At 68.0% G+C, this 57,671-nt stretch carries 49 protein-coding genes and 1 tRNA gene (1 of these 50 running past the window's edge); 17 read left to right on the forward strand and 33 right to left on the reverse strand.

The genetic code is table 11. The annotated features are described in order from the left end of the window. The first annotated feature begins 234 nt into the window (after nt 1-234). Nucleotides 235-1,014, forward strand: coding sequence for a nucleoside triphosphate pyrophosphohydrolase (gene mazG / locus H7F49_RS03510; RefSeq protein WP_185682190.1), 780 nt, complete (start codon nt 235-237; stop codon nt 1,012-1,014). Nucleotides 1,015-1,036: 22 nt separating this feature from the next. On the opposite strand, the gene hflX is transcribed toward mazG, so the two are convergent. From hflX to dusB, 7 genes are all read right to left on the reverse strand, one after another. Next, complete coding sequence (hflX, locus tag H7F49_RS03515; protein ID WP_328806510.1) at nt 1,037-2,362, reverse strand: GTPase HflX; 1,326 nt, start codon at nt 2,360-2,362, stop codon at nt 1,037-1,039. Continuing rightward, complete coding sequence (hfq, locus tag H7F49_RS03520) at nt 2,362-2,934, reverse strand: RNA chaperone Hfq (protein WP_185682192.1); 573 nt, start codon at nt 2,932-2,934, stop codon at nt 2,362-2,364. The genes hflX and hfq overlap by 1 nt, the downstream gene beginning before the upstream one ends. 214 nt (nt 2,935-3,148) lie before the next feature. Next, nucleotides 3,149-4,537, reverse strand: a complete 1,389-nt coding sequence (ntrX, locus tag H7F49_RS03525; RefSeq protein WP_185682193.1) for a nitrogen assimilation response regulator NtrX — start codon at nt 4,535-4,537, stop codon at nt 3,149-3,151. 49 nt (nt 4,538-4,586) lie between these two features. Beyond that, a complete protein-coding gene (locus H7F49_RS03530; RefSeq protein ID WP_235981759.1) occupies nt 4,587-6,845 on the reverse strand; it encodes a sensor histidine kinase in 2,259 nt (752 codons plus the stop codon). A gap of 90 nt (nt 6,846-6,935) precedes the next feature. Then, entirely contained in the window at nt 6,936-8,354 is a 1,419-nt protein-coding gene (locus tag H7F49_RS03535) for a sigma-54-dependent transcriptional regulator (RefSeq protein WP_185682194.1), read from the reverse strand. Continuing rightward, nucleotides 8,351-9,475, reverse strand: a complete 1,125-nt coding sequence (locus tag H7F49_RS03540; RefSeq protein WP_185682195.1) for a two-component system sensor histidine kinase NtrB — start codon at nt 9,473-9,475, stop codon at nt 8,351-8,353. The genes H7F49_RS03535 and H7F49_RS03540 overlap by 4 nt, the downstream gene beginning before the upstream one ends. Nucleotides 9,476-9,478: 3 nt before the next feature. Beyond that, complete coding sequence (gene dusB, locus H7F49_RS03545) at nt 9,479-10,525, reverse strand: tRNA dihydrouridine synthase DusB (protein ID WP_185682196.1); 1,047 nt, start codon at nt 10,523-10,525, stop codon at nt 9,479-9,481. Nucleotides 10,526-10,606: 81 nt separating this feature from the next. Here dusB and H7F49_RS03550 point away from each other — a divergent pair, with 81 nt between their 5' ends. From H7F49_RS03550 to H7F49_RS03560, 3 genes are read left to right on the forward strand one after another with little or no spacing between them, the layout of a single operon-like run. Beyond that, complete coding sequence (locus tag H7F49_RS03550; RefSeq protein WP_185682197.1) at nt 10,607-11,788, forward strand: bifunctional 2-C-methyl-D-erythritol 4-phosphate cytidylyltransferase/2-C-methyl-D-erythritol 2,4-cyclodiphosphate synthase; 1,182 nt, start codon at nt 10,607-10,609, stop codon at nt 11,786-11,788. A 19-nt stretch (nt 11,789-11,807) separates the two neighbouring features. Then, the gene (locus tag H7F49_RS03555; RefSeq protein WP_185682198.1) at nt 11,808-12,341 is read left to right on the forward strand and encodes a hypothetical protein; all 534 of its coding nucleotides are present in this window, start codon (nt 11,808-11,810) and stop codon (nt 12,339-12,341) included. After that, entirely contained in the window at nt 12,319-12,852 is a 534-nt protein-coding gene (locus H7F49_RS03560) for a CinA family protein (protein WP_214647634.1), read from the forward strand. Before H7F49_RS03555 ends, H7F49_RS03560 begins: the two co-directional genes overlap by 23 nt. On the opposite strand, the gene H7F49_RS03565 is transcribed toward H7F49_RS03560, so the two are convergent. Further along, on the reverse strand, nt 12,813-13,292 hold the full coding sequence (locus H7F49_RS03565) for a type II toxin-antitoxin system RatA family toxin (RefSeq protein WP_185682200.1): 480 nt from the start codon (nt 13,290-13,292) through the stop codon (nt 12,813-12,815). The two genes, H7F49_RS03560 and H7F49_RS03565, sit on opposite strands and share 40 nt — an antisense overlap. 4 nt (nt 13,293-13,296) lie before the next feature. Then, on the reverse strand, nt 13,297-14,283 hold the full coding sequence (lipA, locus tag H7F49_RS03570) for a lipoyl synthase (RefSeq protein WP_235981763.1): 987 nt from the start codon (nt 14,281-14,283) through the stop codon (nt 13,297-13,299). Nucleotides 14,284-14,348: 65 nt separating this feature from the next. Between lipA and H7F49_RS03575 the strand changes: the two genes are divergently transcribed. Further along, the gene (locus tag H7F49_RS03575; RefSeq protein ID WP_185682202.1) at nt 14,349-15,002 is read left to right on the forward strand and encodes a carbonic anhydrase; all 654 of its coding nucleotides are present in this window, start codon (nt 14,349-14,351) and stop codon (nt 15,000-15,002) included. A 211-nt stretch (nt 15,003-15,213) separates the two neighbouring features. Here H7F49_RS03575 and H7F49_RS03580 read toward each other — a convergent pair whose 3' ends face one another. Next, nucleotides 15,214-16,512, reverse strand: a complete 1,299-nt coding sequence (locus H7F49_RS03580) for a tetratricopeptide repeat protein (protein WP_185682203.1) — start codon at nt 16,510-16,512, stop codon at nt 15,214-15,216. A 361-nt stretch (nt 16,513-16,873) separates the two neighbouring features. On the opposite strand from H7F49_RS03580, the gene gyrA reads away from it, so the two are divergent. The 4 genes from gyrA to trmFO all read left to right on the forward strand — a co-directional run bounded on the left by gyrA (nt 16,874) and on the right by trmFO (nt 23,529). After that, nucleotides 16,874-19,609, forward strand: a complete 2,736-nt coding sequence (gene gyrA / locus H7F49_RS03585) for a DNA gyrase subunit A (RefSeq protein ID WP_185682204.1) — start codon at nt 16,874-16,876, stop codon at nt 19,607-19,609. Beyond that, a complete protein-coding gene (locus H7F49_RS03590) occupies nt 19,606-19,947 on the forward strand; it encodes a DUF952 domain-containing protein (protein ID WP_185682205.1) in 342 nt (113 codons plus the stop codon). Before gyrA ends, H7F49_RS03590 begins: the two co-directional genes overlap by 4 nt. Before the next feature lie 61 nt (nt 19,948-20,008). Beyond that, the gene (locus H7F49_RS03595) at nt 20,009-22,084 is read left to right on the forward strand and encodes a DUF3857 domain-containing transglutaminase family protein (RefSeq protein ID WP_185682206.1); all 2,076 of its coding nucleotides are present in this window, start codon (nt 20,009-20,011) and stop codon (nt 22,082-22,084) included. Nucleotides 22,085-22,143: 59 nt separating this feature from the next. Continuing rightward, complete coding sequence (gene trmFO / locus H7F49_RS03600) at nt 22,144-23,529, forward strand: methylenetetrahydrofolate--tRNA-(uracil(54)-C(5))-methyltransferase (FADH(2)-oxidizing) TrmFO (protein WP_185682207.1); 1,386 nt, start codon at nt 22,144-22,146, stop codon at nt 23,527-23,529. Here trmFO and H7F49_RS03605 read toward each other — a convergent pair. The 15 genes from H7F49_RS03605 to H7F49_RS03675 form a co-directional block, all read right to left on the reverse strand. Continuing rightward, nucleotides 23,500-24,045, reverse strand: coding sequence for a hypothetical protein (locus H7F49_RS03605; protein WP_185682208.1), 546 nt, complete (start codon nt 24,043-24,045; stop codon nt 23,500-23,502). The genes trmFO and H7F49_RS03605 overlap by 30 nt on opposite strands. Nucleotides 24,046-24,077: 32 nt before the next feature. Beyond that, nucleotides 24,078-24,602, reverse strand: coding sequence for a hypothetical protein (locus H7F49_RS03610; RefSeq protein ID WP_185682209.1), 525 nt, complete (start codon nt 24,600-24,602; stop codon nt 24,078-24,080). 121 nt (nt 24,603-24,723) lie between these two features. Continuing rightward, nucleotides 24,724-26,082, reverse strand: coding sequence for a pyruvate dehydrogenase complex E1 component subunit beta (locus tag H7F49_RS03615; protein WP_185682210.1), 1,359 nt, complete (start codon nt 26,080-26,082; stop codon nt 24,724-24,726). Then, nucleotides 26,082-27,173 (reverse strand): pyruvate dehydrogenase (acetyl-transferring) E1 component subunit alpha, encoded by a 1,092-nt coding sequence (gene pdhA, locus H7F49_RS03620; RefSeq protein WP_185682211.1) that lies wholly within the window; start codon nt 27,171-27,173, stop codon nt 26,082-26,084. Before pdhA ends, H7F49_RS03615 begins: the two co-directional genes overlap by 1 nt. A 121-nt stretch (nt 27,174-27,294) precedes the next feature. Then, complete coding sequence (locus H7F49_RS03625; protein ID WP_185682212.1) at nt 27,295-27,609, reverse strand: FtsB family cell division protein; 315 nt, start codon at nt 27,607-27,609, stop codon at nt 27,295-27,297. A gap of 66 nt (nt 27,610-27,675) precedes the next feature. Beyond that, nucleotides 27,676-29,133 (reverse strand): efflux transporter outer membrane subunit, encoded by a 1,458-nt coding sequence (locus H7F49_RS03630; protein WP_185682213.1) that lies wholly within the window; start codon nt 29,131-29,133, stop codon nt 27,676-27,678. Then, complete coding sequence (locus H7F49_RS03635; protein WP_185682214.1) at nt 29,130-32,312, reverse strand: efflux RND transporter permease subunit; 3,183 nt, start codon at nt 32,310-32,312, stop codon at nt 29,130-29,132. The genes H7F49_RS03630 and H7F49_RS03635 overlap by 4 nt, the downstream gene beginning before the upstream one ends. Before the next feature lie 6 nt (nt 32,313-32,318). After that, entirely contained in the window at nt 32,319-33,485 is a 1,167-nt protein-coding gene (locus tag H7F49_RS03640; protein WP_235981765.1) for an efflux RND transporter periplasmic adaptor subunit, read from the reverse strand. A 245-nt stretch (nt 33,486-33,730) separates the two neighbouring features. Beyond that, nucleotides 33,731-34,888, reverse strand: a complete 1,158-nt coding sequence (locus tag H7F49_RS03645) for a glycosyltransferase (protein ID WP_185682216.1) — start codon at nt 34,886-34,888, stop codon at nt 33,731-33,733. 75 nt (nt 34,889-34,963) lie between these two features. Continuing rightward, nucleotides 34,964-35,497, reverse strand: a complete 534-nt coding sequence (locus tag H7F49_RS03650) for a DUF2141 domain-containing protein (RefSeq protein ID WP_185682345.1) — start codon at nt 35,495-35,497, stop codon at nt 34,964-34,966. 10 nt (nt 35,498-35,507) lie between these two features. After that, entirely contained in the window at nt 35,508-36,458 is a 951-nt protein-coding gene (locus tag H7F49_RS03655; protein WP_328806499.1) for a hypothetical protein, read from the reverse strand. Nucleotides 36,459-36,626: 168 nt separating this feature from the next. After that, complete coding sequence (locus tag H7F49_RS03660; protein WP_185682347.1) at nt 36,627-37,370, reverse strand: DUF2334 domain-containing protein; 744 nt, start codon at nt 37,368-37,370, stop codon at nt 36,627-36,629. Then, complete coding sequence (pyrC, locus tag H7F49_RS03665; RefSeq protein ID WP_185682217.1) at nt 37,367-38,413, reverse strand: dihydroorotase; 1,047 nt, start codon at nt 38,411-38,413, stop codon at nt 37,367-37,369. Before pyrC ends, H7F49_RS03660 begins: the two co-directional genes overlap by 4 nt. 75 nt (nt 38,414-38,488) lie before the next feature. Beyond that, complete coding sequence (locus H7F49_RS03670; RefSeq protein ID WP_185682218.1) at nt 38,489-40,822, reverse strand: EAL domain-containing protein; 2,334 nt, start codon at nt 40,820-40,822, stop codon at nt 38,489-38,491. Nucleotides 40,823-40,828: 6 nt separating this feature from the next. Then, nucleotides 40,829-42,919, reverse strand: a complete 2,091-nt coding sequence (locus H7F49_RS03675; RefSeq protein WP_185682219.1) for a FecR family protein — start codon at nt 42,917-42,919, stop codon at nt 40,829-40,831. A 183-nt stretch (nt 42,920-43,102) separates the two neighbouring features. On the opposite strand from H7F49_RS03675, the gene H7F49_RS03680 reads away from it, so the two are divergent. Both H7F49_RS03680 and H7F49_RS03685 read left to right on the forward strand, forming a co-directional pair. Then, entirely contained in the window at nt 43,103-44,728 is a 1,626-nt protein-coding gene (locus tag H7F49_RS03680; protein WP_185682220.1) for a ShlB/FhaC/HecB family hemolysin secretion/activation protein, read from the forward strand. A gap of 107 nt (nt 44,729-44,835) precedes the next feature. Continuing rightward, nucleotides 44,836-45,087: a YdcH family protein gene (locus tag H7F49_RS03685; protein WP_185682221.1), complete on the forward strand. Its 252-nt coding sequence runs from the start codon at nt 44,836-44,838 to the stop codon at nt 45,085-45,087. A 55-nt stretch (nt 45,088-45,142) separates the two neighbouring features. On the opposite strand, the gene H7F49_RS03690 is transcribed toward H7F49_RS03685, so the two are convergent. From H7F49_RS03690 to grxC, 5 genes are all read right to left on the reverse strand, one after another. Further along, nucleotides 45,143-45,637, reverse strand: a complete 495-nt coding sequence (locus H7F49_RS03690; protein ID WP_185682222.1) for a hemerythrin domain-containing protein — start codon at nt 45,635-45,637, stop codon at nt 45,143-45,145. 320 nt (nt 45,638-45,957) lie between these two features. Then, nucleotides 45,958-46,034 (reverse strand) — tRNA-Arg (locus tag H7F49_RS03695). 101 nt (nt 46,035-46,135) lie between these two features. Then, nucleotides 46,136-46,642, reverse strand: coding sequence for a DUF1178 family protein (locus H7F49_RS03700; RefSeq protein ID WP_185682223.1), 507 nt, complete (start codon nt 46,640-46,642; stop codon nt 46,136-46,138). A 29-nt stretch (nt 46,643-46,671) separates the two neighbouring features. After that, complete coding sequence (locus H7F49_RS03705) at nt 46,672-47,490, reverse strand: carbon-nitrogen hydrolase family protein (RefSeq protein WP_185682224.1); 819 nt, start codon at nt 47,488-47,490, stop codon at nt 46,672-46,674. Nucleotides 47,491-47,495: 5 nt separating this feature from the next. Next, complete coding sequence (grxC, locus tag H7F49_RS03710) at nt 47,496-47,753, reverse strand: glutaredoxin 3 (RefSeq protein WP_185682225.1); 258 nt, start codon at nt 47,751-47,753, stop codon at nt 47,496-47,498. Nucleotides 47,754-47,985: 232 nt separating this feature from the next. On the opposite strand from grxC, the gene H7F49_RS03715 reads away from it, so the two are divergent. Then, nucleotides 47,986-48,462, forward strand: coding sequence for an Hsp20 family protein (locus H7F49_RS03715; protein WP_185682226.1), 477 nt, complete (start codon nt 47,986-47,988; stop codon nt 48,460-48,462). Between the two features lie 754 nt (nt 48,463-49,216). On the opposite strand, the gene H7F49_RS03720 is transcribed toward H7F49_RS03715, so the two are convergent. The 3 genes from H7F49_RS03720 to tpiA all read right to left on the reverse strand — a co-directional run bounded on the left by H7F49_RS03720 (nt 49,217) and on the right by tpiA (nt 52,282). Next, nucleotides 49,217-50,848 carry a CTP synthase gene (locus tag H7F49_RS03720; protein ID WP_185682227.1) on the reverse strand — a complete coding sequence of 544 codons (1,632 nt, stop codon included), beginning with the start codon at nt 50,846-50,848 and terminating at the stop codon, nt 49,217-49,219. Nucleotides 50,849-51,051: 203 nt separating this feature from the next. Beyond that, a complete protein-coding gene (gene secG / locus H7F49_RS03725; protein WP_185682348.1) occupies nt 51,052-51,396 on the reverse strand; it encodes a preprotein translocase subunit SecG in 345 nt (114 codons plus the stop codon). A gap of 115 nt (nt 51,397-51,511) precedes the next feature. Next, nucleotides 51,512-52,282, reverse strand: a complete 771-nt coding sequence (gene tpiA, locus H7F49_RS03730) for a triose-phosphate isomerase (RefSeq protein ID WP_185682228.1) — start codon at nt 52,280-52,282, stop codon at nt 51,512-51,514. 270 nt (nt 52,283-52,552) lie between these two features. Here tpiA and H7F49_RS03735 point away from each other — a divergent pair, with 270 nt between their 5' ends. The 5 genes from H7F49_RS03735 to trpD form a co-directional block, all read left to right on the forward strand. Then, complete coding sequence (locus H7F49_RS03735; protein ID WP_185682229.1) at nt 52,553-54,490, forward strand: peptidylprolyl isomerase; 1,938 nt, start codon at nt 52,553-52,555, stop codon at nt 54,488-54,490. Nucleotides 54,491-54,494: 4 nt separating this feature from the next. Continuing rightward, nucleotides 54,495-56,015, forward strand: a complete 1,521-nt coding sequence (trpE, locus tag H7F49_RS03740; protein WP_185682349.1) for an anthranilate synthase component I — start codon at nt 54,495-54,497, stop codon at nt 56,013-56,015. Nucleotides 56,016-56,060: 45 nt separating this feature from the next. Then, on the forward strand, nt 56,061-56,834 hold the full coding sequence (locus H7F49_RS03745) for a bestrophin-like domain (RefSeq protein ID WP_185682230.1): 774 nt from the start codon (nt 56,061-56,063) through the stop codon (nt 56,832-56,834). 74 nt (nt 56,835-56,908) lie between these two features. Next, on the forward strand, nt 56,909-57,493 hold the full coding sequence (locus H7F49_RS03750; protein ID WP_185682231.1) for an anthranilate synthase component II: 585 nt from the start codon (nt 56,909-56,911) through the stop codon (nt 57,491-57,493). After that, nucleotides 57,490-57,671, forward strand: partial view of an anthranilate phosphoribosyltransferase gene (gene trpD, locus H7F49_RS03755; protein WP_185682232.1) — the beginning only. Its footprint extends 814 nt past the window's final position; the window shows 182 of its 996 coding nt (coding positions 1-182); the start codon lies at nt 57,490-57,492; its stop codon lies beyond the right edge, outside the window. The genes H7F49_RS03750 and trpD overlap by 4 nt, the downstream gene beginning before the upstream one ends.

Below are 57,671 nucleotides of genomic sequence, written 5' to 3' on the forward strand. Positions count from 1 at the left end.
ACCTCAAACTGCGCGCGATCATTTCGGAATGCTGCGCGGACAATTCTCGGAACGCTGCGCGCCATCACCTCGGATTCCCGCGCGCGATCAAATCGGAATGGTGCGCGCGATGACCTCGGAATCCGCAGCACAAGCTCGAAGGGTTCCGCACAGCCCCTGCTGCATCCAGCGGTGACATCTCTATCTGGCGGAAATAGTGTCTTCTCTAACCAGCCAGAACAAAGGTCCGAAGCCATGACACCCCTCCCGACCGGTCCCGCCCTGCCACGCCTGCTCGCCATAATGGCCCGGCTGCGCGATCCCGTGAACGGTTGTGACTGGGATGTCGCCCAGACCTTCGCGACGATCGTGCCCTACACGATCGAGGAGGCCTACGAGGTGGCCGACGCGATCGAGCGCGAGGATATGGCGGCCCTGCGCGACGAGTTGGGCGATCTGCTGCTGCAGGTGGTGTTCCACGCGCGCATGGCCGAAGAGGCCGGCCTTTTCGCGTTCGACGATGTGGCGGCCGCGATCTCCGACAAGCTGGAATACCGGCATCCGCACGTGTTCGGCGATGCACCGGACGACCAGTCGCGCGAGCAGCGCTGGGAGCAGCTCAAGGCACGGGAGCGCGAGGCCCGCGGGGCCACTTCGGCACTGGATGGCGTCGCCCAGGCCCTGCCGGCCTTGATGCGGGCCGAGAAGTTGCAGAAGCGTGCCGCCCGGGTCGGGTTCGACTGGACGGATACCGAAGGCCCGGCCGCCAAGGTCCGCGAGGAGCTCGACGAGCTGCGCGAGGCGCGCACCGACGCGGATCGGCTGGAGGAAGCGGGCGACCTGCTGTTCGCCGCAGTCAATGCGGTGCGCGCCCACGGGGTGGCACCGGAGGACGCCCTGCGCGCGGCCAACGCCAAGTTCGAACGCCGTTTCCGCGCGATGGAGCGCCTGGCGGAACAGGATGGCCAGCGCTTTGACGAGTTGACGATCGACCAGCAGGAAAGCCTCTGGCAGCGCGTTAAGACGGCCGAGTAAGCGTGATCTTGTCCGGCCGTCCCTAGGGCAGCCGGGTGAACCGTCCCAGGTCACGGGGGCTGAGCCGGACGGCAAGGCGCCGCCGCGGTCCCTCCTCCCCTTCCCCGGCGTCCTCGTCCGCCAGCACTTCGCCGTGGGCATGCAGCCAGGCAATCCGCTGCCCCGCGCTCGCGGGCAGGACGAAGCTGTGCAGCGCCGCGTCAGCGGTCAGCATGTCGGACAGGAGAGCGAGCAAATTCTGGCAGTTTTCGCCCGTAAAGGCCGATAAAGAAACGATCTTATCATCAGACCTGCGATTCCGCTCGGCCTCCAGATAGGCAATCTGATCTGCGTCCAGCAGGTCCCACTTGTTCCACACCTCGACCATCGGAACCGGGGCGGCCTCACCCTCGGCGCCGATGATCCCCAGGTCGGTCAGCACCTCCAGCACCTGCTGCTTCTGCGCCGCCGTGTCGGGGTTGGCGATGTCGCGGACGTGGACGATCACATCGGCCGCGGTGACCTCTTCCAGCGTGGCGCGGAACGCCGCGACCAGTTGGGTCGGCAGGTCCGAGATGAAGCCCACCGTGTCCGATAGGATCGCCTTGTCGATCCCCGGCAGGCGGATCGCCCGCATGGTCGGATCAAGCGTGGCGAACAGCAGGTCCTCGGCCATGACCGAGGCGCCGGTCAACCGGTTGAACAGGGTCGACTTGCCGGCATTGGTATAGCCGACCAGGGCGATGACCGGCCAGGGCGCCCGGCCCCGGCGCTGGCGATGCAGCCCCCGGGTGCGGCGGACCTGTTCCAGTTCGCGCCGCAGCCGGGCCATGCGGTCCCGGATCATCCGGCGGTCCGCCTCGATCTGGGTCTCGCCCGGGCCGCCCAGGAAGCCGAAGCCGCCGCGCTGGCGTTCGAGGTGCGTCCAAGAGCGGACCAGGCGTCCCGCCTGATAGTCCAGGTGCGCCAGTTCCACCTGCAACCGCCCTTCGGCCGTCGCCGCCCGCTCACCGAAGATCTCGAGGATCAGGCCGGTGCGGTCGATCACCTTGCGCTTGAGCTTTTCCTCCAGATTGCGCTGCTGGATCGCGGTCAGCGACCCGTCGACAATGACCAGCTCGGCATCTTCGCGGTTGCAGGCCACGGCGATGTTGTCGATCTGGCCTTCGCCGAACAGGGTGCCGGCCCGCGCCTCGCGGATCGGGATGGCGAAGGCTTCCACCACCACGATCCCGATTGCCAGGGCCAGGCCCCGTGCCTCTTCCAGCCGGGATTCGGTGTCCACGGCGACCCGCTGCCGCATCGCCGGGTAGACGATGACGGCGCGAGCCCCGCGGGAAACCTCACCCTTGAGGTCGTCGTTGTCGATCAGTCCACGTCCTCTTCGTCATCCAGCTCGCCGCCGGTGAGATCGACCGGGGTAACCGGCTGGATCGTCGACACGGCATGCTTGTAGGCAAGCTGCACATAGCCTTCGCGTTCCAGCAGCATGCAGAACAGGTCATAGGCGGCGACCCGGCCCTGCAGCATGACGCCGTTGACCAGGAACATGGTGACCTGCACCCCCGCGCTGCGGATCGAGGCGAGGAACACGTCCTGCAGCAGGCGCACCTTCTTGTTGGCCGTATCCGGACCGCTGCCGAACTGGCGCGCGTCGATCGGCTGGCTTGGCATGATGGTGCTGACCGCGTGCTTGTAGACCAGTTGCGACTGGCCATCGCGGCGCAACAGGATCGAGAAGTTGTCGAACCAGGTCACGATGCCCTGCAGCTTGACCCCCTTCACCAGGAACATGGTGACAGGGACCTTGTTCTTGCGCAGCAGGTTGAGGAACTGGTCCTGAAGATTGGGGCTGCCCTTGCCCGTGGGGGCCGGCGGCGGAGGTGCTTCGGGCTCGGCCTTGGGGGGACGAGGGCGGGCGGTAAGGGTGCGTCCGGTCACCAATGTGCTCCTTCTTCTTGGCAGCCGCCTAGTGGCGGTCCGCGATCTGGCTGGATCGCCCCGTGCGGGTGCGATTCAGCCGAAACCGAATGAAGGCTATCGGTTTCCGCTTGCCACGTAAATCAGGAAAAGGCGCAGAGGAGCGGCATCGCAAACCAATTCACGCGGGGACGGTCCGGCTGGACAGGCGGCGAGACGCGCAGCGGTTGGGCCTTCAGCCCTCCCCGTCGTCGGGCCCACGCTCGACCATGCCCAGAAGCTTGAGCTTGCGGTGCAGCGCCGACCGCTCCATTCCGATGAAGCTGGCAGTCTTCGAGATATTGCCGGAAAACCGCCGGATCTGCACCCGCAGGTATTCCCGCTCGAAACTCTCGCGAGCCTCACGCAGAGGCACGCCCATCAGCGTCGACATCCCCGAATCCCCACCGAGCCGCCCGCTGCCGATCTCCGGCGGAAGCATGTCCGCCTCGATCCGCGCCAACCGCTCGAGCGGCGTGAGGATGACCGTGCGCTCCACGACATTGCGCAACTGCCGCACGTTCCCGGGCCACTCGTAGGCCTGCAGCGCGGCCATGGCGTCGGTCGCGATCTCCGGCGGGGACACCCCCTGGCTTGCGGCGAAGCGGGCAAAGAAATGCTCGACCAGGGCCGGAATGTCGTCGCGCCGCTCGGCCAGGGCGGGCACGTGGACGGGCACGACGTTGAGCCGGTAGAACAGGTCCTCGCGGAACCGGCGCTCGGTGATTTCCTTTTCGAGGTTGCGCGAGGTGGACGACACCACCCGCACGTCGACCCGGATCTGGCGGTGCCCGCCCACGCGGACGAAGGCCTGCTCCGTCAGGACACGCAGGATGCGCGCCTGGGTCGACAACGGCATGTCGGCCACCTCATCCAGGTAGAGCGTGCCGCCGTCGGCCATTTCCAGCAGGCCGGGGCGGACCAGGTGCCCGTCCTGCTCCTCGCCGAACAGCTCCTGTTCGAACCGCTCGGGCGTGATCCGGGCCGAATTGACCGAGACGAAGGCATTGTCCGCCCGCGGGCTCCAGGCATGCAGCATCCGCGCGGCCACCTCCTTGCCCACGCCGGCCGGCCCCGAAATGAGCAGCCGGCTGCCGGTATTGGCCACCCGCTTGAGCGTGGCGCGAACCTGGTTGATCGCGGTGCTGCTTCCGGTGAATTCATAGAACCCGGTGTCGGAATGCTTTTTCAGTTGGGCATTCTCGCGGCGCAGCCGCTCCGTCTCGGTGGCACGGCCGACCAGATGGAGCAGGCGTTCCGCCTCGAACGGCTTCTCGATGAAGTCCATCGCCCCGCGTGAAATCGCGGAGACCGCGGTGTCGATGTTGCCGTGGCCCGAAAAGATGATCACCGGCAATTCGGGTTCGCGCACCTTGATGGCATCGAGCACTTCAAGCCCGTCCATCGGCGAACCGTGCAGCCAGACGTCGAGCAGGACCAGACTGGGCCGCCGCTGGTCGATCGCTTCCAGCGCGGCGCGGCTGTCGCCCGCGGTACGGCATTCGTAGCCTTCGTCGCTGAGCACGCCGGCCACCAGCTCGCGGATGTCGCGTTCATCGTCGACGATCAGGATATCGAGCGCCATCAGGTGTCCTCACGGGTCGCGGATGCGGGGTGGGTAACGGGAAAGGAAGTCATTCGGCGGCCTCGGGGCGATTGGCCTCCTGGCGGGCCAGCGGATCACGGGCGAAGGACATGCGCACCGTGGTGCCGCCGCCCTCGGTCGCGGCGAAACTCATCTCGCCGCCATGTTCCTCGATGATCTTCTTGACGATCGCCAGGCCCAGCCCGGTGCCCTTCTCACGCGTGGTCATATAGGGTTCGGTGATCCGCTCACGCTCGCTGGGCAGGCCGATGCCGTTATCGGCGATCATCACCGCCACGATCGCGTCATCACCCTCCATGGTCACCGCAATCCGGCCGCGGTAATCGACATCGGCCTGCCGGGCGCGCGCCTCGATCGCCTCGACCGCGTTCTTCAGCACGTTGGTCATGGCCTGGCCGAACTGGTGGCGATCGCACAGCAGCCGGCCCAGCGGCGGCCCATCCTCGGCGGCGCCCTCGGTCCGGAAGGCGAAGTCCAGATCGGGTCGCGCCACCTCCTGCAGGAAGACCGACTGCCGCGCCAGGTCGACCGGATCCTCGGCGCGGAACACGGGCTTGGGCAGCCGGGCGAAGGACGAGAACTCGTCCACCATGTTGCGCAGATCGCCGACCTGGCGGATGATCGTGCTGGTCAGCTCCTCGAACAGTTGGGGATCGCTTTCGATCTGGCGGCCATAGCGGCGCCGCAGCCGCTCGGTGGCGAGCTGGATCGGGGTCAGCGGGTTCTTGATCTCGTGCGCGATGCGCCGCGCCACGTCCGACCAGGCGGCCTGGCGCTGATCGAGCAGTTGGCGGGTGATGTCCTCGAAGGTGATGACGTGCCCCGTGCGATCGCGCGAGATGCGCACGGCCAGGGTCAGCAATTCGCCCCCCTTGCCATGCTGGATCACCGCACTGCGCTGACCCCGCTCGATCAGGCCGGCGATGGTGGGTGAGATGGTAGCCAGCGGCTCGCCGATGGGCAGCGCGCCGTCCTGGCCGAACAGCAGCGAATTGGCCGACGTGTTGATCAACTGGACCCGGCCGTCGCCATCGACCGAAATGATCCCGGCGCTGATCGATTCGAGCACAGCCTCGATGAAGGCCCGTCGTTCGTGGAGCTGCTGGTTGGCCTCGACCAAAGCGCTGGTCTGCCGTTCGATCTGGGCCGTCATGCGGTTGAAGGCGCGGTTGAGCAGGCCGATCTCGTCCGGGCCGGTTCGCCCTTCCACCCGCAGCGCATAATTGCCGCTGCCCACCCGCCGCGCCGCGCCGACCAGATCGTACAACGGCTTCACCTGATTGTCGGCAAACCGCAAGGCGAACCACACGGACAAGCCGACCAGCGCCAGACTGGCCACGAACAGGGCGACATTGAAGCGCAGCTGCAAGGTGCGCGCCCGCCGGGTCAGGACTTCATAGGCCCGCACGATGTTCTGCGCGCGCTGCCCCTGGCTGAAGGCCAGCAGGTCCGAGCTGCGCGCGGCGTAAAGGTAGATCCCGGCGTTGCGATCGATCGCCGTCACCGCCTCGATCCGGTTGGCATTGGCGCTCACCACCATCGGCTCCCCCGCCTCGAGGCGGCCGAGCACCTCGCGGGTCACCCGCTCGCGGTTGGAGTTCTTCTCGGGATCGACGATTGCGGCCGTGCGCAGTTGACCGTCGCGGCCGCGCTCGATGATCGCGCTCTCGTTGAGCTTGCGGCTGACGACCTGATAGGAATAGCCCTCGACGAAGGCGGGACTGGCGATCGGCGCCTGCCCAAGATAGTCGCGCAGGTCGCTGGCCATGGCCACCGTTTCGTTGCCGACGTCCCGCAGGTTCTGCTCGTAATAGCCCCGCGCCAACTTGTTGGCGTTCTCGAGCAGCCCGCGCGAGCTGTCCGAGAACCAGAACTCGACACCGGACTGGAACAGGTAGGACGCGAACACCACCACCAGCAGGGTCGGGATCGCCCCCAGCAGAGAGAAGAAGAACACCAGTTGGGTGTGGAGCCGGCCGGTGCCGCCCAGGGTTTCGGCGGCACGGCGCAGGGCCATGCGGCGGCCGAGCAGGACCAGCAGGGCCATGGCGGGAACCAGCGTTCCGACCAGCAGGGTGGCGGTCAGGTCGGACGGCATCAGCTCGCGGTCCGATCGCCCCTGGATCGTGGCGAAAGTGACCACGGTCATGGTGATGAAGGCGACGGTGGCGATGATTTCGATCAGGGCGAACAGGTTGGCGCGACGGGCCGAGACCTGCAACCGCCGCCGCCATCGCGGCCAGCCTCCTCGCCGTGCCGCGGCCCTTACCAGATCGCCGTCCGCCATCGTAACCGAATAACAACACTACTGTTGCCGATTTGCAAGAGGGATTGTCACCCCACCCGCTCGGCCTGCCGCAGCCCGGACCCGCCGACCTCAAACCTTGCGGACGAAGCCTTCCGGATCGAGCCCCAGCTCGGACAGTCGCTTGCGCAGGGTGTTGCGGTTGATCCCCAGGATCTGGGCCGCCCGCAACTGGTTGCCGCCGGTTCCGCGCAGCACCTCGGTGAACAGCGGCCGTTCGAACGCGGCCAGGGCGAGATCGTAGACCCGGCCGGCCGGCGGCGCCTCGACCTCGATCCAGCGCGCGACGGCGGCGCCGATGTCCGCCCCTTGCTGGGCCTGATCCGCCTCGTTGCGCTGGCTTTGCAGCAACAGGGGCTGGATCGTGGCCGCATCGACCAGGTCCTCGCGGGCCAGCAGCGCCAGCCGGTAGATGAAATTCTTCAGTTCGCGCACGTTCCCGCGCCACGGCTGGCGCTCCAGCAGCTCGGCCCCGTCCGTGGTGAGCTGGCGGCGCGGCAAACCCTCGGCGGCGCCCAGCTTGAGGAAGTGGTTGGCCAGAGCCTCGATGTCACCGCTGCGTTCGCGCAGGGCCGGCATGTGGATGGGAACCACGTTCAGCCGGTAGAACAGGTCCTCGCGGAACTGGCCGGCCGCGATGAGCGGTTCCAGGTCGCGATTGGTGGCGGCGACGATGCGCGTGTCGATCCTCACCTCCTCGCGCCCGCCGACCCGGCGGATCGAGCCCGACTGGAGCGCGCGGAGCAGGCGGGTCTGGGCCTGCATCGGCATGTCGCCGATCTCATCAAGGAACAGGGTGCCGCCGGTGGCCTGCTCGAACTTGCCGATGTGCCGCGCCACGGCGCCGGTAAAGGCCCCCTTCTCGTGCCCGAACAGCTCGCTTTCGATCAGGTCGGCCGGAATCGCCGCGGTGTTGACCGCGATGAACGGACCACCGCGACGGTGCCCCAACTGGTGGATCGCTTCGGCCACCAGCTCCTTGCCGGTGCCGGATTCGCCCAGGATCAGCACGGTCAGATCATTGCGCAGTACGCGGGTGATCATCCGGTACACGGCCTGCATCGGCGCGCTGCGGCCCACCAGCGGGAGGCCTTCCGGCTCGGGCCCGTCCTCGGCCGGATCGAGCATCTGCCCGCCTGCCCCCACGGCCTGGCGCACGGTGCGGGCCAGCTCGTCGATGTCGAAGGGCTTCGGGAAGTATTCGAAGGCGCCGGTATCGCTGGCCCGCACCGCGGTATCCAGGGTGTTCTGCGCGCTGAGGATGATCACCGGCATGTCCGGATGCAACGCCCGCACCGCCGGCAACGATTCGATGCCATCGCCGTCGGTCAGCTTGACGTCGGTGACCAGCGCCGAGAACCCGGTACGAGCCAGCAGGCGATCACGTTCGGCCACGGAATCGCAGTGATGCACGCGGAAGCCCTCGGCCTCCAGCGCGGCGGTGATGACGATCGCGATCGACTCGTCGTCCTCGACCAGCAGAACGGTCATGCCTCTCCCCTTGCCTCCTCGCCGCGGTTCCGTCGGACCTCCGGCGCAAGGGGCAGGTGGATCCGGAAATGGGTCCAGCCCTTCGCCTCGTCGCGCTCGTGCGTGATGCGCCCGCTCATGTCCCGCACCAGCTTGCGGACCAGGGCCAGGCCCAGTCCCTGCCCGCTCTTCTTGCTGGTGACGAAGGGCTCGAAGATGTGATCGCGCATGGCCGGATCGACCCCGGGACCATTGTCGCTCACCCGCAGCTCGATCGGCAGCCGAACGGGCTTGCCGTCGCTCACGGCATGAAGCTGTAAGCCGCTGGAGAAGCGGGTGCGCACCACGATGCGCGGGCCTTCCTGCCCGTGGCAGGCCTCTGCCGCGTTGGACAGCAGGTTGATCAGCACCTGCACCAGCGCATCGGCCCCGCCCAGCACTTGCGGCAGGGACGGATCAAACTCCTCCTCGATCCGCACACCGCGGCCCAGTGCCGTCCCCGCCGCATCGATCACCGCCCGGGCGCGGCGCACCGCCTCATGCAGATTGCACGGCGCGACCGGCTCGGTGGTCCGCCGCGACAGCGTCTGCATCTCGTCGATCAGCTTGGCGATGCGATCGACCTCGTCGGCGATGAGCATGGTCAGCGCCTTGTCGCGATCGGCCACCTTGCGGCCCAGCAACTGCGCGGCCCCGCGAATTCCGGCCAGCGGATTCTTGATCTCATGGGCGAGGATCTCCGGCGCGCGCAACACGGAGTCCTCGGCGGTCCCGGGGTCCTCGCCCAGCGCCTCGGCCGCGCTCGCGTCCTGCAGGGTCACCACTTGCCATCCCGGGGTCTCGGTCACCGGCGAGACGGTCACGTCCAGCCGGCGCGGACCGACGCCCAGGATCACCGCACCGGCATCCCGCGCCGACAGCGGCGCGTCCCGGTCCCCCACCCTGACCAGCAGGCGGGGCTCATCGAAGCTGACCAGATCGAACAGCCGCTTGCCCGATATGCGCCGCAGGCTCTGGCCCAGGAACTGCTCGGCCGCCGGGTTCGCGCCGGCGACCCGCTGGTCGGGATCGAGCAGGACCACGGCCAGCGACATGCTGGCCAGTTGCCGCCAGGCGTCGGGCGCGACCTGGCTTGCCGCCATGGCTCAGGCGGCCTCGCGCCGCAGCCGACCGCTGGCCGTCAGCCCCAGGTCGAGCAGCGGCGCGTAGAACGCGGTCAGCTCGCGCACGACCTGATCGGCATCGTCGATGAAGTTGACCCTGTTGCGGAACTCGGCCGAGCCCGGCAGCCCCTTGGTGTACCAGCCCAGGTGCTTGCGGGCCATGCGGACCCCGGTCATGCTGCCATAGTGCTGCAGCATGGCTTCGTAATGCTCTAGAATAACGTCAAATTGTTCAGCCAGCGTGGGGTCCGGCAGGATCTCTCCGGTCCGCCACCAGTGCATCACCTGGGCCAGGAGCCAGGGCCGCCCATAAGCGCCCCGCCCGATCATCACGCCATCGGCGCCCGACTGTTCCAGCGCGCGAGCGGCATCCTCGATCTCGCAGATGTCCCCGTTGACGATCACCGGGATCGACACCGCCTGCTTGACCGCGCGGACAAAGGCCCAGTCGGCGCTGCCCTTGTACATCTGGTTGCGGGTGCGGCCATGGACCGTGATCATCTTCGCACCAAGATCCTCGGCAATCCGCGCGAGCTCCGGCGCGTTGAGGCTGTCGTGGCACCAGCCCATCCGCATCTTGACCGTGACCGGGACTTTCACCGCCTTGACCGTGGCGGCGATCAGTTGGGTCGCCAGGGGGACGTCGCGCATCAGCGCCGATCCCGCATCACCATTCACCACCTTGCGCACCGGACAGCCCATGTTGATGTCGATGATGGCCGCACCGCGATCCTCGTTGAGGCGGGCCGCCTCGGCCATTTCGGCCGGCTCGCAGCCGACCAGTTGCATCGAGACCGGATCCTCCACCGGATCCCAGGCCGCCTTCTGGATCGACTGGCGCGTCTCGCGGATCGCGGCCGCGCTGGCGATCATCTCGGTGACGTTGAGGCCCGAGCCGAAGCGGCGGACGAACTTGCGGAACGGCAGGTCGCTCACCCCGGTCATCGGCGCCAGGATCACCGGGCAATCGATCTGGACCGGTCCGACGCGGATCGGCGCGAGCGCGGGGGGCGACGGGGGGGTGGTCATGGTTCTGCCGGGCCTGCCTAAAAAACAGGCAGCGCATAGTGGATTGTCCTTTGCCCCGCAAGCGATTACCCGCGCGCTCTGATGGCCTCCGAACCCAGCCCACCTCCCGGCCTGCCGCTCGGCGCTGCTGGCTTGCCAGCCGGAACCGCCGCGATCGTCGTCGCCGCAGGCGCGGGGCTGCGCGCGGGGCAACCGTTGCCCAAGCAGTTCGCGGTCTGGCGCGGCAAGCCGGTGGTCCGCCATTCGGTCGAGACCCTGGCCGCGGCCGGATGCGCCCCCGTGGTGGTCTGCATCCCCGAGGGCGGAACCGCGCTGGCCCAGGCCGCGCTCGACGGCCTGCCGGTCCGGCTCGTGACCGGCGCCGCCACCCGTCAGGGTTCCGTGCTGGCCGGACTGTCCGCGTTGGAACCGGATGCGCCACGGCTGGTCCTGATCCATGATGCGGCACGGCCGGTGCTGCCCCACTCCGTGATCGACCGGCTGGTGGCGGCATTGCAGGATAGTCCCGGCGCCATTCCGGTGCTGCCGGTGGTCGACAGCCTGTGCCATGACCACTCGGGCATGATGGGCGAACCGGCGGACCGCGCGGCCCTGCGCCGGGTCCAGACGCCCCAGGCCTTCCGGTTCGCCGCGATCCTCGCCGCTCACCGGCAGTGGGCCGGAACCGCCGAGGCGGGGGACGATGCCCAGGTAGCCCGTGCCGCCGGGCTCGATGTTGCCCTGGTCGATGGAGACGAAGCCTTGCACAAGCTGACCTTCGCCAGCGATTTCGCCGCCGCCGCGCCGCCGGTGCGGATCGGCACCGGCTATGATGTCCATCGCTTGAGCCCCGGGGAGGACCTGTGGCTGTGCGGCGTCAAGATCGAACATAGCCATGGCCTGGCCGGGCACAGCGACGCCGACGTGGCGATCCATGCCCTCGTCGATGCGCTGCTCGGTGCGATTGGCGCGGGCGACATCGGCAGCCACTTCCCGCCAAGCGATCCCCAGTGGAAAGGCGCTGCGTCCGACCAGTTCCTGGCCCACGCCCTGACGCTGGTGACCGGGTCCGGGCACCGGATCGGCAATGTCGACGTTACCATCATCTGCGAGGCGCCGAAAATCGGCCCCCACCGCGAGGCCATGCGCGCGCGACTGGCCGCGATCCTTGGCGTTGACATTGGCGCGGTCAGCGTCAAGGCGACGACCACCGAAGGCCTGGACGCCACCGGCCGGCGCGAGGGCATCGCCGCCCAGGCCGTGGCCACCGTGGTCCGCGACTGAGGCTGCACAGGAACCGATGATGCGAACGCTTGCCCTGCTCTGCTCGACCCTGCTGCTGGCCGCCCCGCAGATCGCCGCGGCCCAGACCGGCCCCTCCTGCCTGACCGCGCGCGAATTCACTGCGCTGTCGACCTATGCCCTTCCCAGCGTGATTTCCGGCACCAGCCGGGCTTGCGCGACGGTCCTGCCGAGCACGGCCTTCCTGCGCCGCAGCGGGGGTGATCTGGCGCAGCGTTACTCCGCTACGCGCGCACCGGTCTGGCCCGAGGCCAAGGCCGCCTTTCTCAAGATGACTGCCGCCCGCGACCCGGGCGCTGCCCAGCTGTTTTCGTCGATGCCCGACGATGCCCTGCAACAGATCGCCGACGCGGCGGTGTCGGGCATTGTCACCGGGCAGATCAAGCCCGAGACCTGCGGCACGATCGATCGGGTGCTCTCCCTGGTTTCTCCCCTGCCCGCCGAAAGCACGGCCGAACTGATCGCCATCGCCTCGGGCCTCGCGAGTCGGGCCGGCGGTGCCCGGCTAGGCAATGTTCCCCTGTGCAAGGCCTGACCCCGTGACCGAATCGCTGTTGCCCGCCGAAGTGCTCGCCCTGGCCCGCCGGGTGATCGAGGAAAATGCCGCGCTCGGTCGCACCGTGGCCGTGGCCGAAAGCTGCACCGGCGGGCTCGTCGCCGCGGCCCTGACCGAGATCGCGGGCTCCTCCGCCGTGCTCGATCGCGGCTTCGTGACCTATTCCAATGCCGCCAAGCACGAAATGCTGGGCGTGTCGGGCGATATCATCGACACCTTCGGCGCCGTCTCGATCGCTTGCGCCTGGGCGATGGCCGCCGGTGCTCTGAAGCGCAGCAGCGCGGATGTGGCCGTGGCGATCAGCGGGGTCGCGGGTCCGGGCGGAGGCTCCGACAACAAGCCGGTGGGCACCGTGGTCTTCGCCCGGGCGACCCGTGACGCGGCCGATCCCGAATCCGGCGATGCCGAAGAACGGCACTTTTCCGGCGAGAGCCGCGCCGCCGTGCGGCTTCAGGCGACGCTTTGCGCGCTGGAGCTGCTGCTGCCGTAGACCTGGGCGGCGCGCTGCTCGAAAGCGCCCACCATCTTGCGGAACGCCTTGTCGAGGTACTGGTTGGCCAGTTTCTGGAACAGCGCGTTGCGGAACGCGAACTCGACGCAGAAATCGATCTCGCAGGCGTCGGGACCGACCGGGCGGAACACCCAGCGGTTGTCGAGATCACGCAGCGGCCCGTCGACATAATGGACCTGGATCGTGCCTGCGCCGTCAGCACCATCCGGCGCACGCTTTTCCACGCGCGAGGTGAACTTTTCGCGCAGGGCGGAAAAGCCGACCAGCATGTCCGCGACCATCTCGGTCTCGCTGTCCGAGCGGACCCGCGTCGCGACGACCCAGGGCAGGAACTCGGCATAGCGGCCCACATCGGCCACCAGATCGAACATTTGCCGCGCACTCCACGGCAAGCGGCGGACCTCGTGAATGCGGGCCACCGGGTCAGCGCGCCCGCTGCTTGGCGAGCTGCGCTTCGCGGGCCGCGCGCATCTGGGCGAAGTCCTCGCCGGCATGGTAGCTTGACCGGGTGAGCGGGCTGGCCGCGACCTGCAGGAACCCCTTGGCCCGCGCGATCGCACCATAGGCCGAGAACGCCTGAGGGGTGACGAACTCCTTGACCTCGGCATGCTTGGGGGTCGGGCGGAGATACTGCCCCATGGTCAGGAAATCGATCTGGGCCGATCGCATGTCGTCCATCACCTGGTGAACCTCGAGCCGCTCCTCGCCCAGGCCCAGCATGATCCCGCTCTTGGTGAAGATCAGCGGATTGTGATGCTTGACCTCCTCCAGCAGCCGCAACGAGGCATAGTAGCGCGCGCCGGGGCGGATGGTCGGGTAGAGCCGTGGCACGGTTTCCAGGTTGTGATTGTAGACGTCGGGCCCGGCCGCGACGATCGCCTCGACGGCGGGGCGCATCTTGCCGCGGAAATCGGGCGTGAGGATCTCGATGGTGGTGTCCGGCGTGGTCCGGCGCAGCGCCTCGATCACCTTGACGAACTGCCCGGCTCCGCCATCGGGCAGGTCATCGCGGTCAACCGAGGTGATGACGATGTGCTCCAGCCCCAGCTTTGCCGCCGCCTCGGCCACGTGGGCCGGTTCATCGACGTCAACCTTGCGCGGCATCCCGGTCTTCACGTTGCAGAACGCGCAGGCCCGGGTGCAGACGTCACCCAGGATCATCACCGTGGCATGCCTCTTGGTCCAGCACTCGCCGATGTTGGGGCAGGCCGCCTCCTCGCACACAGTGTTCAGCTTCAGCTCGCGCATCAGGGCACGAGTCTCGCCATAGGCGCGGCTGGTTGGCGCCTTGACGCGAATCCAGTCGGGCTTGCGCTGGCGTTCGGGCGCTGCGGCAGGCGCGCTATCGGTGGGCTCGTTGGCGTCGGCAGCCGGCTGCGCGGTCTGCAGGTCGGGGGCAAGGTCACTCATGCTGCGCAGATAGGCGCAATGCAGGGCCCTTGCCAGAGGCAATTGGGGAGGCCATGAGGCGGGCCATGTCCGCTGCCCCATCCGCCCAGCTCGCCCGCCTGCTCGCCGGTTACCGCCGCTTCCGCCAGACCGGTTGGAACCCGAACCGCGAACGCTGGGCCACGCTGCGCGAGGGTCAGCAGCCGGAAATCATGGTGATCGCCTGCTCTGACAGCCGGGTCGATCCGGCCCAGATCTTCGATGTCGACCCGGGCGAGATCTTCGTGGTCCGCAACGTGGCCGCGATGGTGCCGCCGTTCGAGACCTCACCCGGCCTCCACGGCGTGTCGGCCGCGCTGGAGTTTGCCGTGCAGGTGCTGGGCGTGCGCGAGATCGTCGTGCTCGGGCATGGCCTGTGCGGTGGCTGCAAGGCGGCGCTGACCCAGGAGCTGCAGGGCGCCGAACGCGGCGAAGGCGGCTTCATCGCCGACTGGATCGCCCTGCTGGATGATGCGCGTGAGCCTGTGGTCGCCGCGCACGGCACCTCGGGCCGCGAGGCCGAGCGGGCGATGGAACTGGCCGGGGTAAAGGCCAGCCTGGGCAACCTGCGCACCTTTCCCTGTATCCGCCGCAAGGAACGTGATGGCGAGCTGCGGCTGACCGGGGCCTTCTTCGCGATCTCGGACGGCATCCTGCACGTCCTGGACGAAACGTCCGGTGACTTTCGACCCGCGACCTGATCCCCGAAACGATCGCCGCTGGCCGCGCACCATCGGTCGGCCGGGCCACCAGGTGATGGGGTTGTTTGCCAACACGACCGCCGAGCCCCCTTCCCGTTGGGGAGGGGCTGGGGGTGGGGGTTCCGCGTCAGCCTTCGAAAGCGACCCCAATCCCCAAAAACAAAGGGCGGCAGGTGACTGCCGCCCTTCGCTTATCACAGGATCGCCGCGATCAGCCGCCCTTGGCCTTCTGGCCGGCGAAGATCGCCCAGAGCTGGGCGATCGGCTTGCGCACGCCGTTGACCTTGCCGAAGGTGGCCTGGGCATCGGCGAACTTGCCCTGTTCGAACTGGGCGATGCCCAGACGGGTCAGGGCACGGTCCGCATCGACTCCCGGCTTGCCCAGGGCGGTCTGGTAGAAGCCCTCGGCCTTGGCCCACTGGTCATAGCTGAGGAAGGCGTCGCCTGCCGCCATGACCGTGGCGGTCGAGGCGGTGGGCAGCAGCGCGTCCTTCTCGAGCGGCGGCAGCGAGGCCTTGTCCGCGGCGAGACGGGCCTGGGCGATCGTCTTGTTCTCGTTCACGAACACGTCGCTGGGGCTGAGCTTGCCGCTCTTCACACCCTCGTCGAGAATCTTGAGGACTTCGGCCGGGGCGCGGCGGGCGTCGGCGGCCTGCAGGTATTCGGCATAGTCGCTGGTGTCGCGATAGCTGCCGGTGGCGTCCATCAGGCGCATCAGGTCCAGCGTCTCCTGCGCCTGGAAGCGACCGGCAGTGCGCGCCAGGCCGATGGCGTCGGCCCAGTTGTCGGTCGACGGGTAAGCCTCGACCAGGCCGGCGCCGAAGCCGAAGGCCTGCTCATAGGTCTTGGCCTTGTAGGCCACGCTCAGCCCGCGGATGTACCACTCCTTCGGCGGGACGGAGCCGGCAGCCTTGCGCGCGGTGATCGCCGCACCCAGGACTTCCAGCCCCTTGGGCAGCTCGTTGGTGGCGAAGTAGGTTTCAGCCAGCAGCGCCTGCACGTCGTTCTCGACATAGCCCGCAGCCACCGCGTTGGAGAATGCGGTGCGGGCGCCGGCATAGTCCTTGGCGTCGAACGCCATGCCGCCAAGATAATAGTTGTACTTGCCCAGTTCCGGGCCGGTCAGCTTGCCGCTGCCGATCACGGTTTCCAGGCCGGTCTTCATAAGGCCGCTGTCCTTGCCGGTCTGGCCGATCTGGATCGCGAAATTGCCCGCGAAGAACTTGTCGTCGACCGTCTGAGCGGCGGCGAGCGCAGCCAGGACCTTGTCCTTCAGCGCCGCGGCGCTGGCCTGGTCCTTGGCCTTGGCCATGTCGTTCTGCAGCGGGCCGGCCAGGGTGATGAACGCCTTGGAGAGCTTCGGCCCTTCGGCCTTGGCGTCCTTGGCTTCCTTGGCCAGCGCCGGAGCCGCCGTGGCCACCATGCCCCCGGCCAGACCCAACGCGAGCGCCGCGGTCAGGGCCGCGCGCGAAACGAACGTGCCGCCAGCGCGGCTGGAAATCGGGAACATGCTGCCTTCGTCTCCTTCCACTGTCCCGGCCCCCGGGGAGGAACGCCGCGATCAGGTGTTCAGCGCCAGGGCCTGCGCAAAGACTCCGCGCCGCCCTGGTGTCGCGCATGCAAATGACCGGAAAACTTTGCGATGGCAACACTGCGACGCGGTAATTCGCACCGCTTGAACGGCGATTGAATGGCCCCTCGCCCGGACCGTGCGGCATCGCCCGCAGCGCGGGCCCGCAACACCCCAGCGAGATGTGGAAAACGCCCCGTTTTCCTGCTTTTCACCCCCCTTCGGCTGGCCATCTCCGGCCGCTTGTCCTAGGGCCTCGGATACACATTTCCGTTCCAGAACAGAAAAGACTGCCGCAGCCGTGAGCGACGACACCGAAACCCTGGCCTCCCCCTTCCCCGCCGGCGAATTCACGCGCGTCGACATCGTCGACGAGATGAAGACGAGCTACCTCGATTACGCGATGAGCGTGATCGTCAGCCGCGCCCTGCCGGACGTGCGCGACGGGTTGAAGCCGGTGCATCGCCGCATCCTGTTCGCCAGCCAGGAAGGCGGTTTCGTCGCCGGGCGGCCCTATCGCAAGTCGGCCAAGATCGTCGGCGACACCATGGGTAACTATCACCCGCACGGCGACGCTTCGATCTACGACGCGCTGGCCCGCATGACGCAGCCCTGGTCGATGCGGGTGCCGCTGGTCGACGGTCAGGGCAACTTCGGCTCGATGGATCCGGATCCGCCGGCCTCGATGCGCTACACCGAAGCGCGGCTGGCGCGCGTCACCAATGTCCTGCTCGAGGATCTCGACAAGGACACGGTCGATTTCGTCGACAACTATGACGGCTCGCGGCAGGAACCTTCAGTCCTGCCGGCGCGGTTCCCCAACCTGCTGGTAAACGGTGCTGGCGGCATCGCCGTGGGCATGGCGACCAATATCCCGCCGCACAATCTGGGCGAGGTGATCGACGGCTGTCTGGCCTTCATCGAGAACCCCGCGATCACGATCGACCAGCTGTTCGAGATCATCCCCGGGCCGGATTTCCCCACGGCCCCCCTGATCCTCGGCACGGCCGGTGCGCGCAGCGCCTACCACACCGGGCGCGGCTCGATCATCATGCGCTGCAAGCACGAGATCGAGGAAGGCCGGGGCGATCGCCGCTCAATTGTGCTGACCTCGATCCCCTACCAGGTCGGCAAGTCCAACCTGGTCGAGAAGATCGCCGAGGCCGCCAAGGACAAGCGGATCGAGGGCATTTCCGACATCCGCGACGAATCCAACCGCGAAGGCGTGCGGGTGGTGGTCGATCTGAAGCGCGACGCCACGCCCGAGGTTGTGCTCAACCAGTTGTGGCGCAACACGCCCGCGCAATCGAACTTCCCCGCCAACATGCTGGCGATCCGTGGCGGCCGCCCGGAAGTCCTGTCGCTGCGCGACATCATCCAGAGCTTCATCACCTTCCGTGAAGAGGTCATCACCCGCCGCACCAAGTTCGAACTGAACAAGGCGCGCGACCGGGCGCATGTCTTGCTGGGCCTGGTGGTCGCGGTCACCAACCTGGACGAGGTGGTGCGGATCATCCGGGGGGCCCCAAATCCGGCGGCAGCCCGTGCGGCCCTGCTCGCGCGCGAGTGGCCCATTGGCGAGATCGCGCCCTACATCCGCCTGGTCGAGGCGATCGAGCCCAATGCCGAGCAGGAAGGCGGCACCTACCGCCTGTCCGAGATCCAGGTGAAGGCCATCCTCGACCTGCGCCTCCACCGCCTGACCGCGCTGGGCCGCGACGAGATCGGCGACGAGCTGAAGGAACTGGCCGCCGCGATCGAGGAATTCCTGTCGATCCTGGCTGACCGCAAGAAGCTCTACGCCGTGATGCGCGACGAGCTGGTGCTGGTCCGCGAACAGTTCGCCACCCCGCGCATGACCCAGATCGCGCCCGCCTGGGACGGGATCGAGGACGAGGACCTGATCGAGCGGGACGACATGGTCGTGACCGTGACCATGGACGGCTACATCAAGCGCACCAGCCTCTCCACCTTCCGCGCCCAGAACCGCGGCGGCAAGGGCCGCGCCGGCATGGCGACCAAGGACGAGGATGCCGTGGCGACAATGTTCGTCACCAGCACGCACACCCCGGTCCTGTTCTTCTCCACCGCGGGCAAGGTCTATCGCCTGAAGGTGTGGAGGCTGCCCGAAGGCGGACCGGCCACGCGCGGCCGCCCGATCGTCAACCTGCTTCCCGCGCTCGACAAGGACGAGACCATCGCCGCCGTCCTCCCGTTGCCCGAGGACGAGGCCGAGTGGGGCAAGCTTCATGTGGTCTTCGCCACGGCGCGCGGCAACGTCCGCCGCAATGCGATGGACCTGTTCGCCAACATCCCCAGCAACGGCAAGTTCGCCATGCGCTTCGAGGAGGGCAGCGACGATCGTCTGATCGGCGTCGCCCTGCTCGAACCGACCGACGATGTGCTGCTGGCCAGCCGGCAGGGCAAAGCAATCCGCTTCGCCGGGGACGACGTGCGCGAATTCCAGAGCCGCACCTCCACCGGCGTCCGGGGCATGATGCTGAAGGACGGGGACGAGGTGATCTCGCTGTCGATCCTGCACCGCGTCGGCACCAGCAGCGAGGAGCGCGAGGAGTATCTGAAGTTCGCGCCGTGGAAGGGCGAGAAGGACGGCGAACCCTCGCTGTCGGCCGAACGCATGGCCGAACTGGCAGGGCGTGAGGAATTCATCCTCACCGTCTGCGCCAACGGCTATGGCAAGCTATCCTCGGCCTACGAATACCGCCGCACCGGCCGTGGTGGCCAGGGCATCACCAATATCGACAACATCGCCCGCAATGGCCCGGTCGTGGCCAGCTTCCCTGCCAGTCAGGCGGACCAGTTGATGCTGGTGACCGACCAGGCCAAGCTGATCCGCCTGCCGCTCGACACGCTGCGCGTCATCGGCCGCGGCTCCGCCGGGGTGCGGCTGTTCAACGTCTCGGACGACGAGCACGTGGTCAGCGCCGTACGGCTGGCCGAGAGCGAAGGCGAGGACAGTGGCGCCGACGATAGCGCGTCAACCGAGGCGGAGGCAGGACCGGACGGCGGGGAATGACTGCCCCCACCGTCGCCTACAAGATCCTGACCGGCCCGCAGCACGAAGCCCTGCTGGCCGACCAAACCTTCGCCGGCGCGCCGATCGACCTGGCCGATGGGTACATCCACCTGTCCACGTCAGACCAGGTGGCCGAAACCCTGCGCAGGCATTTTGCCGGACAGGATGATCTGTGGATCGCGGCGGTGGACCTGCGCGCCTTGGAGGAGTCCGTCCGGTGGGAGCCCTCCCGCGGCGGACAACTGTTCCCGCACGTCTACGCCGCGCTGCCGCTTTCCGCCGTCATCGCGCAAGCGCCGGTCACATGGCTGGATGACACGACAGTACACCTGCCCTGATCCGATTTGACAAACCGGCGGATGCAGCCAGAATCGCCCGGCTTGGCGGAAAGGGGCTGTGATGCGGACGATCGAGACGGCATTGGCCGTGGGGCTAGCGCTGGGATTTTCGAACCCCGTCCAAGCCGCCGGACGAAATGATCTGCAGCCGCCGGTCGGCAACACCCTACGCTATGAGCCCGCACCGGACTGGGTCATCGCGGCTATGCCCGGGACGACGACGGCAACCCCGCCCGGGGCGCCATTCCGGGTGATCTATTCGGACCAGCAGATCAGGGTGGGAAGCGACCGGATCGAACGGCACATGGCGTTCCGGGTCAGGCTGCTGAGCTCGCAGGCATTGAGTCTGGGCGCGCTGAGGCTTGAATGGAACCCGGGATCGCAGGACGTGAGCGTCAATCAGGTGCGGGTTTACCGCGAGGGTGAAGTCATTGATGTCCTGGCCAACAACCGGTTCGCCGTGATCCAGCGCGAACAGAACCTGGAAGCATCCATGCTAACCGGTGACTTGACCGCCGCGCTGCAGATTCCCGGACTTCAGGTCGGCGACGAGATCGAATTCGCGACCACCATCCGGGAACGGGATGTGGCGTTCCGCAATCGGGCCTATGGGCTTCAGCCGATGGCCTTCGCCGAAGGGGTGGGTGCAAACCGTGTCCGATTGGTGTGGGACGGGACGCGGGTTCCGCACTATCGCTCGACCGAAGACATCCCGGCGGGCGAGGTGCGTGAACGCGAGGTGATCTGGCGCTTTGACGACCCGGGCAAGGTGCTGGCCATCGATGGCGCCCCGCCGCGGTTCAACGTCCGTCGCCTGATCGAGTTCAGCGACTTCCAGACCTGGCGCGAGGTGTCGGCAGAGGTTTTCCAGCTGTTCGCCAAGGCTGCGGACGGCCCGCTTGGGCCGAAGATCGAAGCGGAGATCACCCGCATCATGGCGGCCAGTGACGACCCGCTGGCGCGCGCATCGCTGGCCCTGCGCTTCGTCCAAGAGCAGATCCGGTATGTCTATGTCGGGCTTAACGGCGCGAACTACCGCCCCACCGATGTTGGTGTGACCTGGCAGAACCGCTTCGGCGATTGCAAGGCCAAGTCGGTCATGCTGCTGGCCATGCTGACCCGGATGGGCATCGCCGGCGAAATCGTCCTGGTCCAGTCCCAGGGCGGAGATGTGATCCCCTCCCGCTTGCCCAGCCCTGCGCTGTTCGATCATGCCATCGTCAGGGCGAGCATCGCAGACCGATCCTACTACCTTGACGCCACTCTGGACGGAGACCGGATCCTGCCGCTGCAGGAACCCACCCCCTATCGGGCGATCCTGCCGCTGCGCGCCAGCGGGGCCGAGCTGGAGCAACCGCCGTTCCGTCCATCGACCCGACCGGGCCTGATCGGCACGGTCGACGTGGACTGGCGGGCCGGGCTGGATCAGCCGGCGAAAGTGACGGCGCAGCGGATCGCCATGGGGCAGAATGGCGCCGTCTTCCATGCCCAGCTTGCCGGCTTGTCGCCCGATCAGGCCGAACGGGCCCTAAGGGCCTACTGGGCGAACGAGGACGGCTGGATCGATGCCCAAGCGGTGTCCTGGCGCTATGACGAAGCCCGCAGTGCCACCATCATGTCCATAACCGGGACGACCAAGCCGGATTGGGAGGGAGACGACAAGACCGGTCACTCGCAGACCACACCCTATGCCGGCAGCTATCCTCCGCCCCTGCGTAAGCGCCCGGATAACCAGATGCAGAGCGCACCATGGATCAACAGTTATCCCAACTACCGCTGCTTTGTGGCGAACATCCGGGTGCCCCGGCCGAGCAACCCGAAGCTGACCTGGGACTTCACGGCGGATCCCTATGATGTCCAGATCGGCCGCGTGCATTATGCCAGGCGGTCCGAACTGCGCGACAACATCCTGCGCACGGTCAAGGTGTCCCGCACCTTCCAGGCCGAGTTGACTGCCGCCGAGGCGACAAAGGCCAACGCGGCCATCCCCGACTTCAACAATCTCACGGGACAACTCTTCGAGGTCCGGGCCGCGCGCCAAGGCAAGACGGCGGCGACCACCGCCAAGGCCACGATCCCGTTGATCGAGGAGGTCGACTGGACTGCGGACAGCACAGCATGCAGCCTGAGCGAGTGAGGCCAGGGTCACCTGCGATTGGGTTGGCAAGGGTCCGGTTGACACGCTAACGCGCCGCCATGACCCACGACATCCATATCATCGGCGGCGGTCTCGCCGGCACCGAGGCGGCCTGGCAGCTCGCGCGGCGCGGGTGGCGGGTGCGCCTGTCGGAGATGCGCGGCGCCGCCCCCGACAAGGGCGGGGAGCGCTCCCCCGCGCACCAGACCGATGGGCTGGCCGAGCTGGTCTGCTCGAACTCGTTGCGCTCGGACGATCACGAAAAGAACGCGGTTGGCCTGCTCCATCACGAGATGCGCCAGTGCGGTTCGCTGATCATGGCGGCTGCGGAAAAGGCCCGCGTGCCGGCCGGATCGGCGCTGGCGGTCGATCGCGAGGTGTTCTCGGCCGAGATCGAGGCGGCGCTGACGGCGCAGCCCGGCCTGACCCTGGCGCGCGAGCGGGTTGACCGCCTGCCGGCCGCCGGGCTGACCATCGTCGCCACCGGACCGCTCACCGCCGAGGCCCTGGCCCAGTCGATCGGCGCGGCCACCGGTGCCGAGAGCCTGGCCTTCTTCGATGCCATCGCCCCGATCGTCTATCGCGATTCGATCGACATGGACGTGGCCTGGATGGCCTCGCGCTGGGACAAGGGGGCCGAGGCCTCGCTGGCGCTGGGCGGTGACGGGCGCGACTACATCAACTGCCCGATGACCAAGGACCAGTATCTGGCCTTCCGCGAGGAAATCCTGGCGGGCGAAAAGGGCGAGTTCAAGGAATGGGAGGCGAACACCCCCTATTTCGACGGCTGCATGCCGATCGAGGTCATGGCGGAACGCGGCGTGGAAACGCTGCGGTTCGGGCCGATGAAGCCGGTCGGGCTGGACAATCCGCACTGGGCCACGCCCGAACATCCGAAGGGCCGCTGGCCTTATGCCGTGGTCCAACTGCGTCAGGACAACACGCTCGGCACGCTGTGGAACATGGTCGGCTTCCAGACCAAGCTGAAGTACGGTGAACAGCAGCGCATTTTCCGCACCATCCCGGGCCTGGAGCAAGCCGAATTCGCCCGGTTCGGCGGGCTGCATCGCAACACCTTCCTCAATTCCCCCACCCTGCTCGACCGCCAGCTCCGCCTGAAAAGCGCGCCCCACGTTCGCTTTGCCGGGCAGATCACGGGCTGCGAGGGCTATGTGGAAAGCGCCGCGGTCGGGCTGCTGGCCGGCTTGATGGCCGCGCACGAGCTGGGCGGCAAGGACTGGCACTCACCCCCGCCGACCACCGCGCTGGGGGCTCTGCTCGCCCATATCACCGGCGATGCCGACGCGGCCAGCTACCAGCCGATGAACATCAACTTCGGCCTGTTTCCGCCCCCGCCGGACGAGGTGAAGAAGAAACAGCGCAAGGAAGCCTACACGCTGCGCGCCAAGGCCGATCTAGCCGGCTGGCTCCCCGTTCTGGTCTGACAGGAATTCGGGATCGTCCAACGGGCCTTCCGGGCCGGCTCGCTTGGCACGGGACTTTGCGCGGCAATCGCATGGAGGCCTGGCGACCGGCTTGGGCTTGGTGGTCGCGAACTCGATCCGGTCGAGCAGGCGGTCGCCATTGCGATCCGCCGTGCGAAAACGGGTGGCGGTGACCACGGCCCACTCCTCGAAGGTCAGCAGGTTGTTGCCGTCCGCGTCGAGCTTGCGGAACAGGGCGGCGCGCGGGACGAGCATTTCCACCCGGCTGATCCGTCCATCGCGATCGCGGTCGAGCCGGTCGAACCGGCGTTGCTCGCGGGTCTGCTCGGTCGCTTCGGGCAGGTCCGGTCCGCGCAGGGCGCTCCCGTCGGCCGAGGGCAAAGCCATGGGGTCAACCGATGCTGCGGGAGCGGGTGGCAGCGGGCCCGGTGCGATGACCGCCCGTCCCTGCCACCAGAACAGCCCCGCCGCCGCAAGCAGCAGGGTGGCGAAGGCGCCGAGCAGAGTGCGATTCATCACTGGCTCCGGCGACCCGGACCAAGTGTAACCTATCGCGAAAACATTCCAAGCCGGATCGCCGTCAGCAGGGCGCCCGGGCCATCGAGCGGATCGACGCCCCCCCGCTGCACCGCGCGCAGGTTGAGCCCGGCCAGCACCGCCAGTGGGCGCAACGGCCGTTCGATCCGGACACGCGCATTCGAGCCAATCAGGGCCTGGGCGGCAGAGCATTCGGCCCCATCGCTCAGGTGGAGCGTCAGGTCGGCCAGAGCCCAACGCCGGGCCAGCGTCTGCGGCGCTTCGGCCGCCACCTCCAACCTGCGGGCCAGAGCCCCGATGGCGGCGGCGCGACCATCGGCGAAAGCCAGCAGGCTGGCGCTGGCAAGCGGGGGTTCGCCCAGCAGGGCCTCCCAACCATCGACCAGCGCCACCAGGTCCCTCGCCGTGTCGCCCCAGCTCCGCAAGCGCGCCAGCAAGGGCTCTCCCTGGGGCCACAGCGAGGGCTCCTCGCCCAGACGGTCGCGCCACCAGGCCAGGCGGATCTGCGCCAGCATCGGCTCGCGCGCGCTGCGCACCACAGCCGCCAGGCGGGTGTCGAGCAGGAGGACGGTCAGCCAGTCGGCCCGCGCCCGCGCCGGGGCATAGGCCAGGGCGAGACGGGCCAGCGGCGCCAGCCCGTCCGCGCCGTCATCCCGGTCAGCGATAGCAGACCTGCTTGACCGCCTTGACGATGCCTTCGGCGTTGATCAGCGCGGCCCGTTCCAGGTTGGCGGCATAGGGCAGCGGCACGTCCTCGTTGCAGACGCGCAGCACCGGGGCGTCGAGGTGATCGAAGCCCTCCTCCATGCAGATCGCGATGATCTCGGAGGCGATCGAGCAGACCGGGAAGCCTTCCTCCGCCACGACCACGCGGTTGGTCTTGGCCAGGCTGTCGAGCACGGCCTGCTTGTCGAGCGGGCGCAGGGTGCGCAGGTCGAGCACCTCGGCCTCGATCCCCTCGGCCGCAAGCTGCTCGGCCGCCTCGAGCGCGAAGCCGACGCCGATCGAATAGGACACGATCGTCACGTCACGGCCTTCGCGCATCACGCGGGCCTTGCCGATGGGCAGGACGTGGTCGTCCAGCTCGGGCAGTTCGAAACTGCGGCCATAGACCAGCTCGTTCTCGAGGAAGACCACCGGATCCTCGCTGCGGATCGCCGCCTTGAGCAGGCCCTTGGCGTCCGACGAGTCATAGGGCGCGATCACCACCAGGCCGGGAACCGAGGCGTACCACGGACCATAGTTCTGGCTGTGCTGCGCGCCGACCCGTGCGGCCGCGCCGTTGGGGCCACGGAACACGATCGGGCAACGCATCTGGCCACCCGACATGTAGTTGGTCTTGGCCGCCGAGTTGATGATGTGGTCAATCGCCTGCATGGCGAAGTTGAAGGTCATGAACTCGACGATCGGCCGCAGCCCGCCCATGGCGGCGCCCGTGCCGATGCCGGCAAACCCGTATTCGGTGATCGGGGTGTCGATCACGCGCTTCGGACCGAACTCGTCGAGCAGGCCCTGGGTCACCTTGTAGGCCCCCTGGTACTGCGCCACTTCCTCGCCCATCACGAAGACGCGGCTGTCGCGCCGCATTTCCTCGGCCATGGCATCGCGCAAGGCCTCGCGCACGGTGACGGACTTCATGTTGGTGCCGACCGGGATTTCCGGATCCTTCGCCGCCACCGGGGCAGCGGCAGGGGCCACCGATCCGGTTGCGGCCGGAGCTGCCGGTGCGGGCGCAGCGGCTGGGGTTTGCGCCGGGGTGGGAGCGGCGGCTTCGCCATCGCCCTGCAGCACGGCGATCACCGAGCCGACCTTGACCCCGGCCGTACCGGCGGGAACCATGATCTTGCCGAGCGTGCCCTCGTCGACCGCCTCGAACTCCATCGTCGCCTTGTCGGTCTCGATCTCGGCGATGATGTCGCCCGAGCGGATGGCATCGCCCTCGTTCTTGAGCCAGCGCGCCAGGGTGCCCTCCTCCATGGTCGGGGACAGGGCGGGCATCTTCAGTTCAATCGCCATCAGTAACGCTCCACCAGCACGTCGGTATGGAGTTCGGACAGGTCGGGCTCGGGCGAGTTCTCGGCAAAGTCCGCCGCCTCGGCCACCTGCTGGCGGATCCGCTTGTCGATCTCCTTGAGCTTGTCCTCGGAGGTGCCGCGGGCGATCAGCTCGGCCTTGGCGGCCTCGATCGGGTCGTGCTTGTCGCGCATCTCCTGGACCTCCTCGCGCGTCCGGTACTTGGCCGGGTCCGACATCGAGTGACCACGATAACGGTACGTATGCAGCTCCATCAGCACCGGCCCGTTGCCATTGCGCACATAATCGAGCGCGACCTCGGCCGCGGCGCGGACCTCGAGCACGTCCATGCCGTTGACGTCGAGCCCGGGGATCCGGAACGCGGTGCCGCGGCGGTAGAAATGGGTCTCGGCCGAACCACGCTGGACCGCGGTGCCCATGGCATAGCCGTTGTTCTCGACCACGAAGACAATCGGCAGTTGCCACAGGGCGGCCATGTTGAAGGTTTCGTAGACCTGGCCCTGGTTGGCCGCGCCGTCCCCGAAGTAGGCCATGCAGACGCCGCCGTCCTCACGGTACTTGTGCGCAAAGGCCAGGCCCGCGCCGAGCGGCACCTGGGCCCCGACGATGCCATGGCCGCCGTAGAACTTGTGCTCGGTGCTGAACATGTGCATCGAGCCGCCCTTGCCGCGACTGATGCCGGCCTCGCGACCGGTCAGCTCGGCCATGATCACCTTGGGGTCGATGCCATAGGCCAGCATGTGCCCGTGATCGCGATAGCCGGTGATCACGCTGTCGTGGCCTTCCTTGAGCGCCGACTGCAGCCCCACCGCAACGGCCTCCTGGCCGATGTAGAGATGGCAGAACCCGCCGATCAGGCCCAGGCCATAGAGCTGGCCGGCGCGCTCCTCGAAGCGGCGGATCAGCAGCATCTGCTCATAGAAGGTCAGCAGCTCCGCATCGCTCGCGGCATACTTCTTGTTCGCATCGAAGGCCTGCTGCAGCGCCCGCAGGGCGGGCACCTCATCACCTTCCGCGCCCGCAACCGCCTTGGCGGCGGGGCTGTTCTTGCTGGCCGGCTTTGCCAAGTTCATCTCTCCTGACGGAACGTTCGGAGCCGGCTATAGGGCAGCACGGCCTCCGAAGGAAACGGGTCCATACGTATTTTATTATTGCGTCGCGCAATTTCCAATCCGCTAACGCGGACGACAAACCTTAGGGCTTGAGCAACATCACCATCTCGTCCGGGTGAACGACGTTGAGGTTGCTGCGCAGCAGCTCTCCGGCAAGATCGGGATCGGCATGACGCGGATCGAGCAGGGCAACCCGGTTGCGCAATTCGTCACGCTGGGCCGTGAGCCGGACGACCTCCTTCTGCCGCTGCTCCAGCAGGCGCAGGTTCTCGCTCCACGCCAGCAGACCGCTTGGCCCGGCCAGCACCCATCCGCCCAGCGCCAGCAGGCAAGCCAGGGCAAACAGCTGACCAGCCCCTTCTCGCGCCATTCGCGGTTCGGATCGAGAACGTTTCATGCGAAGCCACAGAATCACAGTTGAGTCTGCGACACAAGCGCTTTTTGTAACCAAATTGCACAAGAGTTACGGAACTTTGCTCGATCCCGTCGCAGCGCTGCCCGGAGCGGGCCCGGGATCGGGATCGCCGCCCAGCGCACGGAAAAGCTGCACCCGGTTGGTCACCAGCGCCAGCCGCGCGGCGACCAACTGGCGCCGTGCCGCATACTGGTTGCGCTGCGCCACGAGGTTGTCGAGCGCGCTGGCGACCCCGCCGCGATAACGGGCCTCGACCAGTTGCGCGGTGTCACTGCTGGCGTCGGACTGCCGGGTTACCGCTGCGAGCTGGTCGCCAATGGTGCCCTGCCGGGCCAGGGCATCCGCCACCTCGCGGAATGCGACCTGGATCGCCCGTTCATAGCTGGCCACGGCCCCCTGCAACTCGGCCCGGCTGACCCGCAGGTTGGCCCGCGCCCCGCCACCGGCGAACAGCGGATAATTGATGCTGCCACCCATGGTGGTGGTCTCGGCATTGGTGGCGAACAGCCCGGACAGGCTCGCGCTTGCCAGACCGAACAGACCGGTCAATGAAATGCGCGGGAACAGCGCAGCCCGGGCGGCCCCGACATCGGCATTGGCGGCGCGCAAGGTGTATTCGGCCTGCATCACGTCAGGGCGACGCAGCAAGACCTCGGAACTCTGCCCCGCGGCGAGCGGCCGCACCCCGGCGATGACGCTCCCCAGATCGTCCGGGAGCTGCGCCGGGTTGACCGGGGCGCCGACCAGCAGCTCGATCAGGTTGCGATCCTGGGCCAGCGCCGTCGTCTGGGCAGCAAGGTCAGCCTCGGCCCCGGCGAGCAGCTCCTCGGCCTGCCGCAGGTCGCTGCGGGGCACGACGCCGGCCTGCAACCGGGCGGACGTGAGATCCACTGTCCGGCGGGCGTTGGCCGCAGTGTCCCGCGCCAGGCGCAGCAATTCGGCATCGGCGGCATAGGCCGCCCAAGCCGTCGACAGATTGGCGACCAGCGAGAGCCGGACGACCTGAGCCGCCGAGGCCGACGCCAGGGCGGCATTGCGCTGCGCCGCGGTAGCCGAGGCCAGACGGCCGAACAGGTCGATCTCGAAGGCGCTGATCCCGGCCGTCGCGGTATAGTTGGTGCGGGTGATGATGAAGCCCAGCCCGCTGGTGTCACCACTGCGCCGGGTCACGCCGGTCCCCACCCCCAGTTGCGGCAATTGCGCCGCGCGCTGGGCATCGGCCCGCGCCTGCGCCGCCAGAACGTTCGCGGCCGCGACCCGCACGTCCCGATTGGCGCCAAGCGCCTGGGCCACCAGTTGCTGCAGTCGCGGGTCTGTGAAGATGGTCGAGAACGACAGGGCGGCCGGGGATTCCGCCAGCCCCTGCTGGTACGCCGCCCCTGTCGGCCAGGCCGTGGGTACCGGAGCGGGCGGACGCTGGTAGTGCGGCGCCATGGAACAGCCGGACAGGGCCAGCGCCCCGGCGATCATGGCCCCGGCCGAACGCTGTCGCATCCGGCCCGTCATGCCGCCTGCTCCCGACGCTGGGCCAGATAGCCACGGACCGCCTTGAGCCCATCGCGCACCCCGCGCCGGACCAGCACGAAGAACAGCGGGATGTAGAAGATCGCCAGCAGGGTGGCGGTGAGCATGCCGCCCACCACCGAAGTGCCGATCGCGATGCGGCTGTTCGCCCCGGCCCCGGTGGCCAGGGCCAGCGGCAGCACGCCGAAGATGAAGGCGAAACTGGTCATCAGGATCGGGCGCAGGCGGATGCGCGCGGCCTCGATCGCGGCGTCGATGACCCGCGCGCCCTTGCGCTCGGCCTGTTCGGCGAACTCGATCATCAGGATCGCATTCTTGGCGGCCAGGCCCATCGTGGTCAGCAGGCCGATCTGCAGGTAGACGTCATTCTCCAGGCCCCGCAGGGTGACCGCGAAGACGGCCCCGACCAGGCCGAGCGGAATGACCAGCAGCACGGCCACCGGGATCGACCAGCTTTCGTAAAGGGCGGCCAGGCAAAGGAATACGACCAGCAGCGACAACCCGTAAAGGATCGGGGCCCGGCCCGAAGCGAGACGTTCCTCGTAGGATGATCCCGACCAGGCGACGCTGGTGCCGGGAATGCGCGAGGCCAGGTCGGCCATCACCGCCATGGCCTGGCCCGAGCTCACCCCGGGGGCCGCCTGGCCCTGGATTTCCACTGCGGGAACACCGTTGAACCGACCCACCGTCGCCGGGGCGGTGGACCAGCCGACGCGGGCAAAGGCCGTGAACGGAGCCATCTGACCGGTCGAGCTGCGGACATACCACTGCCCCAGGTCCGCAGGGTCGGCGCGATAGGCCGCATCGCCCTGGACGAAGACCCGCTTGACCCGGCCCTGATCCACGAAATCGTTGACGTAGCGGCCACCCCAGGCGGTCGCCAGCGTGTTGTTCACGTCGGCCTGCGAGAGGCCCAGGGCGGTCAGCCGCTGTTGGTCGGTATCGACCTTGATGGTCGCGCTGTCCGGAAGGTCCGACGCGCGCACACTGGCCAGACGGGGATCGGCATTGGCCATCTGCACCAACCGGTCGCGGGCTGCCACCAATTGCTCGTGAGTGAGGTTGCCGGCATTCTGCAACTGCATCGAAAAGCCGGCCGCCTGCCCCAGACCCATCACCGCGGGCGGCACCAGGATGAAGACCTGGGCGTCGCGGATGTTGCGGAATGCGGACGTCGCACGCTGGGCGATCGCCTCGGCCGACCGCTCGGCACCCGGGCGCTGGTCCCAGTCGGCCAGGTTCATGAAGCCCGATACGGTGTTCTGCCCGGTCGCCCCGCCGGCTCCGCCCCCGCCCGCCGTGACGAACAGGACGCGGATGTTCTTGCCTTCCTGGCCACGCAGGTACTGGTCGATCTGGCGCCCGACCACCTGACTGCGCTCAAGCGTGGCGCCGGCGGGAAGACGGGCCTGGAAACGCAGGGCGCCCTGGTCCTCGGTCGGCAGGAACCCGCCGGGCAGACGCACGAACAGGACCCACAGCAACAGGCCGACCAGCAGGTAGATGCCGATGAACAGCCACTTGCGTTCGACCGTGACCACCACCGCATTGCGATAGCGCGTGCTCAGACGGGTGAAGCGATCGTTGAACCAGTCACCGGCCGCAGCCAGGCGCCGCGTGATCGGGCCGGATTCGACGGCTCCGGTCGCATCGCGTTGGGGCATGCGCAACAGCGTGCTGGTCAAGGCCGGGCTGAGCACCAGTGCGACCAGCACCGACAGGATCATCGCGGCGATGATGGTCAGCGCGAACTGGCGATAGATCACCCCGGTCGATCCGCCAAAGAATGCCATCGGCAGGAACACGGCGGACAGGACCAGAGCGATCGCCACCAGCGCGACCTGGATTTCCCGCATCGATTCGATCGTCGCCTCGCGCGGGGTCATCCCGGGGTTCTCGTGCATCAACCGCTCGACATTCTCGACCACGACGATCGCATCGTCGACCAGCAGGCCGATAGCCAGGACCAGGCCGAACAGGGTCAGCGTGTTGATCGAGAACCCCACGAGGTAGAACACCGCGAAGGTGCCCAGCAGCACCACCGGCACGGCGATTGCCGGGACCAGCGTGGCCCGCCAGTTCTGCAGGAAGACGAACATCACCAGCACGACCAGGACGATCGCCTCGCCCAGTGACCAGACCACCTCCTCGACCGACAGCTTGATGAACCGGGTGGTGTCGTAAGCGAAGGCATAGCGGATGCCGTCGGGGAAATTGGCCGACATCCGTTCCACCTCGGCCTTGACCAGGGTGGCGGTCTTGAGCGCGTCGGCGCCGGGGGCCAGCGAGATCGACATGCCGGCCCCGGGGTGACCATTGACCCGACCCGACGAATTGTAGTTCTCCGAGCCGAGCTCGATCCGGGCCACGTCCTGCAACCGCACGACCGAGCCATCCGGCTGCATGCGGATCACGATCGCGGCAAACTGCTCCGGGGTCTGCAGGCGCGACTGGGCGGTGACCGTGGCGTTCAGCATCTGTCCGCGTGGTGCGGGCTGACCGCCCAGTTCGCCCGCCGCCACTTCGGTGTTGGAGGCGCTGATCGCGCTGATCACGTCCGAGGGCATCAGACCGAACGCGGCGAGGCGTTGCGGGTTGAGCCAGATGCGCATCGCGTGCTGTGCGCCGAACACGTTGACGTCCCCCACCCCCGGAACGCGGGACAGCGGATCCTGCAGGTTGGACCCCAGATAGTCGGCAATGTCCTGCTGGGTGCGGGTGTCGCTCTCATCGTACAGCGCGACGGTCAAGAGCTGGTCGGTGTTGGACTTGGTGACGCGGACGCCCTGTTGCTGGACCTGCGCCGGCAAGCGGGACAGGACCGAGCTGACCTGGTTCTGGACCTGGACCTGGGCCGTATCGGGATTGGTCCCCTTGGCAAAGACGATCGCCAGCGTGGCCTGCCCGCGCGAGGTGGAGCTGGACGAGAAGTACAGCATTCCGTCGAGCCCGCTCAGCGACTGTTCGAGCACCTGGGTCACGCTGGTCTCCAGCGTCTGCGCCGAGGCCCCCGGGTACGTCGCGCGGACGTTGACCTGGACCGGGGCGATATCCGGATATTGCGCGATCGGCAGGCCGAACAGGGCCCCGATCCCGCCCATCATCACGATGATGGCCAGCACCCAGGCAAAGATGGGCCGGTCGATGAAGATCCGCGACATGGGTGCTCAGCGCCCCCCGCCTGATCCATTGCCCGCTCCGGCGCCCATCTTGCCGGCGGGACGCGCCACCACGCGCTCCGGCTTGCTGGCCGGGACCGGCCGGATCGGTGCGCCGTGCTTGAGGTTGCCGGTGCCCTGGGTGATCACCCGGTCGCCTCGCTTAAGTCCGCCGGTCACCACCCAGTTGGCCCCGACCACCCGGGCGGTCTGCACCGGGCGCCGCAGCGCCTTGTTGCCCGGCCCCACCACGTAAACGAAGGCCTCACCCCCGAAATCCCGCTGGACCGCGGCTTGCGGTATCAGGAAGGCTGCGGGATTGACCGACTGGTCGAATGTCGCCTGGACAAACATGCCCGGCAGCAGGAAGCCGTCGGGATTGGGGAAGCGGGCGCGCAGGGTGACCGTGCCGGTCCCCTCGTTGACCATCACTTCGGAGAACTGGATCGTGCCCGGCAACGGATAATCGCTGCCGTCCTCCAGCTTCAGCCGCACCGAGGTGCTACCCGCCTGGGCGCCGCCGGACGCCAGGGCCCGGCGCAGCGCCAGCAGATCGGCGCTCGATTGCTGGACGTCGACATAGATCGGGTCGAGCTGCTGGATCACCGCAAGCGGCGCCACCTGATTGGCGTTGACCAGCGCACCCGCGGTCGACAACGCCCGGCCGATGCGCCCGGAAATCGGGGTCGGCACCGTGGTGAAGCGCAGGTTGATCCGCGCCGTTTCCAACTGCGCGCGGGCCTGCGCCACGGCTGCGCGGGTCTGCCGGGCCTGGGCCGCGGCATCGGTGTAATCCTGCTGCGACACGGCCTCCATCGATGCCAGCGGTCGCAACCGCTCGGCCCGCTGGGCGGCGGCATCGGCATTGGCCTGCGCGCTCATCAGCGCGGCGGCGGCCTGATCCACGCTGGCCCGGTACAGGCTGGGATCGATTTCGAACAGCGGCTGACCCTTGGTCACCAGACCGCCCTCGGTGAAGCGACGCGCGCGGATCACCCCGGTGATCTGGGGCCGGACCTCGGACGTGGCATAGGCCACGGTTCGCCCCCCAAGGGTCGTGGCGAGAGGGACCGCCTGCGGAGCGACGACGATGAAGCCCGCTTCCGGCGTGGGGCGCTTCTTCTTGTCGCCCGCTTCACCGCAGGCGGCCAGCGAAACCGACAGGGAAAGGGACAAGGACCAGGCCAGAATCAGGCTCGCGCGCACAACCACCCTCGATACAGAATGCCCCACCCGGGACCCGCCGCCTGACCCTTGCCGCGCATCGACAGGCCCCGCCCCGTCGCCCGACAACGCCATGCACAACCAGTCCCGACGAATGCCAAGCCAATGCAGCAGTTTACCGGATCAGACGAGTGTTAAGTTGTAACCAAAAGTCACAATCCGCCACGACACCCTCCGGGATCGCCACGAGTCAGCCCCTAGACGCCGGATCGGCCGGTGCCGACGATCATCGCGTATTCGGCAAAGAGGCGGGCGAAATGGTCCTCCATGGTCACCGTCTCCAGCGGGCCGCTCTCCCGCGGTGGCCCGGCGAACAGGGCTTCGATGGCCTGAGCCGCCGATTGCGCGTTGCCGGCTTCATACGTCACCCCGGCCCCGCCCCTGGCGTGATCGGCGGCACCGCCACGATCCGGCACGATCACCGGCACGCCGCAAGCCCGGGCCTCGGCCGCGGCCATGCAGAAGGTCTCGGCCTCGCAGCCATGGATCAAGGCGTCGGCACTGGCGAGCAGCGTGGCGAACCGCACCCGGTTGCGCTCCGGGGTGAGCAGGCGAATGTGGGGATTGCCGGCGATCTGGGCCAGGATCCGGCGCTTCTGGCGTCCGGCCCCCAGCATCACCAGCCCGATCGGCAGGCTGCGGCTGGCGGCGGCGACGGCATCGATCACCATCGGCCAGCGCTTTTCGGGGGACAGCCGGCCGACCGCGATCAGCAGATGCGCCTCCTCGGGCAGATCGCAGACCTCCAGCAGCTCGCGCCGGACTTGCGGATTGCGCCGCTCGGGCAGGAACAGCCCGGGCTCCACCCCCATCGGGTGGAGGCTGGTGTTGGCCACCCCGCCCTCGGCCAGGCGGGACTGGAGCTCGCCGCTGGCGCAGACCACGCGGTCGAACGCCTGGCCCAGCTCGCGCAGGTGCTCCCAGAACATCTCGAACCGCCGATCGATCGCCTCGCGGCTGAGCAGCGCGCCGAACCAGCGGTAGGCATAGGCGGACAAGGGATCGGCGTGCATCACCAGCGCGCGGGGCGCCGGGCCGGACCAGCGCCCGACCATGCTGGCGCTGCGCCAGGGGGATGACGCCTCGACAAAGTCCGGCGCCTCGGCGGATATGGCCGCGTGGAGCCGGGTTTCATCGTCGAAGTACCAGTACTTGCGATCGAGCGGAAAGCGCGGGCTGGCCAGATAGACAACCCTGGCGCCAGGGGCGCGCTCAACCACGGCATCGCGGTCACCCGGCGCGATGATCACGATTTGGTGACCCAGCCGGGGACCGATCGCCAGCTTCTGCTCGATGTAGGTCTTCACGCCCCCGCCATGCGGCGAGAGGAAGGCGCAGACGTCGACGATCTTCATGTCCGCCGCTTACCGCTCTGCTCGGCTGCCGGTCAATCGCACCGGACAATCACCGGGGGACGACCGGACAGGGGTTCAGTTGCGGATCGGGCCGAAGCCGAACAGGCCGTGACGGTAGTTCATCACGATATGAACCCGCGTCATCCCCGCCCCGGCCATGACCCGGGTCTTGGCGGCCTTGGGCTTGCTCAGCCCCAGCTTGGGATTGGCCGAAAGACCGACCCCGTCGACCGTGAAGCCGAACTTGCGGTTGCCGTCCCGGTCATGAAGCACGGTGATGCTGTAGGCCCCCGGAGCCGGCACCCTTACGCAAAGCTCGGCAGTGCCGGTGGGCACCGGCACCTCGACCCGGCGAAAGACCTTGCCCTGGTTGATCAGGATGTTGTCGTCCTGGAGAAAGTCCTCGTCGTTCGAGGGATAGACCTCGAGCTTGAGGTTGCCCTGGCGATCCTTCAGCCCATCGATGGAAACGAGGAAGGCCGGCCCGGTTTCACCCGGCCGGCAGCGCGCCTCGGCCTTGCCCAGATCGGGGTGGCTCGGCACCGCATGGGCGGGTGTCAGCGAGAGACCCACCGAGAGCGCGGCAAACAGGACAGCTCCGGACAGCATTCCCTTCATCTCACGTGCTCCTTTGCGATTCTACCAGCCCGGCCAGGCCGGATACGATCCCGGCCACCACGTGGGCACCCAGCGTGATCACCGCCATCATGGTCATCAGGGCGGCGATCTCCAGATCGTGCCCCAGCAGGAAGACGGCGATCCCGGCGAAGACGATGTCCTTGTTGGGGATCAGTGGCAAGCGCGACACCAGCATTCGCAAGGTGGCCAGCACCATCCACAACCCCAGTCCGACATCGGGCAGCACGAGATGCCAGAGCATCGCTGACAGCACGATGAACGCGATCGTGCGGATCACATGGATGAAGGTGATGAACCACAACTCGCGCCGGTCGAGCGAGAACAGCTTCTTGCGCAGGATCAGGATGACACAGGACGTGGCCAGCACCACCGACAGCGACAGGAACACGTCCTTCAGCGGCATGCCGAGGCTGCCCGAGGCGACGATCGGCCAGGCGAAGACCAGCATGACCAGCGTCGCCCCGTTGCCAGTGAGGGCCGAGAGGATCGCCACATCCTTGATCGCGCCGAACGGGGCCGAGGTCAGGTTCGCGCGGGCGCGGGTCCAGGCATAGAACTGGGCCTCGCCCAGATAGCCCAGCACCAGCTCGTTGCTCACCAGCTTGCGGGTCAGCGCCAGGATGCCGGAGAGGAACGGGATATGCCACAGCCGCCGGAAGATGATCCATTCCAGCAGCGGCCCCTGGAGGTAATAGATCGTGAAGGCGACCCAGAAGGTCCAGGTGCGCGGGACCATCGCCTCGACCGTCTGCCACTTCAGATCGCGATAGGCGAAAGCCGCGGCCAGCACGACCGCGATCGACAGCAGCAGGCCCAGGAAGGCAAACACACGGCGGGCATTGCCCTGCCCCTCATCGCTCGCCGCGGCCGCCGAGGCGGCCAGTTCACCGGGCGCGAAACCATCTTGCTGGATCGGTTCGATGGCCTGCACACTCCGCCGGATCTCCGCCTGGGGCACGGTGGCGCCGGTCGGCGGGACGCGGTCTCTTTCGCCAGGCCGGATCGCGGCTAGCGGTGGGACGATGGTTCGCCTGCCGGTCTTTATCGTCGCGCAACGATTGCGCAAGCGGCAAAGCGGAGACGCCCGCTTCGCCTGGCTCTACCCCGGCTGCAGCCCGGCATAGCGCCCCGCCTCCCGCCGCCGGGCGAAGGCGCCCAGGGTGCGACGGATCGAATCGAGCAGCGCGGGCACCCCAGTGTCGCCGGGATGGGTGGCCACCCGCACGACGTCGAGCGCATGGAACGTGTTGCGGGCCAGCGCGGCGACCGCAAGCGAGCTCAACTGCCGGGTCCGGCTGCGGCTTGCCCAGGTGACCACGGGGCCCCACGCCAGCGTGGCTCCGGTGGCGGGATCCCACACCCGCATGTGATCCTCTGCCAGGGCGAACCCGCCCTCGCGCAGCGCCGCCATGGCGCCTTCCCCATAGAGCCAGGCCGGCGCGATGAACCCGGCCGCCGGACGCCCGATCGCATCCTCGATCAGGGCCTTGCCATCGGCCATCCGCCGCGCCGCTTCGACCTGGCTCAGTCCCAGGAATTCTCCCTCGCCCGCGGTCATGTGGCGGGCCTTGAAGCTCGCCAGACCGGCGTGCTCGGCCATGTCCTTGTGGTACCAGCCGTGGACGAACATCTCGACGCCCTGATCGGCCCAGGCGCGCAGGCGCGCCCGGAAGGCCGGCGCTTCGCCCAGCGGAGCCAGACCCCAGTGATCGGGCACGACCAGCATGGCAAAGCGGGGACCACCCAGGACCCCGGCCATCAGGTCCGCCAGCCGGTCGACCTCGCTTTCGAACCGCGGTCCAACGTCATGGATCGAGGCGAGCAGCCGCTTGCCCACGTTCAGGCAACGATCCCGCCATAGCGCCAGCCAATCGTTTCCCCGGCCAGCCAGGGCACGATCTCGCCGTCGCCGATCCGCACCCGCTCGGGCACCGACTGCTCGGTGCGTTCGAGCACGATCCGCTCCTCGTTCAGCGGCAGCCCGTAGAACCGCGGTCCGTTTTCCGAGGCAAAGGCCTCGAGCCGGTCCAGCGCCTGCTCCTCGGCGAAGACCGTGGCATAGCTTTCCATCGCGTGAGGGGCATTGAAGATGCCCGCACAGCCGCAGGCCGATTCCTTGGCCTCCACCAGATGCGGCGCGGTGTCGGTGCCCAGGAAAAAGCGCGGATGGCCGGAGGTGACCGCCTGGCGCAGGGCGAGACGGTGGACCTCGCGCTTGGCGATCGGCAGGCAATATGCATGCGGCCGGATACCCCCGGCGAAGATGGCGTTGCGGTTGATCATCAGGTGATGCGGCGTGACGGTGGCCGCCACGTTCTCCCCTGCCCCCATCACGAAATCGACCGCATCGCGCGTGGTGATGTGTTCGAACACCACGCGCAGCGCCGGGAAGTCGCGCAGGGTCGGGATCAGGACCCGCTCGATGAACACGGCCTCGCGGTCGAAGATGTCCACCGCATGATCGGTCACCTCACCGTGGATCAGCAACGGCATGCCGATGTCCTGCATCCGCTCGAGCACCGGATAGATGTTGCGGATATCGGTCACGCCGTGCGACGAATTGGTTGTGGCATGGGCGGGATAAAGCTTGCAGGCCGTGGCAATGCCCAGCGCGAAGCCCCGTTCCACGTCATCCGGATCGGTGCTGTTGGTCAGGTAGAGGACCATCAGGGGGGTAAAGTCGCTGCCCTGGGGCAAGGCCGCCATGATCCGGTCGCGATAGGCCGCCGCCGCCGCCGCGGTGGTGACCGGAGGCGACAGGTTCGGCATCACGATCGCCCGGGCGAACTGCCGGGCGGTATGGGCCACGATATCGGGCAGCAGGGCGCCGTCACGCAGGTGCACGTGCCAGTCGTCGGGGCGGCGGATCGTCAGGGAGTCGGTCATCACTGCGGCCCTTACCCGATGCGCGGCGCGGCGCCAATCGGCCGATCGGGCGGTGCGCTGCGCGCGCCGACCGGATCAGGCTGCGTGGGGAATCGGCGGAAGCTGCAAGGCCAGCAGATCGTCAGGCGCGACCGGACGGCTGATCAGGTAGCCCTGGGCCATGTCGCAGCCGATCGACCGGAGGAAGGCGAGGCACCCGGCATCCTCGACCCCCTCGGCCACGACCTTCAGACCCAGCTCATGCGCCAGACTGACCGTGGACTGGACCAGGATCGCATCGTCGCGGTTCAGGTGGGCGAACTGCACGAACTTGCGATCGAGCTTGAGCTCGTCGAGCGGGAGCTGGCGCAGATAGCTGAGCGTGGACTGGCCGGTGCCGTAATCGTCGATCGAGATCGAGATGCCCATCTCGCGGAACGCATCGAGCGCCGCCGCCGCCGCTTCGACATCGACCATCGCGGCGGATTCGGTCACTTCGAAAATCAGGCGGTTGGTCGCCACGCCGCTGCGCTCGACCAGATCACGCACGGCGGCGCAGAAATCCGGGGCGTCAACCAGCTTGGCCGAGATGTTGACCGCCACGCTGATCTCCAGCCCCTGGGCCCTCAGCCGGCCGAGATCGGCGATGGCCCGTTCCAGCACGTAGAGCGTCAGGCCGGCAATCCGGTCGTTGCGCTCGGCCAGGGGAATGAACAGATCGGGACCCAGGCGTCCGCGCGTCCGGTGGTTCCACCGGACCAGCGCCTCGGCGCTGGCGATCCGGCCCGAGGCCAGCGCCAGCTTGGGCTGGTAGACCACCTCGATCTCGTTTGCGCCGATCGCATCGTCCAGTTCGCCCAGCAAGGACAATTCGCGGTCGATCGCCTCGTCGTTGAGGTCGTCGTGCGCGTTCCAGCTCACCCCGCGGGTCAGGGCCTGGTCGGCGGCGAGCAAACCGCGGCCGAGCAGGTGATCGGTGCTTTCGTCCGGCCGACGCCAGGCGAAGCCATAGTTGAGCGCCACATCGACACGTCGACCGGCGACTTCCACCGGCGGCAGCATGATCGTGCGCAACGTGGCCAGCCGGGCCTGCAGATCGGCCTCGTCAGAGGCCACCCAGACCAGGGCACGGTCTTCCACCCGGTAGATCGTGGCGCCTTCGGTGACGAGCGAGATGCGTTCCTGCACGCGGCCGACCAGATCGGCGGTCGTGCGATCGCCCAGGGCAGCCACCAGCTTGTCGTAATCGCTGAACCGCGCAACAACCAGGCCAGCCCCGTCGCCGGGCCCGCCGGGGCCGCACAGGGCCAGGCGGTTCGGCAATCCGGTCGCCGTATCGTGAGAGCGGCGCACCTGCCGCGCCACCCACGAGCGGGCGGCATAGGTTGCGGCGCTGACCACCGCCAGCACGACCATGGCCGGAGCCAGCTCGAACGACCAGTTGAAACCCGCCTTGGCCGCCACCGCGAGGCCGAACAGCAGCAGCGGGGCAGCCGTTACGGTGATGGCCAGGACCCGCCCGTTGCCGATGCGCAGGATGCCGAAGCCCAGCGCCAGCGCCAGCAGCAGCGGCAACGGCCAGCCCGCTTCGCGCGGAAGCCCGCCGCGCAGCGTTTCGGCGGCCAGGGCCTGGATCACCACTCCGGGGATCACGCCGCGGCCGGGGACGGCATAGCGATCCCCCATCTCGATCGCGGTGGCCCCGATCAGCACGTGCTTGCCGGCAAAGGCCGCCGGATCGAAGCGGCCATCACGGACATCGATGAAACTGGACCGCGGGATCGTGTCGGGATCGATCGCATAGTCGATCGGAAAGTCGCTATCGGCAGCACCGTTGGCCAGTCCGGCCATGGCCGCGGACAGCGAAGGGCGCGGCAGGCCATCGGTGATCGTCCCGACCGGGGCCCGCCGGACCACGCCATCGGAGTCCGGGCGCACGCTTACCGCTGCGATCGTGGCATGTTCGCGCAGTTCCGGAACCGGCAGGGAATTGGTCCACCCCGAGCGGCCGGCCCCGGACTCCTGGCCGAAGGTCGGCAGGATGACCGGCATCCGGGTCCGGGCCAGCGCCGCGCCCAGGGCCCTGTCGTCCGCTGGGTTGGAGCGGGCCGAGAAATCGACGTCGAACGAGACGCTGGCCGCTCCGGCGCGCTGCAGCCGATCGATCACCGCCACATAGTTGCGCCGCGGCCAGGGCCAGCGATCGATCGAGGCGATCGAATGGGCATCGATCTCGACAATGCGCAGTTCGCTGCTGGCGGGATGACGGCGCAGGGCCGCGCTCGCCTCCTCCAGCGAATGCTCGACGAACTGGGAGGGACCCAGCAGACCGAACAGACCACTCGCCGCCAGGGCCAGGCCAAGCACCACCGATCGCCAGTGGCGAGGGAGATGTTGAGCGACCTTGGCCGAAGAGCGATGAGCTGCCATGTCCGATCAGTTGGCGTTGCGGCCCGGATTGCCCCGCAGATCGGTCAGCGTCGGCGCGACGGAGAGGTTCGCCCCAATCGTGACCGAGTTGGCGTTCGACGCGTTGCCGGAATTGCCGTTGCCCGAGTTGCCATTGCCGTTGCCGTTGCCGGAATTGCCGTTCCCCGGGTTGCCGGTCGTACTGACCGTCAGGCCGGCATCGATGACGCTCGCAGCGGCAGGGGCCGGAACTTCGACGGCATTGCCGTTCCCGTTCCCGTTCCCGTTACCATTCGCGTTGCCGTTCCCCGGGTTGCCGTTCCCACCCACGGACAGGCTGGCATCGATCAGACTGGCCGCCACCGGAGCCGGGGCAGACGCGCTGTTGCCATTCCCGTTGCCGTTGCCGTTGCCCGGGTTCGCGTTGTCGGAATTGCCGTTTGCGTTGCCATTCCCCGGGTTGCCCTTCTCACCCACAGTCAGGCTGGCGTCGATCAGGTTGGCGGCCACCGGAGCCGGGGTAGAGGCGCTATTGCCGTTACCGTTACCGTTACCGTTACCGTTGCCATTGCCGTTGTCGGAATTGCCGTTCGCGTTGCCATTCCCTGGGTTGCCCTTCTCACCCACAGTCAGGCTGGCGTCGATCAGGTTGGCGGCCACCGGAGGCGGGGTAGAGGCGCTATTGCCGTTGCCGTTGCCGTTGCCGTTGCCGTTGCCGTTGCCGTTGCCGTTGCTGTTCCCGTTGCCGTTGTTGCCACCGTCCGAAGGGGTCAGGCCGGCGTCAGTGATGGTCGCGGCGGCTGCGGACGGGGTGCTGCCCGTGCCGGTCGACAGGTTGACGTTCACCACATTGGCGTTGCCGGTCGACTTGTCGGACTTGTCCTCCTTGTCGGACTTGTCCTCCTTGTCCTTGTCCGGGTTGTCGGACTTGCCCGAGGCCAGCAGCACTTCGGACTTGTCGTCATCGTCCTCGAGATCGAGGGCGTCGTCGTCGTCATTATCCGGCTTGCTGGCGGCGCCAGAGGTGCCGGGCGCATCATTGGCGGCCAGCAAGGTCGGCGTGCCGGTTGAACTGGATGACGACGTGTCGCCATCCGACTTTCCGTCGCTGCCGGACTTGCCATCACCATCCGACTGGCTCTTGCCGTCGGAGCGGGCTTCGGTTTCGTTGCCGGCGTTCGCGGGGGTCGATTCCCGATAGGACCGGACCGCGGTGTTGACCGCGACCAGATCGGTCCCGTTGCTGACCAGTCCGGCTGTCGCCCGCGACAGGTCGACCTGCTGGGCGACCACCGCCGTAGAAATGACCTGGCTGTCCGTGGTGACGGTGGTGCCCGCGCCGGCATTCGTCGCCGCTGCCGAGGATCCGGCACCCGCCCCCCCGGCGTTGAGGCTCAGGCTGGAACCGTCCCCGCTGCTGCCATTGCTGGTGCCGCCCGCGTCGGTCGACCCATTTCCTGCCGGTGCGGCGGGGGTGGCGCTGCTCGGCGTGGCGGACGGCGCCGGCGCGGCCGGGCGCGGCGCGGCGCGCTGGGGTGAATCGATCTGCCGGGTCTCCTGGCCCTGCACCGACAGGCGATAGGGATCGTCGCTGCGCACCAGCGCAACGGTGCCGGGCCGGATCAGTTCGCTGGCGCCGCCATCCAGGGTCGAGGTTTCGACCAGACCTTCCACCACCTGCAGCGAAGCGCCCTCGGCACCGACCGTGATCGAGAAGGTGGTGCCCTTCACAACGGCCGCCAGGTACGGGGTGCGCACGCCGAAGTGAGGCTTGGCCTGCTTTTCGACCTGGAAGATCGCATTGCCCCATTCCTGCACCAGCGTCAGGAAACCGCGCTTCTCGCCATCGACCGGCAGGTTGATCCGGCTACCCGGAGCAACGGTCACGAAGTCCCGGCCGCGCACCACGATCGCGCGCGATCCGGCCCCGGTCGACAGCGTCGCGCCCGGGAGGACCACCATGCCGCGCGTGGCCGGCACGGTTCGGCCAGCCTGGCTGACCGTCACGGTCCCGGCGGTCTCGCTGACCGTCCACGACGCAGCCTTGCCGTCGGCATAGGCCGACGATGCCGTGGTCAACAGCAGCAGGCAGGTGAGCTGGCGGAACGCGTTTGACATAAGCAGAATACCTCTATCCTGCCTTGGCCTTACACTTCGTTACGTTGCCGTCCCGTTTGGAGGGGTGGTTAACTTTTGATGAGGCGCTTGGGAAAATTGTAAGGAATTTGGTGCATGTTCGCCCCGCTACCACTGCGGGAAGATATGCGGAGACCTTGGGTTTCATGGCTGATGCTCGTCACGATGGCACTCTCCAGTGCCACGATGGCGCGTGCGCAGCCGGCACCCGAAGGCGTTGACCCCGGCCTGATCAGCGGCGAGCGCCCGGTCCCCCGCGACCGCGACGCCGAACGGCGCGCGACCCCTACGGTTGAGGTGGAGCGGGCACTCCCGTCCACCCCGGGGCCGACCGGCCAGTCGATTCAGGTGGGCGCCATCACGCTCAGCGGGCTCGAGCGCCTGACCCCGGCCGACTTTACCGACATCCTGACCAACAGCATCGGACGCCGCTTTTCCCCCAAGGCGCTGTACGGGCTGACCAATGCCATCGCCAACCGGATGCGCGCGCGGGGCTATGTCTTCGCCACCGCGACGATCGCCCCGCAGCGGATGACCGCCGGCGTGCTGATCGTGACCGTCGACGAAGGCCGCATCGACGAGGTGCGGTTCGATGGTCCGGTGAGCAAGGCCGTGCAGAGCGATCTGGCCCCCCTGGCGGGCGCCGGCCCAGTGACCAAGGGCGAGGTCGAGCGCCGCCTGCTGCTGGCGGGAGACAACAGCGGGACGCGCATCCGGTCGAGCAAGTTCTTTCGTGAAGGCGGCCGCGGTATCCTGCTGGTCAGCGCATCGCACGATCCCGCGACCGTCCGCATGGCCCTGACCAACCAGGGCACCCGCACCATCGGGCCGGTCCAGTTGCGGATCGATGCCGATCTCAACGGCCTGATCGACAGCCGCGATCGCCTGTCGATCAGTGTCACCGGGACCCCCGCGCAACCCTCGGAGCTTCAGTTCGGGCGTATCCGCTATGCCCGCGACCTGAATTCGGAAGGCACGGAAATCGCCTTGTCCGCCACGGGATCGGCCACCCGGCCGGGCTCCTACCTCGCCCCGCTGGGTTTCCGCAGCCGCTCATGGGCGGTCGGCGCGAGCTTGACCCAGCCCCTGCTGCGCCGACGTGCGGCCAGCTTCTGGCTGGAAGGAGAACTGGGCCTGCGCAGCTTTCGCCAGTGGCGCACCGATACGCTGGTCCGTTACGATCGTCTCAGCACGGCCCGCCTGACGGTCTACGGCAATGCCAAGATCGCAGGCGGGCTGTGGCGTGTCAGCGCGGGCGTGACGCAGGGCCTTGGCTGGCTGGGCACAACCGCCCCCGGCGATCCCCTCGCCACGCGCAGCGATGCCGATGGCACCTACACGGTGTTCTCGCTGTGGAGCGACTGGACGGCCGATCTTGGCCATGGCCTCAGCCTGCGCCTCGCCGGACAGGGCCAATTGGCCGCGCAGCCGCTGCCCCTGTCCGAGGAGATGGCCCTGGGTGGCACCGCCTTCCTGCGCGGCTATGACTGGGGTGAGCGCAGTGGCGACCGCGGCGTCGCCGGTCTGGCCGAACTGCGCTATCTCATCGATCAACCGCTCGGGCTGGTCCGCCGTGCGCAGGTCTATGCCTTTGCCGACGGCGGCGTGGTGTCCAATCTGCAGGGCGGGAGCGGAGGCGGCTCGCTGGCTTCGGCCGGCGGCGGCCTGCGCATCGACCTGACGCCGCGCATGGGGACCACGGTGGAAGTGGCCGTCCCGCTCAGCGGCCCGCGCTATGATACCGGCACCCAGAGCGCCAAGATCAACCTGGGCCTGATCCGCAGCTTCTGACGCTGCCCTGTTCGGGCAGAAGCATATGTTTCGGCGGGATTTGACTCACCGCAATGCGCCCGTGCGCAGCGGGTCCATGATGATGGCCAACCTTGACAGGAGCCACCATGAGCCACGTTCCGCACGATCTTCACGACACCTTCCCGGCCGATGCCGCGCTGCTTCACCAGCTCAAGCTCGACAATGCCCACTTCCAGCGGATCGCGACCCGCTATCACGAGGTGAACCGCGAGATCCACCGGATCGAAAGCGATATTGCGCCCGCCTCCGACGATCACCTCGAAACGCTCAAGAAGGACCGGCTGGCCATGCTCGACGAGGTCGCCCAGATCCTGGCCAAGGCCAAGGCGTCGACCTGAACCGGCGGTGCTGTCCGGGCCGGGTTGCCACCGGACCGGGCGGCCCGGGCCCCGATCAGGACCGGGCCACGTCATCACCCGTGGCAGACGGATCGGGCATCAGTTCCTGGCGACGGCGGGCCAAAGCCTCGCCCAGCGCAGCCAGATCGATCCCGGCCTCTTCGCACAGCGGGAACAGCTCGTCCTCCTCCTCGATCACGTGATGGTACACGTATTCGCCCAGCACCCGCATCCGGGCATCAAACAGGTCGTCGCCCGGCCGCCCACGCTCGAGCGCGGTGATGAGATCACCGGCCACGGCATGCTCCACCCGAGCCTCGGCGAGCAGGTCCAGGGCGCCGGTCGCCTCGGCCATCGCGGGATAGAACAGCTCCTCCTCGATCCGCGCGTGGATGCGCAACGCGGCACAGACGGCTGAGGCGATGGCCTGCCGCTCGGCAGGCTCGGCACGGTCATAGGCGTCGAACAGCACCTCGATCCGGCGATGATCGGCCTCGAGCAGGGCAATGGCATCCGCTGCCGGAGGATCCGCAGCGACAGGACCCGGCATGTCCGCAGGATTGGGGTGAGGCAGATCTGACAAGGCGGGACACTCCGGTCCGTGAAAGGGCTATCCCGGAAACCGCCCATGCCCCGGTCCAGTTCCAAACCGTCCCACGTGCCCTTTGCCAGCCCCTGAGGCCTTCGGCACCACGGGGCAGGATGGCGCGCTGCACTGTAAGCGTTTCGCGCCCAAACGATGCCCGGTGGCTGTCGATCTCCGCCGGGATTGTCCGCGCCTCGCTGCGGCGCCTGAGCCGCACCCTATCGTCGCCCAGGCACAGCGCGCCGACCAGACCGGCTGCCCTCATCCCCAAAGCTCATGAAGTGTGGTGCGCCCGGCGGGATTCGAACCCACGGCCCCAAGATTAGGAATCTTGTGCTCTATCCTGCTGAGCTACGGGCGCCCGGCCCGCTTCTTACGGACTGGGAGCGGGCATGGCAACGCCGCCAAAGGTCCAATGCGGGGGCAATGGCCCAATGCCGGGGCAACGGAAAGGTGTCGCGGTCAATTGGCCTGGTCGGGCGGGATGACCGGGACCAGCAGCGGGGCGACGGCGATCCCCTCCTCGATCAGGTCGCGCGCCTCGTCGGCGGTGGCCTGGCCGTGGATCGGTTCGTGGTCCCGTTCGCCATAATGCATCGCCCGGGCCTGATCGGCGAACCGATCGCCTACCCAGCGTGACGACTTGAGCGCCTCGGCCTGGGCAGCGGCCATCGCACGGAACATCGCGATCGCCTCGGGCGGCAGGGCTGGCCCGGTGTTGGTCAGGGCACCGGCCGGGGTCGGAGCCGGGGCGAGGGACTCCGGTGCGGCGGCGCGGACCGGTTCGGGGCGCTGGTTGCCCTTGCGACCCACATTCGGCGCCATCACCGCCTTGGCCACGTCCGCACTGCCACACAGCGGACAGGCGAGCAGTCCGGACGCCTGCTGGCGGTCGAAATCGTCGCTGGAGCTGAACCACCCCTCGAACCGGTGACCGGCCGCGCGGCAGGCAAGATCGAAAACAATCATCGGGACCAACCAGGTGTCATGGCAAGGTCCTAATTGGGAACGATGCGCCGATTGGCAAGACTGGGTAGCTGCTGGCGGACTTGGACCAGGCGGGCGGGGTCGATCTCGACAAAGCCAAGCCCCGCTGCCTCTCCCCCCAGATCGAGCAGGATGTCCCCCCAGGGATCGATCGCCAGGCTGTGACCGAAGGTGTCGCGGCCATCGGGATGATGGCCGACCTGCGCCGCCGCGATGACATAAGCGCTCGCCTCGATCGCCCGGGCCCGTTGCAGCACGTGCCAGTGATCGCGGCCGGTTGGCACGGTGAAGGCCGCGGGGATGGCGATGACATCACAGGCCCGACGCCCCAGCGCCTCGAACAGGGCGGGGAAACGGATGTCGTAGCAGATCGCCAGGCCGAGCCGGCCGACGGGCGTATCTTCGACCACGGTTACCGCCTCACCCGGCGCATAAGCGTTCGATTCCCGCCAGGATTCGCCCGTTGCCAGATCGACATCGAACATGTGCAGCTTGTCGTAGCGCGCCCGGATGGCCCCCTGTTCGTCGATCACGAAAGCCCGGTTGGCATAGCGCGGCCCCTCCTGCCGCACCGCGAGCGAGCCCAGCGCCACCCACAGGCCATGCCGGGCGGCCGCATCGCGGACGGCGGCGAGGACCGGATCGTCACCTTCGGGGCGGATCGCCCTTGCGGCCCTCTGGCGATCCCGGTCGAGCAGCCCGCACATCTCGGGCGTGAACAGCATCCGGGCTCCGTCGGCCGCGGCCCGCTCGACCGCCGCGACGATCGTCCGCGCGTTCTCGGCCGGATCGATCCCGCTGGTCATCTGCAGAACGGCAACGCGGGCCATGGGGTTCAGGCCTGGAGCAGCGGGTCGAGCTTGCCGGCGCGGTCAAGCGCGTGGATGTCGTCACACCCGCCATAGGCCACGTCATCGATGAAGATCTGCGGGACGGTGCGCGCGCCGGGGTTACGCTCGGCCATCTCGGCGCGCTTGCGGCTGTCCATGGTCACGTCGTACTCGGTATAGGCCACGCTCTTGCCGTCGAGCAGCGCCTTGGCGCGCGTGCAGTAGGGGCAGCCCCACTGGGTATAGATTTCCACCTTGGCCATCGCATGTCCCTTCTTGTCCCGGCCGGGGGAAGACACAGGCTCCCCCCGGCTCGCGGTCCGGACCGACCACCTCCGCGCAAGATGCGGGCGGCGTGTCGACCGGACCTTGAAAGCCGCCGCGGCTAACATATCTCACCAGACGTGTCATGGGCCCGCGCGGCCATGCCACAACGCCGGGATGCCATCCGGGTCCCGACGAACCACGAAAATTGCTCAATCGAGGATTTTTGCCATGACCCGTTTTGACTTTACCCCCTATCGCCGCAGCACCGTAGGGTTCGACCGCCTGTTCGATCTGCTGGAAAACGCCTCGCGGACCGGCGGTGGCGAGAACTACCCGCCGTTCAACATCGAGCGTCGCGGGGAGGATTCCTATCGCATCACGCTCGCGGTGGCCGGGTTCAAACCGGCCGATCTCGACATCACGGCCCAGCAGAACCTGCTGGTGGTCCAGGGCCGCAAGAATGAAGAGGCGCAGGCGTCGGGCCAGTTCCTGCACCTGGGCATCGCCCAGCGCGCCTTCGAACGGCGCTTCGAGCTGGCCGATTTTGTGCGGGTGGAAAGCGCCAATCTGGAGGACGGCCTGCTGGTGATCGACCTTGTCCGCGAAGTGCCCGAGGCGATGAAGCCCAAGAAGGTGGCGATCGGCACCCAGAAGCCGCTGAGCGTCATCGAAGGCAAGACCGCGGATCGCAGCGAAGCCGCCTGAACGCGGCGCGGCCCCCTGGGGCCTGCAGCCATTGAAACGGGCCGGGGGATCACTTCCCCGGCCCGATGTGTTCGGGGGTGCAGGTCGGACCCAACCGCTCGCTCCGGACCCGTTGGCGGAGACTCGCGAACGCGGCGGGTGGCGGTAACGCCGAAGACAAGGCCCCTGCCTGGGCGGCTGGACACCGCCAAATCAGGCTCGGGTCCTGTCCTGAAAGATGTGATGTTCTGACGGGTTCGGGCCTGTGGCCTGGCGCGCCGCGATGGCAGGTCCCGCAGTCGGGGCGGCGTATGGGGGTGGGTCTGGGAGGACCCACCCCCGCGACGCTTGCGCGCCGCCCTGTCCCATCATGATCGTCCGGGTCGCAAAAGACGATCAATCGCGGGACTGGCCCGTGTGCCTAGCCAGCACCCTCCTGCCAGCCAGACCAAAATCCTTTGCATTCCCCCTTATCCGCCAGGCTCGAAACCTTACGGAGAGCAGCTAAGCGATCGTCAACCCTGCCGATTTCGGCTCGGCGACCGCTGCCCCGCTCTGAGACAAGGGGTAAGCGGTAACGAAATGCCTTGGCAAGCCCCTTCGAAATATTTCTTTCTTTTTTACATTGGGATACTTAGCCCGATCTAGACAGACCGAGCTAGTGCCTCCGCCGTTAGGGCTTAGCACTTAACCTTCAGGGTAGAAAGCCGCCAAATGGCGTAGACGCACCTGGGGTCGCAGGCGCGCCACCTTCTGCCGCATGGGCGGCCGCAGCCTAGACGAGTCGGGACTGCTGGAGCGCCGCGCCGATGAATCCGCTGAACAGCGGATGCGGCGCGAAGGGTCGGCTCTTGAGTTCGGGGTGGAACTGCACGCCAACAAACCACGGATGATCCGGCCGCTCGACGATCTCGGGCAGCAAGCCGTCCGGAGACATTCCGGAAAACACCAGCCCGCCCCGTTCCAGCGCATCGCGATAAGCGCAGTTCACCTCGTAACGGTGACGATGGCGCTCGCTGATCTGCTCGGCGCCATAGATCGCCGCGACATGGCTGTTGCCCGCCAGGTTCGCCGGATAGGCGCCCAGGCGCATGGTCCCGCCCAGATCGCCGCCTTCGGCGCGGGTCTGGAGGCCTTCCTCGGTCATCCATTCGGTGATGATGCCGACCACGGGCTCCTCGGCGGGACCAAACTCGGTTGACGAGGCCCCCGCGATGCCAGCCGTGTTGCGCGCACCCTCGATGCAGGCCATCTGCATGCCCAGGCAAATGCCGAAGAACGGCACCTTGCGTTCCCGGGCGAAGCGCACGCTGGCGATCTTGCCTTCGGTCCCGCGTTCTCCGAACCCGCCGGGCACCAGGATCCCGTGCATCGGCTCGAGCTGGGCGGCGATGGTCTCATCGTCCTGCTCGAACAGCTCGGCATCGAGCCACTTGATGTTGACCTTGACCCGGTGCGCCATGCCGCCGTGGATCAGGGCCTCGTTCAACGACTTGTAGGCATCCTGCAGGCCGACGTACTTGCCCACGACACCGATGGTGACCTCGCCCTCAGGGTTCTGATATCGGTCTACGATATCATACCACCGCGACAGATCCGGCTGGGGTGCGGTCAGGCCGAAATGGTGCAAGACTTCGGCGTCGAGCCCTTCGCCATGGTACTGCAGCGGCACGGCATAAATGCTCGAAGCGTCCAGCGCCTGGATCACCGCCTCGGTCCGGACGTTGCAGAACAGCGCGATCTTCGCGCGCTCGCCGGGGGGCAGCGGCTTCTCGCAGCGGCACAGCAGCACGTCGGGCTGGACGCCCAGGCTGGTCAGCTCCCGGACGGAATGCTGGGTCGGCTTGGTCTTCAGCTCACCCGCGGCGGCGATATAGGGCACCAGCGTGACGTGGACCGAGCAGGTCTGCTCGCGGCCCAGTTCGTTGCGCATCTGGCGGATCGCCTCGATGAACGGCAGGCTTTCGATATCGCCCACCGTCCCGCCGATCTCGCACAGCACGAAATCCAGATCGTCGACCTGATCCTGGGCGAAAGCCTTGATCGCGTCGGTCACGTGCGGGATGACCTGGACGGTGGCGCCCAGATAGTCCCCGCGCCGTTCCTTGGCGATGATCTGCTGGTAAATCCGCCCGGACGTGATGTTGTCCGACTGGCGGGCCGAAACCCCGGTGAAGCGTTCGTAGTGGCCCAGGTCCAGATCGGTCTCGGCGCCGTCGTCGGTCACGAAGACCTCGCCGTGCTGATAGGGGCTCATCGTCCCCGGATCGACGTTCAGGTAGGGATCGAACTTGCGGATCCGAACGCGGAACCCGCGCGCCTGCAGCAGTGCCGCGAGGCTTGCCGCCATGAGACCTTTGCCGAGCGAGGAGACCACGCCGCCGGTGATGAAGATGTACCGCGCCATGGGAGTCGGGCCTTAAATGCTGCGAGGGGCGCAGGGCAAGGCAATCCGGTCAAGTTGTGGCGCTAATCCACAACTGCCATACCGCCCGTGCGGCCCGGCGCGAAGGCCGGCCGCGGCTGCGCCCGTCTGGGTCGGGACAGAAAAGCGAAAACGCGATCGCCAAACCGGGCGAACCCGGTCCGGCGGCTGCGGTCAGGATGCGATCAGGTCGCCTGCGGAGCGGGCTGCGGCGCCGCCTGGCCCGCGGCGGGAGCCAGCGGATCGACCGGCGCCTGGACCGGGGCGACATCGCGCTTGAGCGAGGTATCGATGGTCCGCCCCCCGCCGGCACTGGTCGCCAGCGCGGCCAGCACGATCGACAGGACCACGAAGATGGTGGCGAGGATCGAGGTCGTGCGGCTCATGAAGTCCGCCGCGCCGCGCGCCGACATGAAGCCGGTCGGGCTGCCGCCGGTCCCGAGGCCACCGCCTTCGGACTTCTGCATCAGTATGACGCCGACCAGCAGCGCGGCGACAATCGCCTGAACGACCATGAGGAAGATGAACACGATGAAAACCCGTTTCGCGCGGAAAGAATGAAGCGCCATCTAGGCGCGGTGCGCCCCGCTGGCAAGGTGCCGCCCGGTCGCACGCCGGCGGGGCCGGCCACAACCCGCCTGCCGCTCAGTCCGTGCGGGCCGAATGGGCGGCAGCGACGATGGCCAGAAAGCTCTCGGCGGTCAGGCTGGCGCCCCCGACCAGAGCCCCGCCCACGCCATCGGCCGCGAGCAGATCGCGCGCATTGTCGGCATTGACCGAGCCGCCGTAGAGAATCCGCACCTTCTCACCCAGATCGGCGCTCCAGTCGACCAGCGTCTGTCGAATCGCCTGGTGCATGGCCACCACGTCTTCCACCGCGGCAACCCGCCCGGTGCCGATGGCCCAGACCGGCTCATAGGCCACGGCCACCCGCGCCATGCCGGCTTCCTCGGCCATCGCGGCCGACGGCAGCGATGCGGCCACCTGCGCCTGGACGACGGCTTCGGCTTGCCCGGCATCGCGCTGCTCCAGCGTCTCGCCCACACAGACGATGATCCCCAGCCCACTGCCCAGGGCGGCCTCGGCCTTGGCCTTGACCAGGGCATCGCTTTCGCCATGGTCACGGCGACGTTCGGAATGGCCCAGAATGACGAAGTCGGCCCCGGCATCGGCCAGCATCGCCGCGGCGACATCACCGGTGTGAGCGCCTTTGGCCTCGGTGTGGCAATCCTGACCGCCGGTGCCGATCGCCTGGGCCTCGGATGCAATGGTGTGCACCAGGGTGAACGGCGGGGCGAGCCCGATCTGCACGTCGGGATAACGTCCCGCGGCCCGATCGATCGCCCGGGCCTCGGCCAGCATGGCGCGGGTCCCGTTCATCTTCCAGTTGCCGACGATATAGGGCCGATGTGGCATAGATATTCCCTGAAATCTTACATTTACCTGAGCATAGTGACGAATCCGATGGGGATGCGACGCCCTTGAGCGCGCTGCTAGGCCAGCCCTGCCCCGGCTGTCAAAAACCGAATGGACAGATTTTCACCATTTGCCCGGCTGTGTCCGGTCGGCAACGTTCGCGGGCCGATCGGGTTTCGCCGCCCCCCGTTGCGGTCGCGTCAAATGGCTCCTAAAGCCCCGCGACAGCACCGTGCCCCGTTTTCGGGGCCCCAGAACCGAGCCCTGCCGATGTTGAACCTGTTCCGCTCCTTCATGCATTCCAAGATCGGCGCGGTGATCGCGCTGGGCTTCCTGGTGCTGATCGCCCTCGCTTTTGCCGCGGGCGATGTGGCGGGCATGCGCAGCTCGCTGTCGGGCAGTGACGGGCGGGTGGCCACGGTGGGCAAGCGGGCCATCACCGCCAGCGAGCTGGGTCAGGCCGCAACCGGCGCGCTCGAGACGCTCAAGCGCGACAATCCGCGCCTGACGATGAAGGACTTCATCGCCAGCGCGGGCCTGAGCACGGTGCTCGACCAGTCGATTGACCGCGCCGCGCTCGCCGAATTCGGGGAGCGCCACGGCGTGATCGCCAGCGATCGCCTCATCGACAGCGAGATTGCGAAGATCCCGGCGTTCCAGGGGCCGGACGGCAAGTTCAGCGACAATGCCTACAAGGCGCTGCTGGCCCAGCGCGGCCTGACCGACGCCACGGTGCGGCGCGAACTGGGCGATGGCCTGATCGCCCGGCAACTGCTGACCCCGGCGGCCTTCGGCGCCCGCATGCCGAATGCGCTGGTGACGCGCTATGCCGCCGCGCAGTTCGAAAAGCGCGCCGGTGCGGTGGCGCTGCTGCCCGCGGCCGCCTTCGTCCCGGCGGCTCCGCCCAGCGATGCGGAAGTGACCGCGTTCTTCAACACCAATCGCGCGCGCTACACCCTGCCCGAGCGCCGCGCGGTCCGCTTTGCCCTGTTCAATGAGGCCGCGCTGAAATCCGTTCCGCAGCCCACCGATGCCGAGATCGCCACCCGCTACAATCTGAACAAGGCCGCCTTCGGCCCCAGCGAGACGCGGCGGCTGAGCCAGCTGGTCCTGCCGACCGAGGCCGCGGCACGCGCCGTCCTCGCGGAAGTGACCGGAGGCAAGACGCTGGAAGCATCGGCCGCGGCCAAGGGCCTGGCCGTCGCCAAGATCGGGCCGGTCAGCCGGAGCGCCATGGTCACCCAGAGCAGCGAGGCGATCGCGGCCGCGGCCTTCGGTGCCGCCCAGGGCAAGACGATCGGGCCGGTGCGCGGCCCGCTCGGCTGGCTGCTGGTGCGGGTTGATGCGGTCGACGCGAAGCCCGGCAAGACGCTCGACCAGGCTCGCGAAGAGATCACCACCACCCTGGTGGCCGAGAAGCGCCGCGCCGCCCTAACCGAATTCTCGGCCAAGATCGAGGACGAGTTCGACAACGGCGCCTCGCTTGGTGATGTCGCCAAGGAACTGGGCCTGACCATCACCGAGACCGCCCCATTGACCGCCGATGGGCAGATCTTCGGCGCCCCCGATCAGAAGGCCCCGGCCGAGCTGGCCCGGGTGCTGGGCACCGCCTTCGCCATGGAGCGCGAAGGCCAGCCCCAGCTCGCCGAGATCGAGCCGGGCAAGACCTTCCTCGTCTTTGACGTGTCGCGCATCGTGGCCGCCGCGCCGCCGCCGCTGGCGCAGATCAAGGCGCAGGTGGCGAACGACCTCGCACTGCGCAAGGGGGCTGCCCAGGCCAAGGCTGCGGCCGAAAAGGTCCTGGCGGAACTGAAGCGGGGCAAGGAGCTGGGTGCCGCGATCAGCGGACTGGGCGTGGCCCAAATCCCGCCGGTCAACCGGATCGAGCTCGGCCGCGAGGACCTCGCCCGCCTGGGCCAGACCGTGCCGCCGCCGCTGGCCCTGTTCTTCTCGATGGCGCAGGGCTCGGCCAAGCTGCTTGCCGCGCCGAACGACCGCGGCTGGTACGTGGTCTCGCTGGCCAAGATCGTGCCCGGCGACTTGGCCCGGATCGCCCCCCTGATGCCCGCCGCAACCCGTGAACTGTCGGGCCAGACCGGCCGCGAATACAGCGCCCAGTTGCGCGCCGCGATCCGCCAGGACATCGGCGTTAAGCGCAACCAGGGCGGGATCGACGCCGTCTCGCGCCGTCTGGTCGGCGGCAACTGAGGGTATCGCCGTGAGCCTGCCCCCGGAGAACGCCGCCGCCGCCGCCGAACAGTTGGCCCGAGGCGAACCGGCGCTGGTCTGGCGGCAACTGGTGGCCGATACCGAAACCCCGGTGGGTGCGGCGCTCAAGCTGTTCGAGGATGGCCGCGGCGATTTCCTGCTCGAATCGGTCCAGGGCGGCGAGGTGCGCGGGCGGTACAGCCTGCTCGGCCTGGCCCCGGACCTGATCTTTCGCGCCACCGGGCGCCAGGCCGAGGTCAATCGCGACTGGCCCGCCGATCCGACCGCCTTCACCGCGCTGCCCGGCGACAGCCTGAGCGAGCTGCGCGCCCTGGTCCGGGCCTGCCGGATCGAGGTGCCCGCGCAACTGCCCCCGGCGCTGGCCTGCCTGGTGGGCTATTTTGGCTATGAAACCATCGGGCTGGTGGAAAAGCTCCCCCGGGCTCCGCAGAGCCCGCTCGCCCTGCCCGACATGCTGTTCGTACGGCCCACCCTGGTGCTGGTGTTCGATCGCCTGACCGACGCGCTGTGGTGCGTGGCCCCGGTCTGGCCGGGCGCGTCGACCCCGGACCGACTGATCGCGGCTGCGGCCGACCGCATCGATGCCGCCCTGTCCCGGCTCGCCGCTCCGGCCGCCACGCCAGCCCCTGCGGTGGACCTGCCCGAACCCGTGCGGACCCCGGTGATGCCCGCGGAGCAATACCGCGACATGGTCCACAAGGCCCAGGGCTACATCACCGCCGGAGACATATTCCAGGTGGTGCTGGCCCAGCGCTTCACCACGCCCTTCACCCTGCCGGCGGTGGCGCTGTATCGCGCGCTGCGGCGGGTCAATCCCTCGCCCTTCCTCTATTTCCTTGATCTGCCCGGCTTTGCGCTGATCGGATCGAGCCCGGAAATCCTCGTGCGCATCCGCCAAGGCGAAGTGACCATCCGGCCGATCGCCGGAACCCGCCCGCGCGGGCGGACCCCGGAAGAGGACGCCGCGCACGAGGCCAGCCTGCTGGCCGATCCGAAGGAACGCGCCGAACACCTGATGCTGCTCGATCTGGGCCGAAACGACGTGGGCCGGGTGGCGGCCAAGGGCACGGTGCAGGTCACCGAAAGCTACACGATCGAGCGCTACAGCCATGTCATGCACATCGTCTCGAACGTGGTCGGCCAGCTCGACACGACCCGCCATGACGCGATCGACGCGCTGTTCGCCGGCTTTCCGGCCGGGACCGTTTCGGGCGCTCCGAAGGTCCGCGCCTGCGAAATCATCGCCGAGCTCGAACCCGAAACGCGCGGCGCCTATGCCGGCGGGGTTGGCTATTTCGCGCCGGACGGCTCGGTCGATTCCTGCATCGTGCTGCGCACCGCCGTCCTGAAGGACGGGATCATGCACGTTCAGGCCGGCGCCGGGATCGTCGCCGATTCGGTGCCCGAGAGCGAACAGGCCGAATGCGAGAACAAGGCCGGCGCCCTGTTCGCCGCGGCGCGCGAGGCGGTGCGGGTGGCGAGCGAGGCGGGGTTCGGGCAGTAATCGCAACGGCGCGGCGGCTGATGCCGGCCGGAGGGGGGCAAGGCGATGGCGTCACTCGATCAGTTCCTCGGCTCGGCCTCGCTGTGGCTGATCGGCGCCCTGTTCCTGGCCTTGCTGATGGGTTCCTGCCTGGCCGGCCGCGCCCTGCGGTTCCGGCTGGAGCCGGAGGGCGATGTCGCGGACCAGCAGGACAGCTATCTGCTCTCTGCCGCGCTGGGGCTGCTCGGGCTGCTCATCGCCTTTACCTTCTCCCTCGCCGTGGGCCGCTATGACGATCGGCGCGAGGCCGTGATCCGCGAAGGCAACGCGCTGTCCACCCTGTGGCTGCGCGCCGGGCTGGTCGAGGGCCCGGCGGGAGAGGGTCTGCGCCAGGCGATCCGCGGCTATGCCGATGTCCGGGTCGCGCTGCCCGCCGCGGCCGATCGCCCGACGATCGAAGCGCGATCGGCCGCGGCGCAGGCACGCATCTGGGACGGGGTGCGCACCGCCCTGCCCGCCATGGCGGCACCGCTCGGGGCCAGCCTGGTCAGCGCCGCCAACGAGGCCTTCGATGCAGCCTCGGCCCGCAAGGCCGAGCGCGAAGCCCGCATCCCGGGACGCGTGCTCGACGTGGTCAGCCTCTATGCCGCGATCTCGGCCGCGATCATCGGCTATGTCACGGGACGGCGGGGCCATCGCCGCCAACTGGTCGAGGCCGGGGTCCTGTTCCTCCTGCTCACCCTGGCGCTGACGCTGATCCTCGACCTCGACCGCCCATGGTCGGGCGCCGTGACCGTCTCGGCCGAACCGGTCCGCGAAGCTCGCGCAGCCATGGGCTGAGCCTCCCGAGCCGTCACCGCACCATGCGAGGAATTGCTTGATCCCGCCTGCGAAGGCTGAAAAAGGCTGCAGCCATGATCCTGGTCATCGACAACTACGACAGCTTCACCTGGAACCTGGTCCATTACCTGATGGAGCTGGGTGCGCCGGTCGAGGTGGTGCGCAACGATGCGCTGTCCGCTGGCCAGGCGATATCGTCCGGGGCGGCGGGGTTCCTGATCTCGCCCGGGCCCTGCACGCCGAACGAGGCGGGCATCAGCCTCGATCTGGTCGGAGCGGCCGCCGATGCCGGCAAGCCATTGCTGGGGGTGTGCCTGGGCCACCAGTCGATCGGCCAGTACTTTGGTGGCAAGGTGGTGCGCGGCGGGCTGATGCACGGCAAGACCAGCCCGGTGACTCACGACGGCACCGGCGTGTTCACCGGTATCCCCTCACCCTTCATCGCCACCCGCTACCATTCGCTGATCGTCGAGGCCATTCCCGAGACGCTGGCCGTCAACGCCCGCAGTGACGACGGGCATGTGATGGGCTTCCGCCACACCAGCCTGCCGATCCACGGGGTCCAGTTCCATCCGGAATCGATCGCCACCGAACATGGCCATGCGATGCTGGCCAACTTCCTCGCCCTCTGCGGGATCGAGGCCCGGCTTCCGGCATGACCCGCCTGCCTGCCATCACCGCAGAGCCGCTGGATGAGGACGAGGCCGAAGCGGCCTTCGGCGCGATGCTGGACGGCACCGTGGACGATGCCGCCATCGCCGACTTCCTGGTCGCCCTGTCCGATCGCGGGGAGCAGGCCGGCGAGATCACCGGAGCCGCCCGCGCGATGCGCGCCCG

It is taken from the genome of Novosphingobium aerophilum (assembly GCF_014230305.1).
Taxonomy (GTDB): domain Bacteria; phylum Pseudomonadota; class Alphaproteobacteria; order Sphingomonadales; family Sphingomonadaceae; genus Novosphingobium; species Novosphingobium aerophilum.

Bases quoted from the DNA above. Each gene is read 5' to 3' on its own strand.
- mazG (WP_185682190.1), top strand. From the start codon at position 235: ATGACACCCCTCCCGACCGGTCCCGCCCTGCCACGCCTGCTCGCCATA.
- ntrX (WP_185682193.1), bottom strand. From the start codon at position 4,537: ATGGCGCTCGATATCCTGATCGTCGACGATGAACGCGACATCCGCGAG.
- H7F49_RS03530 (WP_235981759.1), bottom strand. From the start codon at position 6,845: ATGGCGGACGGCGATCTGGTAAGGGCCGCGGCACGGCGAGGAGGCTGG.
- H7F49_RS03535 (WP_185682194.1), bottom strand. From the start codon at position 8,354: ATGACCGTTCTGCTGGTCGAGGACGACGAGTCGATCGCGATCGTCATC.
- H7F49_RS03540 (WP_185682195.1), bottom strand. From the start codon at position 9,475: ATGGCGGCAAGCCAGGTCGCGCCCGACGCCTGGCGGCAACTGGCCAGC.
- dusB (WP_185682196.1), bottom strand. From the start codon at position 10,525: ATGACCACCCCCCCGTCGCCCCCCGCGCTCGCGCCGATCCGCGTCGGA.
- H7F49_RS03550 (WP_185682197.1), top strand. From the start codon at position 10,607: ATGGCCTCCGAACCCAGCCCACCTCCCGGCCTGCCGCTCGGCGCTGCT.
- H7F49_RS03555 (WP_185682198.1), top strand. From the start codon at position 11,808: ATGCGAACGCTTGCCCTGCTCTGCTCGACCCTGCTGCTGGCCGCCCCG.
- H7F49_RS03560 (WP_214647634.1), top strand. From the start codon at position 12,319: ATGTTCCCCTGTGCAAGGCCTGACCCCGTGACCGAATCGCTGTTGCCC.
- lipA (WP_235981763.1), bottom strand. From the start codon at position 14,283: ATGAGTGACCTTGCCCCCGACCTGCAGACCGCGCAGCCGGCTGCCGAC.
- H7F49_RS03575 (WP_185682202.1), top strand. From the start codon at position 14,349: ATGTCCGCTGCCCCATCCGCCCAGCTCGCCCGCCTGCTCGCCGGTTAC.
- H7F49_RS03580 (WP_185682203.1), bottom strand. From the start codon at position 16,512: ATGTTCCCGATTTCCAGCCGCGCTGGCGGCACGTTCGTTTCGCGCGCG.
- H7F49_RS03590 (WP_185682205.1), top strand. From the start codon at position 19,606: ATGACTGCCCCCACCGTCGCCTACAAGATCCTGACCGGCCCGCAGCAC.
- H7F49_RS03595 (WP_185682206.1), top strand. From the start codon at position 20,009: ATGCGGACGATCGAGACGGCATTGGCCGTGGGGCTAGCGCTGGGATTT.
- trmFO (WP_185682207.1), top strand. From the start codon at position 22,144: ATGACCCACGACATCCATATCATCGGCGGCGGTCTCGCCGGCACCGAG.
- H7F49_RS03605 (WP_185682208.1), bottom strand. From the start codon at position 24,045: ATGAATCGCACTCTGCTCGGCGCCTTCGCCACCCTGCTGCTTGCGGCG.
- H7F49_RS03615 (WP_185682210.1), bottom strand. From the start codon at position 26,082: ATGGCGATTGAACTGAAGATGCCCGCCCTGTCCCCGACCATGGAGGAG.
- pdhA (WP_185682211.1), bottom strand. From the start codon at position 27,173: ATGAACTTGGCAAAGCCGGCCAGCAAGAACAGCCCCGCCGCCAAGGCG.
- H7F49_RS03625 (WP_185682212.1), bottom strand. From the start codon at position 27,609: ATGAAACGTTCTCGATCCGAACCGCGAATGGCGCGAGAAGGGGCTGGT.
- H7F49_RS03630 (WP_185682213.1), bottom strand. From the start codon at position 29,133: ATGACGGGCCGGATGCGACAGCGTTCGGCCGGGGCCATGATCGCCGGG.
- H7F49_RS03635 (WP_185682214.1), bottom strand. From the start codon at position 32,312: ATGTCGCGGATCTTCATCGACCGGCCCATCTTTGCCTGGGTGCTGGCC.
- H7F49_RS03645 (WP_185682216.1), bottom strand. From the start codon at position 34,888: ATGAAGATCGTCGACGTCTGCGCCTTCCTCTCGCCGCATGGCGGGGGC.
- H7F49_RS03650 (WP_185682345.1), bottom strand. From the start codon at position 35,497: ATGCTGTCCGGAGCTGTCCTGTTTGCCGCGCTCTCGGTGGGTCTCTCG.
- pyrC (WP_185682217.1), bottom strand. From the start codon at position 38,413: ATGACCGACTCCCTGACGATCCGCCGCCCCGACGACTGGCACGTGCAC.
- H7F49_RS03670 (WP_185682218.1), bottom strand. From the start codon at position 40,822: ATGGCAGCTCATCGCTCTTCGGCCAAGGTCGCTCAACATCTCCCTCGC.
- H7F49_RS03675 (WP_185682219.1), bottom strand. From the start codon at position 42,919: ATGTCAAACGCGTTCCGCCAGCTCACCTGCCTGCTGCTGTTGACCACG.
- H7F49_RS03680 (WP_185682220.1), top strand. From the start codon at position 43,103: ATGGCACTCTCCAGTGCCACGATGGCGCGTGCGCAGCCGGCACCCGAA.
- H7F49_RS03685 (WP_185682221.1), top strand. From the start codon at position 44,836: ATGAGCCACGTTCCGCACGATCTTCACGACACCTTCCCGGCCGATGCC.
- H7F49_RS03690 (WP_185682222.1), bottom strand. From the start codon at position 45,637: ATGCCGGGTCCTGTCGCTGCGGATCCTCCGGCAGCGGATGCCATTGCC.
- H7F49_RS03700 (WP_185682223.1), bottom strand. From the start codon at position 46,642: ATGATTGTTTTCGATCTTGCCTGCCGCGCGGCCGGTCACCGGTTCGAG.
- H7F49_RS03705 (WP_185682224.1), bottom strand. From the start codon at position 47,490: ATGGCCCGCGTTGCCGTTCTGCAGATGACCAGCGGGATCGATCCGGCC.
- grxC (WP_185682225.1), bottom strand. From the start codon at position 47,753: ATGGCCAAGGTGGAAATCTATACCCAGTGGGGCTGCCCCTACTGCACG.
- H7F49_RS03715 (WP_185682226.1), top strand. From the start codon at position 47,986: ATGACCCGTTTTGACTTTACCCCCTATCGCCGCAGCACCGTAGGGTTC.
- H7F49_RS03720 (WP_185682227.1), bottom strand. From the start codon at position 50,848: ATGGCGCGGTACATCTTCATCACCGGCGGCGTGGTCTCCTCGCTCGGC.
- tpiA (WP_185682228.1), bottom strand. From the start codon at position 52,282: ATGCCACATCGGCCCTATATCGTCGGCAACTGGAAGATGAACGGGACC.
- H7F49_RS03735 (WP_185682229.1), top strand. From the start codon at position 52,553: ATGTTGAACCTGTTCCGCTCCTTCATGCATTCCAAGATCGGCGCGGTG.
- H7F49_RS03745 (WP_185682230.1), top strand. From the start codon at position 56,061: ATGGCGTCACTCGATCAGTTCCTCGGCTCGGCCTCGCTGTGGCTGATC.
- H7F49_RS03750 (WP_185682231.1), top strand. From the start codon at position 56,909: ATGATCCTGGTCATCGACAACTACGACAGCTTCACCTGGAACCTGGTC.